Origin of the sequence: Streptomyces daghestanicus (genome assembly GCF_020521275.1) — a bacterium.
Taxonomy (GTDB): Bacteria; Actinomycetota; Actinomycetes; order Streptomycetales; family Streptomycetaceae; genus Streptomyces; species Streptomyces griseoviridis.
Genome location: NZ_BNDX01000008.1, coordinates 1,769,151 through 1,826,334, shown reverse-complemented (window position 1 = coordinate 1,826,334; position 57,184 = coordinate 1,769,151). Strand labels below are relative to the sequence as shown.

Sequence of the window (57,184 nt, the reverse complement as noted above, 5' to 3'; positions counted from 1 at the left end):
TCGGTCACCGATCGGGTTCGGGGTCCTTCAGCCAATTGATCAGTTCGGTGGAGAAAGCGACCGGGTCTTCCTCGTGGGGGAAGTGGCCGAGCCCGTCGAACAGCCGCCAGCGGTAGGGGGCTTCGACGTACTCCCCGGAACCGGCCGCGCTCCGGGTGCGCGTCACCGGGTCGAGCGAGCCGTGCAGATGCAGCGTCGGCACCCGCACCGGCCGCTTCATGCGCCGGTTGAACTGGATGCCGTCGGGCCGGGCCAGGGAGCGCACCATCCAGCGGTACGGCTCGATCGAGCAGTGCGCCGTGGACGGGACGCACAGGGCGCGGCGGTAGACCTCCACCGCGTCGTCCTCCGGCGGGCGGGGCCCGGACCACTCCCGGATCAGCTTCCCGACCAGCGCGCCGCCGTCGGCGGTGAGCTGCCGCTCGGGGATCCAGGGGCGCTGGAAGCCCCAGATGTAGGAGTTGGCGCGGGTCTGCCGGGCGTCCCGCAGCATCGCCGAGCGCCAGCGGCGCGGATGCGGCATCGAGGCCACCGCGAGCCGCCGGACCAGCTTGGGGCGCATCGTGGCGGCCGTCCACGCCAGATAGCCGCCGAGGTCGTGGCCGACCAGCGCGGCGTCCGGCTCGCCGAGCGAGCGGATCACGCCGGTGATGTCCAGGGCCAGACCGGCGGGGTCGTAGCCGCGCGGGGTGCGGTCGCTGCCGCCGACGCCGCGCAGATCCATCGCGACCGCGCGGAAGCCCGCGTCGGCGAGCGCGCCGAGCTGGTGCCGCCAGGTCCACCAGAACTGCGGGAAACCGTGGAGCAGCAGCACCAGCGGCCCGTCACCCAGCTCGGCGATGTGGAACCGGGCGCCGTTGGCGGCGACGTCACGGTGGGTCACCTCGCGTCCGTCCGGCAGGGCCGGCAGTACGGGGGAGGCAGGCTGCGCCGGGGGAGGGGCGGGGTCCGTCATGAGGACGAGCGTGCCACAGCCTCGACGGCCGCGGGGGACCGGTCCGCGGCCCGGCCCTTGCCCAGGGCCCTGGCCCCGTCCGCGGCGCCCGGCTCGGCCGGTTCGGGACGCGGGTGCGGCTTCGCGTTCTGCAGGACGCCCGCGGACCGCTTGACGGAAGCGGCCACCTTCTGCGGGCCCTTGCCCTTCTTCGCCTTCTTCGCGAAGACCACGCCGATCAGCGCGAGGACGACGGCGACGAGCACGTTCGCCGCGAAGGAGAGCAGGAAGCAGATCGCGAGGTTCCAGTGGCTCCAGGTGCGGATGCCGTAGGCCAGGGCGAAGTTCAGCATCGGGAGCGAGAACATCAGCAGGGCGCCCGCCAGGGAGAACGCGCCGCCACTGGTGGCGCCGCGCTTGACGTCCTGCTTGAGCTGCGCCTTGGCCAGGGCGATCTCGTCGTGCACGAGCGCCGACATTTCGGTGGTCGCCGAGGCGAACAGCTGGCCGATGCTGCGTTCGCTGCCGACCGGGCTGCCGTCGGGTGCGCTCATCGCGGTCTCCCTCTTGTGCTTCGCTGCGGACTCTTCGCGTACGGTGCTGTCTTCTGTACCGTCTCGTCAGATCATGCCGGACGGCCGCCCTCCTCGCCTGCCCCGCCCGTCACTTCGGCAAGCCGCGCGGCCTCCTGCTCCCGGGCGATCCTGCGGTGCTCGGCCGCCTTCCGCTCGTGGATGGCGGCCATCCGCAGGTGGTACGCCGGGTCGTCCTGCTCGTACACGTCGGGGACGCCGCTGAGGTCCTCGTCGCGTTCCTCGGTCTCCCACAGGGCGCGGTACTTGGCGTTCCGCAGCCGCAGCAGCACCGTGGCGGCCAGCGCGGCGATGACGGAACCGGTCAGGACGGCGGCCTTCACCTCGCCGGTCAGGACGTCCTGGCCCTCGAAGGCCAGTTCGCCGATGAGCAGCGACACGGTGAAGCCGATGCCGGCCAGGGTGGCCACCGCGAACACGTCCGCCCAGGCCAGGTCGTCGCTGAGCGAGGCCCGGGTGAAGCGGGCGGTCAGCCAGGTGCCGCCGAAGATGCCGAGCGTCTTGCCGACGACGAGGCCGAGGACCACGCCGAGCGTCTCCGGCCGGGTGAACACGTCCGCGAGCGCGTCGCCCGAGACGGAGACACCCGCGCTGAACAGGGCGAACACCGGCACTGCCAGCCCCGCCGACAGGGGGCGTACGAGGTGCTCGATCCGCTCGCCCGGGGAGCGCTCCTCACCCTCGTGGCGGTGGCAGCGCAGCATCAGGCCCATGGCGACGCCGGCGATCGTGGCGTGGATGCCGCTGTTGTACATCAGCGCCCAGACGACGAGGCCCAGCGGGACGTACACGTACCAGCCCCGTACACCCGTGCGCAGCAGCAGCCAGAAGACGGCGAGGCCGGCGACCGCGCCGCCGAGCGCGGCGAAGTCGAGGGAATCGGTGAAGAAGACCGCGATGATCAGGATGGCGAACAGGTCGTCGACGACGGCGAGGGTGAGCAGGAAGGCCCGCAGGGCGCTGGGCAGGGAGGTGCCGATGACGGCGAGCACGGCCAGCGCGAAGGCGATGTCGGTGGCGGTGGGCACGGCCCAGCCGGCCAGGGAGCCGCCGCCGGCGGTGCTGGTGAGGGTGTAGACGAGCGCGGGGGCGGCCATGCCGCACAGGGCGGCCACCACCGGCAGCGCGGCGGCCCTCGGGTCCTTCAGGTCTCCGGCGACCAGCTCGCGTTTCAGCTCGATGCCGGCGACGAAGAAGAAGACCGCGAGCAGTCCGTCGGCGGCCCAGTGCGCGATCGAGAGGTCCAGGCCGAGGGCGGCGGGGCCGAGGTGGAAGTGGCTGACGTTCTCGTAGCTGTGACCCAGGGCCGGTACGTTCGCCCAGATCAGCGCGGCGATCGCGGCGGCGAGGAGGAGGACGCCGCCGACCGTCTCGGTGCGCAGCGCGTCCGCGAGGTAGGTCCGCTCCGGGAAGGAGAGACGGCCGAGGAGCTTGCGGGGCGTGGACACGGTGGGGCCTTTCCGGTCGGTGAGCAAGTCGGTGAGCAGCACGAATCGTGTGCCGACCAGACTTCCCGGCGCCCCATGCGGTTCTTGTGCGGTTGTGGGTCTCGTGTGGTTCTTGACGTTCTTCTTACCTTAACCGGACAGGGGCACCCGGCGCGCCGGATGCCCCCGCGGTCGCCGCGGTACGGGTCAGTCCTCGCTCGGTGCCGCCGGCAGCTTGGACTGGATGAGGTCCATGACCGTGGAGTCGGTCAGCGTGGTCACGTCCCCGAGCTGGCGGTTCTCCGCCACGTCGCGCAGCAGGCGGCGCATGATCTTGCCGGAGCGGGTCTTGGGCAGCTCGGCGACCGGCAGGACGCGCTTGGGCTTGGCGATCGGGCCGAGGGCGGCGCCGACGTGGTCGCGGAGCTGGCCGACCAGTTCCGCCGTCTCCGCCGCCGTGCCACGCAGGATGACGAAGGCGACGATGGCCTGCCCGGTGGTCTCGTCGGCGGCGCCGACCACGGCCGCCTCGGCGACCGCGGGGTGGGAGACGAGGGCGGACTCGACCTCGGTGGTGGAGATGTTGTGCCCGGAGACCAGCATCACGTCGTCGACCCGGCCGAGCAGCCAGATGTCGCCGTCGTCGTCCTTCTTGGCGCCGTCCCCGGCGAAGTACCGGCCTTCGAAGCGGGACCAGTACGTGTCGAGGAAGCGCTGGTCGTCGCCCCAGATGGTGCGCAGCATCGACGGCCACGGCTCGGTGAGGACCAGGTAGCCGCCCCCGCCGTTCGGCACCTCGTTCGCCTCGTCGTCGACGACGGTGGCGGAGATGCCGGGCAGCGGGGTCTGGGCGGAGCCGGGCTTGGCCGCGGTGACGCCCGGCAGCGGGGAGATCATCATCGCGCCGGTCTCGGTCTGCCACCAGGTGTCGACGACGGGGGTGGTGTCCGCGCCGATGTTCTTGCGGTACCAGACCCACGCCTCGGGGTTGATCGGCTCGCCGACCGAGCCCAGCACCCGCAGGCTGCTGAGGTCGAACTTGGCGGGGATGTCGTCGCCCCACTTCATGAACGTCCGGATCGCGGTGGGCGCCGTGTAGAGGATCGTGACGCCGTACTTCTGCACGATCTCCCAGAAGCGGCCCTGGTGCGGGGTGTCGGGCGTGCCCTCGTACATGACCTGCGTGGCGCCGTTGGCCAGCGGGCCGTAGACGATGTACGAGTGCCCGGTGACCCAGCCGACGTCGGCGGTGCACCAGTAGACGTCGGTCTCCGGCTTGAGGTCGAAGACCGCCCAGTGGGTGTACGCGGTCTGCGTCAGGTAGCCGCCGGAGGTGTGCAGGATGCCCTTGGGCTTCCCCGTCGTACCGGACGTGTACAGGATGAACAGCGGGTGCTCGGCGTCGAACGCCTCCGGCGTGTGCTCGGCGGACTGCCGGTCGACGGTCTCGTGCCACCACGTGTCGCGGGAGTCGTCCCAGGCGACGTCCTGGCCGGTGCGGCGGACGACGAGGACGTGCTCCACGGTGCCCGCGCGCTCGACGGCCTCGTCGACGGCCGGCTTGAGCGCGGAGGGCTTGCCGCGCCGGTACCCGCCGTCGGAGGTGATGACGACCCGGGCGTCGGCGTCCTGGATGCGGGTGGCGAGGGCGTCCGCCGAGAAGCCGCCGAAGACCACCGAGTGCGCGGCGCCGATGCGGGCGCAGGCCAGCATCGCGATCGCCGTCTCCGGGATCATCGGCATGTAGACGGCGACCCGGTCGCCCTTGCGCACACCCAGCTCCAGCAGGGCGTTGGCGGCCTTGGAGACCTCGTCCTTGAGCTGGGCGTAGGTGATGGCGCGGCTGTCGCCGGGCTCGCCCTCGAAGTGGATGGCGACCCGGTCGCCGTGGCCGGCCTCGACATGGCGGTCGACGCAGTTGTACGCGACGTTCAGCTCGCCGTCCTTGAACCACTTGGCGAACGGCGGGTTCGACCAGTCGAGCGTCTCGGTCGGCTCCTTCGCCCAGGTCAGCCGGCGGGCCTGCTCGGCCCAGAAGCCGAGCCTGTCAGCCTTGGCCTGTTCGTACGCCTCTGCCGTGACGTTGGCGTTCGCGGCCAGGTCGGCGGGCGGCGCGAACCTGCGGTTCTCACGCAGCAGGTTGGCCAGGCTTTCGTTGCTCACGACATCTCCCTTTCTCAGGGTTGTCCGCTGTGTCCCGGGCCACAGCTCATCAGACGGCTTGGCCGATGACAAGGGTCGTCCGGAAAATTGGTGTAGACCTGTTGGCGGGCGGGCCTCGCTCCGGAGCCCGGTGTCGCCCGGGCTCATCCGTACCCACAGACGCCGGGCGTCCGGAGTTCAGCCTTTCCCCGCTTCCCGCAGGTCACACCCAGCGGTCAGACGGGCCGGTCCGCCTCACCCCGGGTGGCGCGGCCCGCCGCCGGGGCCGGCCCGTCCACCCCCGGCCCAGGGGCGTCCGCCTCCCGTACGGGGTCGTCCGCTCCCCCCGTCGGGTCGTCGTCCGCCTCCCGTACCGGGTCGAAGACCTCCGCACCGGACGCGTCGGTGAGCAGGTACGACTGGGCCTCGCTCACGTGGAAGTACATGCCGTGCAGCTCCAGCGTGCCCTCCCGCAGGCCGCGGGCGACGGCCTCGTGAGCGCGCAGGTGCTCCAGCTGCTGGACCACGTTGGTCAGACAGAGCAGCTCGGCGGCGTCGGCGGGCCGGCGCCCGGCCAGCGGGGCCCAGGAGCCGTCGTCCTCGGTCATCCGCGCCACGCTCGGCTGCCCGTGCCGCAGCCAGCGCTTCAACGGCGTCTGCGCGCCCCCGGGTTCGGAACCGAGCAGCGCCTGCATGGCGCCGCACCCGGAGTGGCCGCACACGGTGATGGAGCGGACCTTGAGCACCTCCACGGCGTACTCGATCGCGGCGGCCACCGAGTCGTCGCCGCTCTCCGCGCCGGGCAGCGGGACGAGGTTGCCCACATTGCGCACCGTGAAGAGGTCGCCGGGACCGCTGGAGGTGATCATCGAGGTGACCAGCCGGGAGTCGGCGCAGGTCAGGAAGAGCTGGGAGGGCTGCTGGCCTTCCCGGGCCAGCCGGGCCAGCTCACCGCGGACCAGCGGGGCGGTGTTGCGCTGGAAGACGCTGATGCCGCGGGCGAGCGCGCGGCCGCCGGCCTCCTCGCCCGTCTCCCCGGGGCCGCCGGACGGGGAGGTGGACTGCGGGGGGTCGCACTGGTGGTTGCGCCAGGCCGTCCAGGGGCGGCAGCGGCAGTTCCCGTCGTCGTCGGCGGGTTCGGAGATGCGGGTGCCGGGCCGGCGGCCGGTGACGTCGACGGAGCCGCCCCGCGCGGTGTGCGTCTTCTGCCAGTCCTGGAGCGTCTCGAAGGCGGCGTGGTCCATGAACGAGCCGTCCAGCTCCACGACGGTGTCCACGCCCTGCGGCACCTGGTGCAGCGCGCGGCTGAGCCGGGGCACCGCGAGGAACGTCAACTGGCCCCGCACATGGACGTGGTGGACTCCGTCCGCCTCGTCGTGGGTGATCCGGGTGCGGGTCAGGCGGTGCAGGGCGACGCCGACGGCGACGGCGATGCCCAGCGCGACACCCTCCAGGACGCCGAGGAGCACGACGCCCGCGGTGGTGACCGCGTAGACCAGCACCTCACGGTGGCGGGTGACCGTGCGGATGTGGTTCAGCGACACCATCTGGATGCCGACGGCCATGACCAGCGCGGCGAGCGAGGCGAGCGGGATCAGTTCGAGCACCGGGACCAGCAGCAGCGTGGCGATCACCACGAGGACGCCGTGCAGCATCGTGGAGTTCCGGCTGACCGCGCCCGCGTTCACGTTGGCCGTGCTGCGGACGGCGACGCCCGCGATGGGCAGCCCGCCGAGCGCGCCGGAGACGATGTTCGACGCGCCCTGGCCGAGCAGTTCGCGGTCGAGGTCGGAGCGCGCGACCTGTCCGGACAGGTCGGTGCGGGCGGCGACCAGCTTGTCCACGGCGACCGCGCCGAGCAGCGACTGCACGCTGCACACCAGGGTGATGGTGAGGACGGCGGCGACGACGCCGAGGACCGGTCCGTCGGGCAGGGCCGCCAGGGCGTGGCTGCTCCAGGACGGCAGGTCCACCTTGGGCAGCCGCAGGCCCAGCAGGGCGGCGACCGCGGTGGCCCCGGTCACGGCGACGAGCGGGGCCGGCAGGACGCGCAGCAGCTTGCCGACCCGGCCGGGCAGCCGCGGCCAGAGCAGCAGGAGCCCGAGGGTCAGCGCGCTCGCCGACACGTCGGCCGCGTGCAGGCCGGCCAACTGGGCGGGCAGCGCCCGCAGGTTGGCGGGGACGGAGGACTGGGGGCTGCCGCCCAGGACGATGTGGAGCTGGGCGACGGCGATGGTGACGCCGATGCCGGCCAGCATGCCGTGCACGATGGCGGGGCTGACGGCGAGCGCCGAGCGGGCCACGCGCAGGCAGCCGAGGCCGAGTTGGGCGAAACCGGCGACGATGGTGATGGCGCAGGTCGCGCGCCATCCGTACTGCTGGATGAGATCGGCGGTGACCACCGTCAGGCCGGCGGCCGGGCCGCTGACCTGGAGCGGGCAGCCGCCGAGCCGGCCGACGACGATGCCGCCCACGGCGGCGGCGACGAGGCCGGCCTGGAGCGGGGCGCCGGTGGCGAGGGCGATGCCCAGGGACAGGGGGAGCGCGATCAGGAAGACCGCGATCGAGGCCGAAACGTCGGCACCGGCGACGCGGAAGCGGCGCGGGCCCGACGGCGGGCTGTGGGGCGGGCGTACGCGATCGGAACGGTCCGAGTCGGTACGGATGGGAACGCAGGCAGACATGTTTTTCCCGTCTCCTCCGGGGCTGCGCGGTCGCGTTGCGTGGGGGGCCCGCACGGGGCGGGGTCGGTCGCGGCCGTGGGTCACGGCGTACAGCGGCGGGATGCTCCAGCGCGCCGTAATGCTCGCGCTGAGTAAATGGATCGTAATGCAAAGTAAAGGCCAGGAATAGTTTTTACCCTCATATGGAGCAATAAGCCGCTCGTGAGGGTGAATGCGTCATTTCATCGGCTTGTCGTACTAATTCCTTCTCGGTCCCGTGCGACCTTGTCGGCGCCGGCGGCCCCCGGCACGGCTTCGCGCGCCCGGTTCGCGCGGCCCGGTCCGGGCGGTCGGCACACACCCGACATCGCCGCCATCGGCGGTGGCCCGAGAGAAGGAAGAAGGTGGGCGCATTGGCCGCCACCCACAGGATCGCCGCGGGCGCCGTGATCGCCGCGGTCTGCGCCGCGTCGCTCGCCGGCTGCGGAACGGAGGGTTCCGACGAAGGCGCGCACGGCCCGAAGGCCAAGCAGGCCCCGGCCGCCCCGAAGAACGCGGTCCGGCTGATCGGGGACGGCTCCACCGCCTACACCGGCGCGCAGCCGCACCTGCCCAGACCCGAGCGGCTCAAGCCGGGTCAGAAGCCGCCGCAGTTCGTGGTGTTCTCCTGGGACGGCGCGGGCGAGGACAGCCAGAAGCTGTTCTCCCACTTCCGCGCGGTGGCCAAGAAGAACAACGCGACGATGACGTACTTCCTCAGCGGCGTCTATCTGCTGCCGGAGGAGAAGCGCGACCTGTACCGGCCGCCGCAGCACTCCCCGGGCCGCTCCGACATCGGCTTCGGCGACGGGCGGAGCATCGCCGACACGGTGGAGCAGCTCCGCCTCGCCTGGCAGGAGGGCAACGAGATCGGCACCCACTTCAACGGCCACTTCTGCGGCGCCGACGGCGGTGTCGGCGAGTGGTCGGTCGAGGAGTGGAAGGAGGAGATCCGCCAGGCCAAGCAGTTCGTGAAGACCTGGAAGAGCACCACCGGGTCGGCCAAGGCGGCGCCGCTGCCCTTCGACTACGACAAGGAGCTGATCGGCGCCCGCACCCCCTGCCTGGAGGGCCGGAAGAACTTCACGAAGGCCGCCGCCGAGCTGGGTTTCCGCTATGACAGCAGCGGGGTCAACAACCAGGTCTGGCCCCAGAAGAAGAACGGCCTGTGGGACCTGTCCATGCAGCTCGTGCCCTTCCCCGGTCACTCCTACGAGCAGCTCACCATGGACTACAACTTCATGGTCAACCAGTCGGGCGCCACCACCCAGGGCGACCCGTCCCTGCACGAGTACTGGGGCGACCAGATGCGCGACGGCCTCCTCCAGGGCTTCCGGCGCGCCTATGACGGCAACCGCGCCCCGCTGATCATCGGCAACCACTTCGAAAGCTGGAACGGCGGCACGTACATGCGCGCCGTCGAGGAGGTCGTCGAGGAGGTGTGCACCAAGAAGGACGTGCGCTGCGTCTCCTTCCGGCAGCTCGCCGACTGGCTGGACGCCCAGGACCCCGGCACCCTGCGCAAGCTGCGCGGCCTCGGCGTCGGCGAGGCCCCGAAGCAGGGCTGGACGTCCTACCTGTCGGCCGGCCCGGCCCCGGCCCCCAAGGGCGTTCCCGGGGCGCAGGCCCAGCGGGGATGACGGCCCGGCTACTGTCGTACTCATGAGTACGACAGGTGCGGCCGCCGATCCCCTCGCGGCCCTGGGCGCACTGCCCGGCGTGGCCGAGTCCGTGGAGTCCGTGCGCAAGGCCGTGGACCGGGTCTACGGCCACCGGGTCATGCGCCGCCGCAGCAACGAGATCACCTCCGAGGCGGCGCTGCGCGGCGCGCGCGGCTCGGCGGCGCTCTCCGGCGCCGACTGGGCCCTGGAGGAGGTGCGCCGCCGTACCGATTTCAGCGGCGACGGCGAGGCGCGCACGGTGGGCGCGGCGCTGCGGCTGACCGCCGAGGCGGGGCAACTGCTCTCCGTGTGGCGGCAGTCGCCGCTGCGGGTGCTGGCCCGGCTGCACCTGGTGGCGGCGGCCGACAAGGCCGACCGGGTGGGGCGCCCCCGGCAGGCCGGTGAGCCGGTCGACGAGCCGCTGATCGGGCTGCCGCTGCCGGACGCCGAGGAGGCGCACGGCCGGCTGGAGGGGCTGGCCGGGCTGATCGTCGCGGGCAGTGCGGCGCCGGCGCTGGTGCGGGCCGCCGTGGTCCACGGCGAGCTCCTCGCGCTGCGCCCGTTCGGCTCCCACAACGGTCTGGTCGCGCGCGCGGCCGAGCGGATCGTCCTGGTCGGCAGCGGCCTGGACCCCAAGTCGGTCTGCCCCGCCGAGGTCGGCCACGCCGAGCTGGGCCGGGACGCCTACCTGGCTGCCCTGGACGGCTATGTCTCCGGCACCGAGGAGGGCATGGCCGCCTGGATCAGCCACTGCGGCGAGGCGGTCGCCCTGGGGGCACGTGAGTCGACGGCCGTCTGCGAGGCGCTTCAGCGCGGGGCGGCGTAGCCGGACACGGGGTGCGGCGGTACGGACATCCGTACCGCCGCCGCCATGCTCACCGGGTTACCAAGCGTCCTCGCTGTGTCGCCCATCAGGTCGGGAACTTCGCCCGTCACCTGGTGCGGCTGGCCCGTAATCGACGGGTCGACGTCGCGTGGGTGCCCGATGACCATGCTCGGTCCGTGGGGCCGTGTGCGTGGGTAAGGGTGATCCTCTCGGACGCCCTTGGTCTCGCGGGCCGTTGAGTCCTTTGTACTCCGGGCGGCGGGCCAGGGGAAGTGGTGCCCGCACTTCTTTACTTTTGGCTTCAAATGTACGTTTACGTACTTCAGGGCGAACCGCCTGCGACGGAGGGGCGGACCGGGGTCAGGCCGCCGTCGCGGCACGCCGCCGCCCCGCGTACCAGACCAGCCCCGCCGTGGCCGCCGCGGCGCCTATCGCGGCGGCGGCGACCAGGACCGGACGGGCCGGCACGGAGAGGCCGGGGATGCGCTGCTTGAGCCGGACCGGCCGGTGGAAGTCGAGGACCGGCCACTCGCGCGCGAGTGCCTCGCGGCGCAGCGCCCGGTCCGGGTTCACGGCGTGCGGACGGCCGACCGCCTCCAGCATCGGCAGGTCGGTGGCCGAATCGCTGTAGGCGTAGCAGCGGGCGAGGTCGTACCCCTCGGAGGCGGCCAGTTCCCTGATCGCCTCGGCTTTCGTCGGACCGTAGGCGTAGTACTCCACCTCCCCGGTGAAGCACCCGTCGTCGCCGACCACCATGCGGGTGGCCACCACCCGGTCGGCCCCGAGCAGCGCGCCGATCGGCTCGACGACCTCGGCGCCCGACGTGGAGACGATCACCACGTCACGGCCGGCCGTGTGGTGCTCCTCGATGAGGGAGGCGGCCTCGTCGTAGATGATCGGGTCGATCAGGTCGTGCAGCGTCTCGGCGACCAGCTCCTTGACCTGCCCGACGTTCCACCCCCGGCAGAGCGCGGACAGGTAGGTACGCATCCGCTCCATCTGGTCGTGGTCGGCGCCGCCCGCGAGGAAGACGAACTGGGCATATGCGGTACGCATGACGGCCCTGCGGTTGATCAGGCCGCCTTGGTAGAAGGACTTGCTGAACGTCAGCGTGCTCGACTTCGCAATGACCGTCTTGTCCAGGTCGAAGAAGGCGGCGGTTCGGGGTGACGAGTGGGGCGAGGAGTGGTTTTCCACGCCCTGAGCATAGGCGCACCCCATTCGGCGTACCGTGGGGCGTGTGGGTTTGCCTGAGAAGGCTCTCGGGTACACCATGGAAGTCACGGATCGTTCGCGACCGTGCTAACCCGGCCCGACTCCTCCCCCCCCCGAGTCGGCCGTGGAGACGACCCCCGCTCTCCCCCCCGGCGGGGGTCGTCGCATGTCCGGGTGGGTTTTCGGCGGGCGCCAGAGCCCGGGGTTCGCTCCTTCTCCGATCATGCCGGGTGAAGCTCCTTGATCACCCGCCGTGACCGTGGGTAGTCGACGGGCTGCTCTGTGGAAGTCGTGTCCGGAGCGCGTGGACCTCACCGGTATGGGTGACGGCGATATTCACAATCGTCGAGTTGTCCACAGTTATCGACCAAGATCCACACGATTTCCCGGTTCGCTGCACTGTGATTCCCACGCGTCCCGGTCGCGCCGAGTTCACGGCCGCTTCCGTTTGCGGGACGCCCGCGGCCGGTTTCCGCCGGCCGCTCGAATGAGGACCGGTCTCCGGTTCTTCACGAGTCCGGGAATCGCGGGCCCCACGGGCCGCGCGAGACGCCGCCGAGGGGGATACGCCACATGACCGGAACCGACGCGCACGACCCGCCCGCCGTCACCGGACGGCAGAGCGGACCGCTGATCGTCACCGAGGACCCCGGCCTGCTCGACGACCTGCTGCGCCTGTGCGCGGCGGCCGGCGCCACACCCGAGGTGTACCCCTCGGTGCCCGGACACCGGAGCGGCTGGGAGGCCGCGCCGCTCGTCCTGGTCGGGGACGACGCCGCCCGCCGGGTGCGCGGCGCGCCCCGCAGACGGGGCGTCGTGCTGGTCGGGCACGACCAGGACGACCCCGGCGTGTGGCGGCGCGCCGTGGAGATCGGCGCCGACCACGTCCTGATGCTGCCCGACGGCGAGCAGTGGCTGGTCGACCGCATCGCCGACGTCGCCGAGGGCGCCGGCCGGCCCGCGCTCACCGTCGGCGTCATCGGCGGCCGGGGCGGCGCCGGCGCCTCCACCCTGGCCTGCGCGCTCGCCGTCACCGCCGCCCGGCGGGGGCTGCGCACCCTGCTGGTGGACGCCGACCCCCTGGGCGGCGGACTGGACGTGCTGCTCGGCGGCGAGACCACCGAGGGGCTGCGCTGGCCCGCGTTCGCCGCCTCGCGCGGCCGGGTCGGCGGCGGCGCCCTGGAGGAGTCGCTGCCCGCACTGCACTCCCTGCGGGTGCTCAGCTGGGACCGCGGCGACCGGGTCGCCGTGCCGCCCCAGGCGGTCCGCGCGGTGCTCGCCGCCGCACGGCGCCGGGGCGGGGCGGTCGTCGTGGACCTGCCGCGCCGGATCGACGACGGGGCGGCGGAGGTCCTCGCCCAGCTCGACCTCGGGCTGCTGGTCGTCCCCGCCGAACTGCGGGCGGTCGCGGCGGCCGGGCGGGTCGCCTCCGCCGTCGGCCTGGTCCTGCGCGACCTGCGGGTCGCGGTGCGCGGGCCGTACGCGCCGGGGCTGGACGACCGGGAGGTGGCCGGGCTGCTCGGGCTGCCCCTGGCCGGTGAGGTCCCCACCGAGCCCGGCCTGCCGCGCGCCCAGGAGGGCGGGCGGCCGCCGGGGACCGCCGTCCGCGGACCGCTGGCGCGCTTCTGCCGGGATTTCTGGGAGCGGGCGCTGACCGAGACGGAGGCGGGGACGCCATGAGGACGCCGGAGCGGGGTGGTGCCGAAGGCGGGACGGAGCTGCCCGGGTGGGCCGGTGACGGGCGGGAACCGGAGCGGGGCGCGGGCATGCCGGCGGCGCTGCTGGACGGCGTACGGCGCCGGCTCGCGGAGGACGGCGCGGAACCGACGCCCGCGCGGGTTGCGCAGGCCCTGCGCGCACAGGGGCGGGTGCTCGGCGACGCCGAGGTCCTCGGCACGGCCGAGCGGCTCCGGTCCGAGCTGGTCGGCAGCGGGCCGCTGCAACCGCTGCTCGCCGACCCCTCGGTGACCGACGTCCTGGTGTCCGCCCCGGACCGGGTCTGGGTGGACCGGGGCGGCGGACTGGAGCTGACCGCCGTGTCCTTCCCGGACGCCGGGGCCGTGCGGCGGCTCGCGCGGCGGCTCGCCGCCGTCGCCGGACGCCGCCTCGACGACGCCCGGCCGTGGGTGGACGCCCGGCTCCCCGACGGGACCAGGCTGCACGCGGTGCTGCCACCGGTCGCCGTCGGGTGCGCCTGCCTGTCGCTGCGGGTGGTACGGCCACGCGCGTTCACGCTGGACGAGCTGGTCGCGGCCGGGACCGTGCCGCCGGGCGGGGACCGGGTGCTGCGGGCACTGCTGGACGCTCGGCTGTCCTTCCTGGTCAGCGGCGGTACGGGCAGCGGTAAGACCACGCTGCTGAGCGCTTTGCTCGGCCTGGTCGGCGCCGGGGAGCGGATCGTGCTCGCCGAGGACTCCGCCGAACTGCGGCCGGAGCATCCGCACGTCGTACGGCTGGAGGCCAGACCGGCCAACCAGGAGGGCGCCGGCCTGGTGACGCTGGAGGACCTGGTACGCCAGGCGCTGCGGATGCGGCCCGACCGGCTGGTCGTCGGGGAGGTGCGCGGGGCCGAGGTGGTCCATCTGCTGGCGGCGCTCAACACCGGGCACGAGGGCGGCTGCGGCACGGTCCACGCCAATGCCGCCGCGGACGTGCCGGCCCGGCTGGAGGCGCTCGGTACCGCCGCCGGCCTGGACCGGGCCGCGCTGCACAGCCAGCTCGCCGCCGCGCTGTCGGTGGTCCTGCACCTCGTCCGCGACCGCGCCGGGCGGCGGCGGATCGCGGAGGTGCGGGTGCTGGAGAGGGACGCGTCGGGGCTGGTGCGGACGGTGCCGGCGCTGCGGTGGGGCGAGGCGGCGTTCGTGCGGGAACGTGGCTGGGAGCGGCTCAGGGAGCTGCTGGGCGAGGAGTACGGGGGCGTGGACGGTGCGGCATCGGGGCCGGGGTTTGAGGTGGGGGCGAAGCCAAGGCCGGAGCCGGAGTCGGGGTTCAAGCCGGGGGCGGGTTCGGGCCCCCGCTCGGGTGCGGGCCGGTGGGGAGGGGGAGCCGATGGGCGGCGTGGGTGACGTGTCGACGACCGCGGCGGCCCTGGCCTGCCTCGGGGGCGCGGTGTGGGCGGCCGGTGGACGGCGCTCCGGGGCCCGGCGGGTGCGCCTGCTGGTCGCCGGGGGCGGGGCGGCCGGGACCGGTTCGCCGGGCCGCCCGGGGGCCGCCGGGCCCGGAGCGCCACCCGCGCCGTGGGCGAGCGAGGGGCTGCGCCGGCTCCGTGGGCGGCTGCGGCCCGAGTGGTGGTCCCCGGTGGCGGGGCTGGCGCTGGCGGTACTGGGAGCGTCGTTCCTGCCGCTCGTCGTGGGCGCGGCGGGGGTGCCGGTGCTGTGCCGGGTCCGGCGGGCGGGCCGGGCACGGCGGACCCGGGACCGGCGGCAGGACGCGGTGATCGCGCTGTGCGCGGTCCTCGCCGGGGAGGTACGGGCCGGACGGCAGCCGGGGGAGGCGCTGCTGTGCGCCGCGCGGGAGTCCGGCGGGCTCGGTGAGGGGCAGGCCGCGGTGCTGGCGGCCGCCCGGTTCGGCGGGGACGTCCCGGGCGCGCTCGGGGCGGCGGCCCGGCAGCCGGGTGCCGAGGGGCTGCGGGGACTCGCCGCGTGCTGGCGGGTGGCCGTCGACCAGGGCGCCGGTCTCGCGGCCGGCCTGGACCGGCTCGCGGACGCGCTGCGCGCCGAACGGGACCTGCGGGCCGACCTGCGCGCCCAGTTGGCCGGGGCCCGTGCCACGGCCGTGATGCTGGCCGGTCTGCCGGCCGTGGGCCTGCTGTTCGGGGTGGTGCTCGGGGCCGACCCGCTGCGCGTCCTGCTGCACAGCGGAGCGGGACTGGGCTGTCTGCTGGCCGGCGGCGTACTGGAAGGGCTCGGGATGTGGTGGGTGAGCCGGATCGTGCGGCGGGCGGAGGCACAGGCGTGAACGGGGAGTTCGTCCACAGCCTGGGGACGGCCGTGGCACCCCTGCTGCTCGCCGCGTGGCTGGTGCGGTGGGCGTGCGCCGTACGGCGGGAGCGGAGGGCACGGCACCGGTCGGCCGCGCTGCTGCCGCCCGACCGGCCGCCGGCCGCCCCGCGCGCCGATGTGCCCGGCGCGGTCCGCGCCTGGCTGCCGTCGGCGGGCACGGTGGCGGCGGGATGGGCCCTGGCCGGGGACGTCACCGGTGTCCTGGCGGGAGCGGCCGTCGCGGCGGGGTTGTGGTGGTGGCAGCGGAAGCGGCCGGGTGCGGCGCGGGCCGCCGTCCGGGGAGACGCCGTGGCCGCGGCCCGGCAACTTCCCCTGGCCGCCGACCTGGTGGCGGCATGTATCGCGGCGGGAGCCGGGCCGGTGGTCGCCGCCCGGGCCGTGGGGGACGCCCTCGGCGGACCGGTCGGCGACGCGCTGGCGCGCGGCGCGGCGGAGGTCCGGCTGGGTGGCGAGCCGAGCGGCGCCTGGCGCGAGTTGGCGGGGATCGACGGGGCCGCGGCCCTGGCCCGGCTGCTGGAACGCGCCGATGTCTCCGGGCTGCCCGCGGCCGGCCCGGTCGCCCACCTCGCCGAGCGGACCCGCGCGGACCGGGCCCGCGCGACCACGGAACGGGCCCGCCGGGCGGCCGTCACGGTCACCGCGCCGGTCGGCCTGTGTTTCCTGCCCGCGTTCATCGCGGTGGGCGTGCTGCCGGTGGTGATCGGCCTCGCGGGCGGGGTGCTGGGAGGGGGTGGCGGATGACGTCGACGGCCTGAGCGGCGGCAGACGAAGCGGACGAAGCGGTTTCAGCGAACGAAGCGGTCAAGGAGCGAGCAGTGAGTCCCACGGGGGTTGAGATGAGCAGGACGTACAAGACATGCCGGATGGTCCGGGCACGGCTGCGTGTCCTGGTGGGCCGGGCACGCGCGGCGTGCCGGTCGGGCGGAGCCCTGCGGCGGGACGGCGGCATGGTCACCTCCGAGTACGCCATGGGCATCATCGCGGCGGTGGCGTTCGCGGTGGTCCTGTACAAGGTCGTGACCAGCGGCGCGGTCGGCGCGGAGCTGGAGCGGGTCGTGCGGCAGGCGCTCGATGCGCGGATGTGAGCGGGACCCGGACGACGCGGGCGACGGGGGGTTCGTGACCGCCGAGACGGCCGTGGTCCTGCCGGTCCTGGTGATGTTCGCCACGGCACTGGTGTGGGGGCTGCTGGTGGTGGCCGCGCAGATCCAGTGCGTGGACGCGGCCCGGACCGGCGCCCGCGCCGCCGCCCGGCAGGACCCGGCGGACGCGGTCGTCGAGATCGCCCGCCGGGCGGCACCGGACGGGGCGGAGGTCACGGTCAGCCGGGAGCCGGACCGGGTCCGGGTGGCGGTGGTGGCGCGGGCGCCGGTGCTGAGCGGGCTGCCGTTCGAGGTACGGGAGGAAGCGGTGGCGTCGGTGGAGGGGGCGGGACCGTGAAGGGCGGGAGCGGGAGGAGGCCCGAGCGGTGTCCCGACCGGGGTTCCGCCAGTGTCTGGAGCGTCGCGGTCATCACCGTGCTGTGCGTGGTCTTCGGGGTCGTCCTGGCTCTGGGGCAGGCGGTCGTGACCCGGCACCGGGCGGCCGGCGGCGCCGATCTCGCGGCGCTGGCGGCGGCCGGGCGGTGGGCCGGGGGCGGTGCCGGGGCCTGCGCCGCGGCGGACCGGGTGGCCCGGGCCCAGGGAACGCGGATCGTACGGTGCGCGCTCACCGGGCAGGTCGCGGACGTCACGGTTGCGTCGGGGCGGGGCCCGTTCGCGGCGGAGGTCAGGGCACGGGCGGGCCCGGCGGAGACGCCGGCGGCGGCAGATCCGGCACCTGCCCGGGAGCCTGCCCCTGAGCGGACGACACCCCTGGGCCACCGGCAGCCTCGGGGTGTCCCGCCCTCTTCGGAGCGTCTGGCGTTGTCGGGCCACCGGCAGCTTTCGGTGCCTCTGGCGTTGTCGGATCACCCGCAGCCTCGGATACCCCTGACGCCCCCGGGCCACCGGCAGCCTCGGATGCCCCCGCTCCCTCCGAAGCCCCCGCTGTCTCCGAAGCCCCCGCTCCCTCCGATGCCCCCGCTCCCTCCGACGCCCCCGCCGCCCCCCGCAGCAGCACCGTGAGGAGCCGTACCGCCCCCCGCTTGTGCAGCGGCTCGTTGCCGTTGCCGCACTTGGGGGACTGGATGCAGGACGGGCACCCGGCGTCGCACTCGCAGGAGGCGATGGCCTCGCGGGTCGCCGTGAGCCACGTGCGGGCCGTGTGGAAGGCGCGCTCCGCGAAGCCCGCGCCGCCGGGATGACCGTCGTAGACGAAGACCGTGGGGAGGAGGGTGTCCGGGTGCAGGGGGATCGACACGCCGCCGATGTCCCAGCGGTCGCACGTCGCGAAGAGCGGGAGCATGCCGATCGACGCGTGCTCGGCGGCGTGCAGGGCGCCGCCGAGGATCTCCGGGCTGATCCGGGCGGCGTCGAGCTGGTCCTCGGTGACCGTCCACCACACCGCGCGGGTGCGCAGCGTACGAGGAGGGAGGTCGAGTTTCGTCTCGCCGAGGACCTCACCGGTGATCAGGCGGCGGCGGAGGAAGGAGACGACCTGGTTGGTGACCTCGACGGAGCCGTAGCACAGGCGGCCGTCGCCCCAGGGGACCTCGATGTCGGTCTCCAGGACGGAGATGGCGGTGGTGTCGCGGGCCACCGTGGAGTACGGCGGGCTCGCCCGCTCGACCAGGGCGACCGAGTCCTCCAGGTCCAGCGAGCGCACGAGATACGTGCGTCCCTGATGCAGGTGGACCGCGCCCTCGTGGACCGTGGTGTGCGCCGCGCCGGCGTCGACCGTGCCCAGCAGCCGGCCCGTGCCCTCCTCCACGATCTGCACCGGGCGACCGCCCTCGCCGCGGATGTCGGTGAGGTCGGCGGCCCGTTCGCGGCGCGTCCAGTGCCACGCCCTGGTCCGGCGGCGCAGCAGCTTCGCGGCCTCCAACTGGGGGAGGAGTTCCCCGCACGCCGGGCCGAACAGCTCCAGGTCGTCCTCCGTCAGCGGCAGTTCGGCCGCCGCCGCGCACAGGTGCGGGGCGAGCACGTACGGGTTGTCGGGGTCGAGGACGGTGGATTCGACCGGCTGGTCGAAGAGGGCCTCGGGGTGGTGGACGAGGAAGGTGTCCAGCGGGTCGTCGCGGGCGACCAGGACCGCCAGCGCCCCCTGCCCGGACCGTCCCGCCCGTCCCGCCTGCTGCCACAGCGAGGCACGGGTGCCCGGATAGCCGGCGATCACCACGGCGTCCAGGCCGGAGATGTCGACGCCGAGTTCCAGGGCGTTGGTCGCCGCGAGCCCGAGGAGGTCCCCGGAGTGCAGCGCGCGTTCGAGGGCGCGGCGCTCCTCGGGCAGATAGCCGCCGCGGTACGCCGCGACACGCCCGGCCAGCGACCGGTCCACCTCGGCCAGCCGTTCCTGCGCGATGACGGAGATCAGCTCGGCGCCGCGCCGGGACCGGACGAAGGCGATGGAGCGCAGGCCCTGCACGGTGAGGTCGGTCAGCAGATCGGCGGCTTCGGCGGTAGCCGTGCGGCGGACGGGTGCGCCCTTCTCGCCCTCCAGTTCGGTCAGCGGCGGCTCCCAGAGGGCGAACACCAGTTCACCGCGGGGTGAGGCGTCGTCGGCCACCTCGACCACCGGCAGACCGGTGAGCCGGCGGGCGGCCGCCGCGGGCTCGGCGGCGGTGGCGGAGGCCAGCAGGAAGACGGGGGAGGAGCCGTAGCGGGCGCACAGACGGCGCAGCCTGCGCAGCACCTGGGCGACGTGGGAGCCGAACACCCCGCGGTAGGTGTGGCACTCGTCGATGACGACGTACTGCAGCGCCTTGAGGAAGGAGGACCAGCGGGGGTGGGAGGGCAGGATGCCGCGGTGCAGCATGTCCGGATTGGTGAGGACGAGGGTGGCGTACTGGCGGATCCACTCGCGCTCCTCGAAGGGCGTGTCACCGTCATGGACGGCGGCGCGAACGGATGTGCCAAGGGGCCGGGACAACTCCTTCACCGCCCGGAGCTGATCGGCGGCGAGGGCCTTCGTCGGGGCGAGGTAGAGGGCGGTGGCGCCCCGCCCGTTCGGCGCCTCGGAGCCGTCCAGCAGCGTCGAGAGGACCGGCACCAGATAGGCCAGGGACTTGCCCGACGCGGTGCCGGTGGCGACGACCACCGAATCGCCGTCGAGGGCGTGCTCGACCACGCGTGCCTGGTGGGCCCAGGGATGTTCGATGCCCGCGGCCCGTACGGCGGCGAGCACCTCCGGGCGAATCCGGTCCGGCCAGCGGGCATGGCGGCCCGCACGCGGGGGCAAGTGCTCCGTATGAGTGATGCGCGCAGCCCGGCCCGGCCCCGCGGCGAGCCGGTCCAGGACCGTGCCCGGACCCGGCTGGGAGGCGGGGTCCGCCGGGGGTCGATCGGATCGGTGATTCTCGGCCATCGGCATCGAGTCTGTCACTGGCGTGACGGACAATGGGACCAAGGCGTCGTGCACGCCTGCTGGTAAGTGATTGAATGCCATCGCGGCTGGCGAACCGTCCCGGGGGCTCCAAGCCGAGGTAACCCCGAGGGGCGACCGCTCGATAGCAAGGTGCTGGAGGATCCGTGGACCTGTCCCTGTCGACCCGTACCGTCGGCGATCGTACGGTCGTCGAGGTCGGTGGCGAAATTGACGTATACACCGCGCCCAAGCTGCGCGAGCAGCTGGTCGAGCTGGTGAACGACGGGAGTTTCCACCTCGTCGTCGACATGGAGGGCGTGGACTTCCTCGACTCCACCGGACTCGGCGTGCTGGTCGGCGGCCTGAAGCGGGTGCGTGCCCACGAGGGCTCGCTGCGCCTGGTCTGCAACCAGGAGCGCATTCTGAAGATTTTCCGCATCACCGGTCTGACCAAGGTGTTCCCGATCCACACCTCGGTCGACGAAGCGGTCGCGGCCACCGACTGACGACGACCGCCGCCCCGGACCCCGGTGCGGGGCGGCACCGAGTGGAAGCAGGGGGCCGGGCTTTCGGCGGCCCGGTCCCTCGACAGCACGCCCGAAGTTCCGAGGGGGATGCATGGCCACCGTTGAACTCCGCTTCAGCGCGCTGCCCGAGCACGTCCGGACCGCCCGGCTGGTGGCGGCCGCGGTGGCACGCAGGGCCGGAGTGGACGAGGCCGTCCTGGACGAGGTGCGGCTCGCCGTCGGCGAGGCCTGCACCCGGGCCGTGGGGCTGCATCAGAACGGCGGCATCACGGCACCCGTGAAGGTGGCGCTGATCGACGAGGAGAAACAGTTCTCCATCGAGGTCGGCGACGAGGCGTCGCACGCGGCCGTGGGAGGCGCCCACGGCGCCTTCGGCGTCGACCCGGACGCCGACGAGGAGGACGAGATGGGCCTCGCGGTCATCAGCGGGCTCGTCGACGACGTGGAGGTCAGAGCCGGCGCCGACGGCGGGCTGATCCGCATGACCTGGCCGACCACACCGCCGCCGGTGCTGCCGCTCGCCTGACCGTCCCCCCCCGATCGACAGGGCCCTACCGCGTAGGGCCCTTTGTCATGTGCGGAAGGCGATGACCGCGCTTACAGTGGACGCGGAGCAGGAAGTGCAACAGTTCACGATCAATGCTCCTTCTGATTCATTTGATTCACGATCAGCGTTCCGATTGTTCGATCACGCCTATTGATCTCCGTCAGTCCCGTTTCAATGCTTCAAAAGCATTACGGCTTTTCGTTTGACGGGCCGATTGCTTTTGTCATGCACTGTTTAGATCCGGTTCCGGTACCTAGAATCCGTCCACATCTTGAGCTCAGCCCAAGCGTCAAGGAGGACGAATGGCGGAGCTTTCCACCTCACATCAGCTGGCCGTGGAACTGACCGACGGCAACCGCGTGCTCGTCGCCGTCATCGCCGCCGTGGCCCTGGCGGCACTGGTGGTCGCGGGCGTCCTGGTGCGCCAGGTGCTCGCGGCGGGCGAGGGTACCGACAGCATGAAAAAGATCGCGGCAGCCGTCCAGGAAGGCGCGAACGCCTATCTGGCCAGGCAGTTGCGCACCCTCGGCGTATTCGCAGTGATCGTGTTCTTCCTGCTCATGCTGCTGCCTGCGGACGACTGGAACCAGCGCGCCGGACGGTCGATCTTCTTTCTGGTCGGCGCGGCGTTCTCGGCGGCCACCGGATACATCGGCATGTGGCTGGCCGTGCGCAGCAATGTGCGCGTCGCCGCGGCGGCCCGGGAAGCGACACCGGGGCCCGGCGAACCGAAAAAGGATCTCACCCTCGTCTCGCACAAGGCGATGAAGATCGCGTTTCGCACCGGCGGTGTCGTCGGCATGTTCACCGTGGGACTCGGCCTGCTCGGCGCGTCCTGCGTGGTGCTGGTGTACGCGGCCGACGCGCCGAAGGTGCTGGAGGGCTTCGGGCTCGGCGCGGCCCTGATCGCGATGTTCATGAGGGTCGGCGGTGGCATCTTCACCAAGGCCGCCGACGTCGGCGCCGACCTGGTGGGCAAGGTCGAGCAGGGCATCCCGGAGGACGACCCCCGCAACGCCGCGACCATCGCCGACAACGTGGGCGACAACGTCGGCGACTGCGCGGGCATGGCCGCCGACCTCTTCGAGTCGTACGCCGTGACCCTGGTCGCCGCGCTGATCCTCGGCAAGGTGGCATTCGGCGACGCGGGGCTGGCGTTCCCGCTGCTGGTCCCGGCCATCGGGGTGCTCACCGCGATGATCGGCATCTTCGCGGTGGCGCCGAGGCGCTCCGACCGCAGCGGGATGAGCGCGATCAACCGGGGCTTCTTCGTCTCCGCGGTGATCTCGCTCGTCCTGGTCGCCGTGGCCGTCTTCGTCTACCTGCCGGGGACGTACGCGGACCTGGACGGCGTCACCGACGCGGCCATCGCCTCCAGGAGCGGCGACCCGCGTGTCCTCGCACTCGTCGCCGTGGCGATCGGCATCGTGCTCGCCGCGCTGATCCAGCAGCTCACCGGCTACTTCACCGAGACCACCCGGCGTCCCGTGCGGGACATCGGCAAGGCCTCGCTGACCGGGCCCGCCACCGTCCTCCTCGCCGGCATCTCCCTCGGCCTGGAGTCGGCCGTCTACACCGCCCTGCTGATCGGCCTCGGCGTCTACGGGGCGTTCCTGCTCGGCGGCGCCTCCATCATGCTGGCGCTGTTCGCCGTGGCGCTGGCCGGCACCGGCCTGCTCACCACGGTCGGTGTCATCGTCGCCATGGACACCTTCGGGCCGGTCTCCGACAACGCGCAGGGCATCGCGGAGATGTCCGGCGACGTCGAGGGCGAGGGCGCGCAGGTCCTCACCGGCCTGGACGCCGTCGGCAACACCACCAAGGCCATCACCAAGGGCATCGCCATCGCCACGGCCGTCCTCGCGGCGGCGGCGCTCTTCGGGTCGTACCGCGACGCCCTCGCCACCGGCGCGCGGGACGTCGGGGAGCAGCTCGGCGGCGCGGGCGCGCCGCTGACGCTGATGATGGACATCTCCCAGCCCAACAACCTGGTCGGGCTGATCGCGGGCGCGGCGGTCGTCTTCCTCTTCTCCGGGCTGGCGATCAACGCGGTGTCGCGGTCGGCGGGGGCGGTGGTGTTCGAGGTGCGGCGGCAGTTCCGGGAGAAACCCGGGATCATGGACCACACCGAGACACCCGAGTACGGCAAGGTCGTCGACATCTGCACCCGCGACGCCCTGCGCGAACTGGCCACGCCCGGACTGCTCGCCGTACTGGCGCCGGTCTTCATCGGGTTCACCCTCGGCGTGGGCCCCCTCGGGGCGTACCTGGCGGGCGCGATCGGCGCGGGCACGCTGATGGCGGTCTTCCTCGCCAACTCCGGTGGCGCCTGGGACAACGCCAAGAAGCTCGTCGAGGACGGCCACCACGGCGGCAAGGGCAGCGAGGCGCACGCCGCCACCGTCATCGGCGACACGGTCGGCGACCCCTTCAAGGACACCGCCGGACCGGCCATCAACCCGCTGCTGAAGGTCATGAACCTGGTCGCGCTGCTCATCGCGCCCGCCGTGATCAAGTTCTCCTACGGCCCCGACGAGAGCGTCGGCGTCCGGGTGCTGATCGCGGGGTTCGCCGCCCTGGTCGTCATCGGCGCGGTGGTCGTCTCCAAGCGGCGCGGCATCGCCATGGGGGACGAGGACGGCACCGGACGGAAGGCCGAGCCGGGCGACCGGGCGGCGGTCTCCTAGCCGCGGGAGAGACGGCGGTCCGTCAGGAGGCGGGCGGGCGGCGCGGGTTGGCGCGCCGCCCGCCCGCGGCGCACGTCCGTGCGCCGTGTGCCCGGTGACGGTGTGAAGACTCCGTGAGCCTTCTCTCGCCTGGTGCAAATGGCTGCAATAGCGGTCGTATCGGATGTTGGTCACGCGGTTGTCGCCCGGATGGCGTGTATGTTCCGGGGCCGAGAGCCATGGAAGGGACCAATCCGGTGAACAAGAAGCTCGCGGCCGCACTGTCCGGCGGTGCGGTACTGGTACTGGCGCTGACGGGATGCGGCGGCGACGACAACAGCGACAAGCTGAACTCCTGGGCCAAGCAGGTCTGCGACGGCGTACAGCCGCAGGCGAAGAAGATCGAGGCCGCCAACGCCGCGATCCAGAAGCAGACCTCGGACAGCAGTCAGCCCGCCGACGTGCAGAAGACCGACGCGCAGGCGTTCCAGGACATGTCGGACGCCTACAAGGCGATGGGCGCCGCCGTGCAGAAGGCCGGCGCGCCCGATGTCGAGAACGGCGAGAAGAAGCAGAAGGCCGCGGTCACCGAGCTGAACAAGCTGTCCTCGTCCTACGCCTCGCTGAAGTCGCAGGTCGAGGAGTTGGACACCAAGGACCAGGCGAAGTTCGCCGACGGCCTCAAGGATGTCGCCACCGAGCTGAACAAGCTCAGCCAGAGCGGCAGCGACGCCCTCAAGGACCTGGAGGAGGGCGACGTCGGCCGGGCCATGGCCAAGCAGGCCAGCTGCAAGTCCGCGTCCGCCCCGGCCTCCGCGTCCGCCACGACGAGCTGAGGGACGGCACCCGGGCGGCGGGCGCGGCGCGGGACACAATGGGGGCGTGAGTAACGCCGACCTCTCCCCCTTGCCCGCCACCGACCGCCCCGACGTCACCGCCCGGCTCCGGGACGCCCTGCTCGGTGCCTCGTACACCGCCGACGGACTGCTGGAACTGCTCGGCGCCGCCGCCTACGCGGCGCTCTCCCGCAGCGAGACCGTCCCCGCGCTGCGCGCCACGCGCGGGGACGCGCCGCTGGAACTGCTCGTCCGGCTGTTCCTGCTCCAGCAGCCGGTGCCGTACGCGCGCGTGGCCGCGATCCTGCCCGCCGACGCCTGCCTGGAGAGCGGCTGGCTGGTGCGGGCGGGCGACGAGGTGACCGCCACCGTCGACGTTCGGCCGTACGGCGGGGCCGACGGCGAGGACTGGTTCATCGTCTCCGACCTGGGCTGCGCGGTCGGCGGCGCGGGCGGCGTCGGCAGCCGCGCGGAGGGCGTGGTCCTCGGCGTCGGCGGCGCCTCCACCACGCTGGCCGGACTGACCGTCCGTACGCCCGTCGCCGCCGCCCTCGACCTCGGCACCGGTTCCGGCATCCAGGCGCTGCACGCCTCCCGGCACGCCACGCGCGTGACCGCCACCGACGTCAACCCGCGCGCCCTGCACATCGCCGCCCTCACCCTCGCGCTCTCCGGGGTACCCGCCGCCGACCTGCGCGAAGGGTCGCTGTTCGAGCCGGTCCGGGAGGACGAGCGGTACGACCTGATCGTCTCCAACCCGCCGTTCGTGATCTCGCCGGGCGCCCGGCTGACGTACCGGGACGGCGGGATGACCGGGGACGATCTGTGCCGCACGCTCGTGTCGCAGGCGGGGGAGCGGCTGGCCGCGGGCGGGTTCGCGCAGTTCCTCGCCAACTGGCAGCACGTCGAGGGGGAGGAGTGGACGGACCGGCTGCGCTCCTGGGTGCCGCGCGGCTGCGACGCCTGGATCGTGCAGCGCGAGGTGCAGGACATCACCCAGTACGCCGAGCTGTGGCTGCGGGACGCGGGCGACCACCGTGACGACGTGGCCGCGTACCAGGCACGGTACGACGCGTGGCTGGACGAGTTCGAGGCGCGGGGCGTGCGGGCCGTCGGCTTCGGCTGGATCACGCTGCGCCGCACCGACGCCGCCGAGCCCTCCGTCACCGTCGAGGAATGGCCGCATCCGGTCGAACAACCGCTCGGTGACGCGGTCCGGGCCCACTTCGACCGGATCGACTACCTGCGCGCGCACGACGACGCGGCCCTGCTGGAGGCGTGCTTCACCCTGGCCGGCGAGGTCGTCCAGGAACAGGTCGGGCTGCCCGGCGCCGAGGACCCCGAGCACGTCGTGCTGCGCCAGCACCGCGGCATGCGCCGGGCGACCAAGGTCGACACGGTCGGCGCCGGGTTCGCCGGGGTCTGCGACGGCACGATGAGCGCCGGGCGCATCCTGGACGCCATCGCCCAGCTGCTCGGCGAGGACCCGGTACTGCTCCGGGACCGTACGCCCGCGCAGATCCGGCTGCTGGTGGAGCAGGGGTTCATCGAACCGGTGGGGTGAGGCCCGGCGAGGGAGAGGGGGAGAACACGCCCCCGTGCCGTCGACAACCGGCCACTCTCCGCCGCGCCGTTCCGCACCGCGCTGTGCCGCGCCGGGGGAAGGAAGGACGGGGCACCCCCTCGTCCCCTCCCCCTGATCGCGGCGTTCACCCCGGCTTCGCCTGGCCGCCGCCCGCGCGTGTCAGTCTTCCCGGGACGTGGTACTCGCGGACGGGAGACAAGGGGATCGGCAGACCATGGAGCGTGGACCGGCGATCTTCGCGGGAGTGGTGTTCGTCCTGTTCGGAGGCGTCCTGCTGGTGTGGACCGCGTCCCAGGTGCGCCACCGCCGCCCCGTCGCCCAGGGTGTGAGCCCGGTCGCATCGGCGGCCGTGGCCACCGTCGCCGCCGTCCTCGCGCTGCTGCTCGGCGCCTGGTGTCTGACCCGGGCCTGAGCGGCGGGTTCCGCAGGCCCCGGACGCCGCCCGGGGCGTGACCGAGAGATCGCGCTCCGGATACACCCGCACGGGCCCGTGGGCACTCCGGGCGGCAGGAAGAGGGTTAGTCGGGTTACCGTTCGAGTGGCCGTTGCGGGCTTTTCCCGTTTGACACGGGGGCGGGAGGTACCGTCACACTCCGCAGCGTCACGAGCGAACAAGGAAGCAGGACCCGACCCCGGGAGCTAGACCTGGGTCAGTCCCAGGCGTCGACCGGAGAGAAGAGCGAAGTTGTCCCCGACCAGCGAGACCGCAAACGGCGGCCGCCGACTCGTCATCGTCGAGTCGCCTGCCAAGGCGAAGACGATCAAGGGCTACCTCGGCCCCGGCTACGTCGTCGAAGCGAGCGTCGGGCACATCCGCGACCTTCCCAACGGCGCCGCCGAGGTGCCGGAGAAGTACACCGGTGAGGTCCGCCGCCTCGGCGTGGACGTCGACCACGACTTCCAGCCCGTCTACGTCGTCAATGCCGACAAGAAGGCGCAGGTCAAGAAGCTCAAGGACCTGCTGAAGGACTCCGACGAACTCTTCCTCGCCACCGATGAGGACCGTGAGGGCGAGGCCATCGCCTGGCACCTCCAGGAAGTCCTCAAGCCGAAGATCCCGGTCAAGCGCATGGTGTTCCACGAGATCACCAAGGACGCCATCCGGGACGCCGTCGCCAACCCGCGCCAGCTCAACCAGAAGCTGGTCGACGCCCAGGAGACCCGCCGCATCCTCGACCGCCTCTACGGCTACGAGGTCTCCCCGGTGCTGTGGAAGAAGGTCATGCCGCGGCTGTCGGCGGGCCGCGTCCAGTCCGTCGCCACCCGGCTCGTGGTCGAGCGGGAGCGCGAGCGGATCGCCTTCCGCTCGGCCGAGTACTGGGACCTGACGGGCACCTTCGCCACCGGCCGGGCCGGCGACGCGTCCGACCCGTCGTCGCTGGTCGCCCGCCTCCAGACCGTCGACGGCAAGCGGGTCGCGCAGGGGCGCGACTTCGACTCCCTGGGACAGATCAAGGGCGCCCACACCCTCCACCTCGACGAGGCGGACGCCCGCGCGCTCGCCGCCGCCCTGACGGACACCCGCTTCTCGGTCCGGTCCGTCGAGTCCAAGCCGTACCGCCGCTCGCCCTACGCCCCGTTCCGTACGACCACGCTCCAGCAGGAGGCCTCGCGCAAGCTCGGCTTCGGCGCGAAGGCGACGATGCAGGTGGCGCAGAAGCTGTACGAGAACGGCTACATCACCTACATGCGTACGGACTCCACGACCCTCAGCGACACGGCGGTCAGGGCCGCCCGCGCCCAGGTGACGCAGCTGTACGGCGCCGACTACCTGCCCGCGCAGCCCCGGACGTACGCCGGCAAGGTCAAGAACGCGCAGGAGGCGCACGAGGCGATCCGCCCCTCCGGCGACCGCTTCCGCACCCCCGCCGAGACCGGTCTCACCGGCGACCAGTTCAAGCTGTACGAGCTGATCTGGAAGCGGACCGTCGCCTCCCAGATGAAGGACGCCACCGGCAACTCCGTCACCGTCAAGATCGGCGGCACTGCGGCCGACGGCCGGGACGTCGAGTTCAGCGCCTCCGGCAAGACGATCACCTTCCACGGCTTCCTCAAGGCGTACGTCGAGGGCGCCGACGACCCCAACGCCGAGCTGGACGACCGCGAGCGCCGCCTGCCCCAGGTGAGCGAGGGCGACCCGCTGACCGCCGACGAGATCACGGTCGACGGGCACGCCACCAAGCCCCCCGCCCGCTACACCGAGGCGTCGCTGGTCAAGGAGCTGGAGGAGCGCGAGATCGGCCGCCCGTCGACGTACGCGTCGATCATCGGCACCATCCTCGACCGCGGCTACGTCTTCAAGAAGGGCACCGCGCTCGTCCCCTCCTTCCTCTCCTTCGCCGTCGTCAACCTCCTGGAGAAGCACTTCGGGCGGCTCGTCGACTACGACTTCACCGCCAAGATGGAGGACGACCTCGACGCCATCGCCCGCGGCGAGGCCCAGGCCGTGCCGTGGCTGCGCCGCTTCTACTTCGGTGAGGGCACCGGCACGGGTACGGCGGCCGAGGCCGGCAACGGCGACGGGGACCACCTCGGCGGCCTCAAGGAACTGGTCACCGACCTCGGCGCGATCGACGCCCGCGAGGTCTCCTCGTTCCCCGTCGGCAACGGCATCGTGCTGCGCGTCGGCCGCTACGGCCCGTACATCGAGCGCGGCGAGAAGGACTCCGAGAACCACCAGCGCGCCGACATCCCCGAGGACCTGGCGCCCGACGAGCTGAACGTCGAGCTGGCGGAGGAACTGCTCGCCAAGCCGAGCGGCGACTTCGAACTGGGCACCGACCCGGCCACCGGGCACACGATCGTCGCCAAGGACGGCCGCTACGGCCCGTACGTCACCGAGGTGCTCCCCGAGGGCACCCCGAAGACCGGCAAGAACGCGGTCAAGCCGCGCACCGCCTCCCTCTTCAAGTCCATGTCGCTGGACACGGTGACCCTGGACGACGCCCTGAGGCTGATGTCGCTGCCGCGCGTCGTCGGCACCGACGCCGAGGGCGTGGAGATCACCGCGCAGAACGGCCGCTACGGCCCGTACCTGAAGAAGGGCACGGACTCGCGCTCCCTGCAGTCGGAGGACCAGCTCTTCACGATCACGCTGGAGGAGGCGCTGGCGATCTACGCCCAGCCCAAGCAGCGCGGTCGGGCCGCGGCCAAGCCGCCGCTGAAGGAGCTGGGCACCGACCCGGTCAGCGAGAAGCCGGTCGTGGTCAAGGACGGCCGCTTCGGTCCGTACGTCACCGACGGGGAGACCAACGCGACCCTGCGCTCCGGCGACAGCGTCGAGACCATCACCCCGGAACGCGGCTACGAACTCCTCGCCGAGAAGCGGGCCAAGGGTCCCGCCAAGAAGACGGCGAAGAAGGCGACCGCCAAGAAGACGACCGCGAAGAAGGCTCCGGCGAAGAAGACGGCCGCGAAGAAGACCGCGGCCAAGAAGACCACCGCCACCGCGGCCAAGAAGACGGCCACCGCGAAGAAGACCGCCGCGGCCAAGGGCGCCGAGGACTGAGATCCCCCCGCGTCGGCCGAAGTCCGCGGCTTCGCCGAGCGAACGCCCCGGCACCGATTCCGGTGCCGGGGCGCGCGCACGTCCGGGCGGGGCGCGGGTGGTGCCGGCGGCTCCCGCTAGGCTGAACGCATGACGCGAGCCGATCAGCCAACGGCCCCACACCCGGCCCCCGACGCAGCGCTGGTCGCGGACTCCCGCGAGCGCGCCGTCCGTGCCCTGCTGCGCCAGCCGCGGCTGCGGCGGTTGTGGAGCGCCCATCTCGTGGGCGGCATCGGCGACACCCTCGCCCTGCTGGTCCTGGTCCTGCTGTCCGTTCAGGCGGCCATATCGGCGGGCTCGTTCGGGGGCGGCTACCGGGGCGTGGCGTTCGCGGTGGCGACCGTTTTCGCGCTGCGCATCCTGGCGACCGTGCTCTTCGGCGCCGTCCTGCTCGGACCGCTCACCTCGCTCACCTCGCCGGACGGCCCGCTCGACCGCCGCTGGACCATGGTGGGTGCCGACGGACTGCGGGCGGCGCTGCTGATCGTCGCGCCGCTGTGGATCGACTGGACGCCGGACGACGCGCTCGCCGCGCTGCTGGCGACCGTCTTCGTCAGCGGTGTCGCCGAGCGGTTCTGGACGGTGTGCCGGGAGAGCGCGGCCCCCGCGCTGCTGCCCGCGCCGCCCCTGGAGGGCGCGACGGTACGCCCGCTGCCCGACCACATGGACGCGCTGCGCCGCCTGTCGCTGCGTACCGGCTTCGTGGCGGTTCCCCTCGCCGCGGTGGCACTCGTCGTCGCCGGGCTGCTGAACAACCTCCTCGGCGCCGGCCTCGACTGGTTCGCCGAGCACCAGGCGGCCCTCGCCTCGTACGTGGCGGCCGGACTGTTCGCCGCGTCCGTCTCCGTACTGAGCTTCCTGGAGCTGCCCGCGGTGCGCACCCCCCGCGCGCGCTCGCCGCTTGAGGGACTGCGCCGCCCGAAGCGCGGCACGAGCGCCGACAAGGGGCGCACCGGTGTCCTGCCGCTGCTGGTGCTGGCCTGCGCGGCGGTCGCGGGCGCGGTCGGCGCCGCGGTCGCCGTCGCCGTCCTGCACGCCAAGGACCTGGGCGGCGGGCCGGTGCTGTTCGGGCTGGCCGTCGGGGTGCTGACCGGCGGCGTGGTCGCCGGCATCCGGACGGCGCCCGCCCTGCTGCCCTCGCTGTCCCGGCGGCGGCTGCTGGCCCTGGCGATCGCCACCGAGGGGATCACCCTGCTGGTCGCCGGGCTGGTCCCGGACGGCACCACCGTGCTGCTGCTCCTGGCGCTGGCCGGGGCGTGCGCCGGTGTCGCCGCCAACGTCGGGCACGCCCTGCTCGACCAGGAGACCGAGGAGTCCCGCCGGGCCCGGACCACCGAGCACCTGCACGCGTGCGTACGGTTCGTCGTGGCGCTCGCCGCGGTGATCGCGCCCCTGGTGGCGGCGGGCATCGGGCCGCACCGGCTGGAGAGCGGCAGGTTCGTCTTCGCGCACGGCGGCGCCGCGTTCACGCTGATGCTGGTCGGCGCGCTGCTGCTGCCGGTGGCCGCGCTGGTCCTGGCCAAGATCGACGACCGCTCCGGGGTGCCGCTCCGGCACGACCTGCGGGACGCGCTGCTCGGCGGCGACGACCCGGTGCAGGCACCCGCGTCGAACGGTTTCTTCATCGCCCTGGAGGGCGGCGACGGCGCCGGGAAGTCCACCCAGGCGGAGGCGCTCGCCGAGTGGATCCGCGGCAAGGGCCACGAGGTCGTGCTCACCCGGGAGCCGGGCGCCACGCCGGTCGGCAAGCGGCTGCGCTCCATCCTGCTGGACGTCTCCAGCGCCGGACTGTCGCACCGCGCGGAGGCGCTGCTGTACGCCGCCGACCGCGCGGAGCACGTCGACACGGTCGTCCGGCCCGCGCTGGAGCGCGGCGCGGTCGTCATCTCCGACCGGTACACCGACTCCTCGGTGGCCTACCAGGGCGCCGGCCGGGATCTCTCCCCGACCGAGATCGCCCGCATCAACCGCTGGGCGACCAACGGGCTGGTCCCGCACCTGACGGTGCTCCTCGACGTCGCGCCGGAGGCCGCCCGCGAGCGGTTCACCGAGGCGCCCGACCGGCTGGAGTCGGAGCCCGCCGAGTTCCACGCGCGCGTGCGCGCCGGTTTCCTGACCCTGGCCGCCGCCGACCCCGGGCGGTACCTGGTGGTCGACGCGGGCCAGGAGCCCGAGGCCGTCACCACCGCCGTACGGCACCGGCTCGACCGGGTGCTGCCGCTGTCCGAGGCCGAGATCAAGGCCCAGGAGGAGGCGCGCCGCAAGGCGGAGGAAGAGGCCCGGCGCAGGGCCGAGGAGGAGGCCGCCCGCAAGGCCGAGGAGGAGCGGCTGGAGCGGGAGCGCCTCGCGGAGCTGGAGCGGCTGCGCAAGGAAGAGGAAGAGCGCAAGCGGCGCGAGCTGGAGGAGGCGCAGCGCCGCGAGGCCGAACGGCAGGCGGAGGAGGCCCGGCAGCGGGCCGAGGAGGCGCGCCGCAAGGCCGAGGAGGAACGGCAGCGGCTGCTCGCGGAGGAGAAGGCGCGGGCCGAGGAGGAGGCCCGGCGCAAGGCCGAGCAGGAGCGGCTGCGCAAGCAGGCCGAGGAAGAGGCGCGGCTGCGGGCCGAGGCCGAGGCGCGGCGCCTGGAGAAGCAGCGCAAGGCCGAGGAGGCGCTGCTGCGGGCCGAGGAGGCACGCCGGGCGGCGGAGCAGGCGGCGGCAGCGGCGGCGACCGGGCCCCGGCCCACCCCGCCGCCCGCGGCGGGCACGCCCCGGCGGCCGGCGCGGGACGACTTCGCGGACCGCCCCGGTAGCGGGGAGCGCGTCAGCCTCGCCAAGGACCAGCACCCCGGGGCCTCCGAGGCCGAGGTGACGGCCGAACTGCCGCTGCCGCCGGCGGCGCCGGTCTCCCCGGCCGCGTCCGGCACGCCGAGCGAGGCGGAGGAGACGGCGGTCCTGCCGGCGGTACGTCCGGGTGAGGCCGAGGTGACGGCCGAGCTGCCGTCGGTCGCGCCGGGTGGTGCGGCGGAGGAGACGGCGGTGCTGCCTCCGGTGGCGCCGGGTGCGGCCGACGAGACGGCGGTGCTGCCGCAGGTGCGGGAGGACGGGCCGGCCGACCGGGTTCCGCCCGGGTACTTCCGGGACGAGCAGCGCGACGCCGGGCGGGACCGGGCCGACGGGGGCGAGGAGCGTACGCGGGAACTGCCCCAGGTCGACCCCGCCGACGCGCCGCAGGCCACGCGCCGCAGGCCCCGGCCGGACTGGGCCGAGGAGACCCCGCTGGACGACCTGCCGACCCTGGCGGACGAACTGCTCGGCCCGCGCGACGACGGTGACGACGACGGGCGCCGGGGGCGGGGTGGCCGGGGGCGCTGAGCCCTCGGCGCGGTCCGCCGTCGGCGGTCGCCGAGCGTGCCGGGTGCCGCGGGCGGCTCCGCGCACCGGCTTAGGGCCTGTCGTTCGGACCAGGTCGCGGGGAATCGGCTGCGTCTTCCCCGCGTCTGCGGCGTGATCCGAACGACAGGCCCAGGCCGCTCGGCGGCGTCCGTTGTCAGTGGCCGCGTCCACAATGAAAGGGGCGCGGCAGGCACGGGATGCTGCGCGGGAAGACGGCCCGGGTTCCGAGCGCGGGACGGGCAGCGGACGGAAGGACGGCGTGACCCATGACCGTATGGGACGACCTGGTCGGACAGGAGAAGGTGAGCGAGCAGCTCACCGCCGCCGCCCGCGACGCCGACGCCCTCGTCACCGCCGCCGCGGCCGACACGCCGCCGCCCGCCTCGTCGAAGATGACGCACGCCTGGCTGTTCACCGGCCCGCCCGGCGCCGGGGTGAACCAGACGGCACGGGCCTTCGCCGCCGCGCTCCAGTGCGTCAGCCCCGACCGGGCGCTGGGCGGCGTCCCCGGCTGCGGATTCTGCGACGGCTGCCACACCGCGCTCGTCGGCACCCACGCGGACGTCAGCACGGTCGCGGCCGTCGGCGCGCAGATCCTCGTGGACGACATGCGCGACACCGTCCGCAAGTCGTTCACCTCGCCGGCCAACGGCCGCTGGCAGATCATCCTCGTCGAGGACGCCGAGCGGCTGAACGAGAAGTCGGCCAACGCCGTCCTCAAGGCCGTCGAGGAACCGGCCCCGCGCACGGTCTGGCTGCTCTGCGCCCCCTCGATCGAGGACGTCCTGCCCACGATCCGCTCCCGCTGCCGCCACCTGAACCTGCGCACGCCCTCCGTCGCCGCCGTCGCCGACATGCTCGTCCGCCGCGACGGCATCGAGCCGGACGTCGCCGCCTCCGTCGCACGCGCCACCCAGGGCCACGTCGACCGGGCCCGGCGGCTGGCCACCGACCCGGCCGCCCGCGCGCGCCGCGCCGCCGTGTTGAAGCTGCCGCTGCGCGTCGAGGACGTCGGCGGCGCCCTCAAGGCCGCCCAGGAACTGGTCGACGCGGCGAGCGAGGACGCCAAGCAGCTCGCCGAGCAGGTGGACGGCAAGGAGACGGAGGAGCTGAAGGCGGCGCTCGGCGCGGCCCAGGGCGGCCGGATGCCGCGCGGCACGGCGGGTGTGATGAAGGACCTGGAGGACATGCAGAAGCGGCGCCGGACCCGTACCCAGCGCGACAGCCTCGACCTCGCCCTCACCGACCTCACCGCCTTCTACCGCGACGTCCTCGCCCTGCAGCTCGGCTCCCGGGTCGCCATCGCCAACGCCGACGCGGAGGACGCCCTGGAGCGGCTGGCCCGCTCCGGCACCCCGGAGGCCACCCTGCGCCGTATCGAGGCGATCGGCGCCTGCCGCGAGGCCCTCGACCGCAACGTGGCACCGCTGCTGGCCGTGGAGGCGATGACGATGGCACTGAGAGCGGGCTGAGCGGGCCCCGACGGCGGGCGGGCTGGGCGGGCCCCGGCAGCGGGGCGGGGCGCGGCACGGTGGGGGAGGCGCGGTGGGAGAGGCGCGGTGGGGCGGGCCCGGACGCCGGGTAACTCGTCCGTGGCACATCGACCACGCACGGCGCCCGAGCCGTCGCCGAGCGTTACGCTCGCTGGATGCACACAAGGCGCACTCTCCGCAGAACCCGCACCGGTCTCGCCCTCCTCGCCGCCGCGCTGCTCACCGCCGCCTGCTCCGCGTCGGGCGCGACGACCTCGGCGGCGTCGGCCTCGGGAGCGACGCTGGCCGCGCTCCCGCGGGCCACGCCGTCGGCGCTGTCGCCGTACTACGGGCAGAAGCTGAGCTGGCGGGAGTGCGGTGTCCCCGGTTTCCAGTGCGCCACGATGAAGGCGCCGCTGGACTACGCCGAGCCGTCCCGGGGCGAGGTCCGTCTCGCCGTGGCCCGCAAGAAGGCGACGGGACCGGGGAAGCGGCTAGGCTCGCTGCTGGTGAACCCCGGCGGGCCGGGCGGTTCGGCGGTCGGCTACCTCCAGCAGTACGCCGGCATCGGCTACCCCGAGGAGGTCCGCGCCCGCTACGACATGGTGGCCGTCGACCCCAGGGGCGTGGCCCGCAGCGAGCCGGTGGAGTGCCTCGACGGGCCGAAGATGGACGCCTACACGCGGACGGACACCACCCCGGACGACGAGCAGGAGACCGAGAAGCTCGTCGACGCCTACAAGGACTTCGCCGAGGGCTGCGGCGCCGACGCCCCCGAGCTGCTCCGTCATGTCTCGACCGTCGAGTCGGCCCGCGACATGGACCTGCTCCGCGCGGTGCTGGGCGACGAGAGGCTCACGTACGTGGGGGCGTCGTACGGGACGTTCCTGGGGGCGACGTACGCCGGGCTGTTCCCTGACCGGGTCGGCCGCCTGGTGCTGGACGGGGCGATGGACCCGTCCCTGTCCGCGCGGCAGCTGAACCGGGAGCAGACGGCCGGCTTCGAGACCGCGTTCCGGTCCTTCGCGAAGGACTGCGTCCGCCGGTCCGGCTGCCCGCTCGGCGGCCCGGGCACCACCCCGCGCCGGGCCGGCGACGCCCTCAAGGCGTTCTTCGGCAAGCTGGACACCCGCCCGATCCGCACCGGCGACGGCCGCGTCCTCACCGAGTCCCTGGCCACCACCGGCGTCATCGCGGCCATGTACGACGAGGGTGCCTGGCCCCAGCTGCGCGAGGCGCTGACGGCGGCGATGAGGAAGGGCGACGGCGCCGGCCTGCTGGCCCTGTCCGACAGCTACTACGAACGCGACCCGGACGGCGCCTACAGCAACCTCATGTCCGCCAACGCAGCCGTGAACTGCCTCGACCTCCCGGCGGCCTTCTCCACCCCGGACGAGGTCCGCGCGGCGGTCCCCGACTTCGAGAAGGCGTCCCCCGTCTTCGGCGAGGGCCTCGCCTGGGCCTCCCTGAACTGCGCGTACTGGCCGGTCCAGCCCTCCGGGGAACCGCACCGCATCGCCGCCGCGGGTGCCTCCCCGATCGTCGTGGTCGGCACTACCCGGGACCCGGCGACCCCGTACCGCTGGGCCGAGTCCCTCGCCGCCCAGCTCTCCTCCGGCCGCCTCCTCACCTACGACGGCGACGGCCACACCGCCTACGGGCGCGGCAGCTCCTGCATCGACTCCGCGATCAACACCTACCTCCTGCGGGGCGCGGCCCCCGCCGACGGCAAGCGCTGCTCGTAACCCCCGCGGCACCGGCCCCGGGACCGCCCGGGGCCGGTACGAAGCACCCCCGGAAACTGTGTAGACTTACCGACGTCGCTGATCGCACCATGGTGCGCGGGACACGCCGCCTTAGCTCAGATGGCCAGAGCAACGCACTCGTAATGCGTAGGTCTCGGGTTCGAATCCCGAAGGCGGCTTTGTCGAGAACCCCAGACCGGGCCTTACCGGACTGGGGTTCTCTCGTCTTCGGGGCACGGTGTGCCGGGTTTCTCACTTCGCCTCCGCGTAACACCCCACCACCGCCGTCGTGAACGGAAACCGCACCGGTGTCTCGCCGAACGTCAGGCGGCCCGCCAGGGTGGCTGCCTCGCGGATCGCGTCGACGACCGTCGAGGCCTCCTCCCGGGGGCAGTGGACGATCACCTCGTCGTGCTGGAAGAAGACCAGTTCCGCGCGGAGGGGCGCGCAGGTGCGGCGGAGGGCGGCGAGCAGGAGGAGGGACCAGTCGGCGGCGCTGCCCTGGACGACGAAGTTGCGGGCGAAGCGGCCGCGGGCGCGGGCGCCGGTGGTGGCGGCGGGCCGGGACGGGTCGTCCTGGGGGAGGCCGGCCTCGCCGGTGTCGTCCTCGGTGGCCGGCGGGCAGGTGCGGCCCAGCCAGGTGCGGACCAGGCGGCCCTCCTCGCCGGCGCGGGCCGCGTCGTCGACGTAGGCCACGGCCCGGGGGAAGCGGCGTCTGAGCGCGGCCAGGTTCTTGAGGCCGTCGCCCGAGGTCTGGCCGTAGACCGCGCCGAGGACGGCCAGTTTGGCCTGTGCGCGGTCGCCGGAGAAGGCGCGGTCGGAGACGGCCTGGTAGAGGTCGGTCTCCCGGGCGGCGACCTCCATCAGGCCGGGGTCGCGGGAGATCGCGGCCAGCACGCGCGGTTCCATCTGGTCGGCGTCGGCGACCACCAGCCGCCAGCCCGGGTCGGCGACGACGGCCCGGCGGATGACCTTCGGGATCTGCAGCCCGCCGCCGCCGTTGGTGACCCAGCGGCCGGTGACCGTGCCGCCTGCCTGGAACTCCGGGCGGAACCGGCCGTCGCGGACCCAGTCCTGGAGCCACGACCAGCCGTGGGCGACCCAGATCCGGTACAGCCTCTTGTACTCCAGCAGGGGCCGCACGGCCGGGTGGTCGAGGGACTCCAGCTCCCAGCGGCGGGTGGAGCGGACCCTGATGCCGGCCTGCGCGAACGCCTTGACGACATCGGCGGGCAGGTCGGGGCGGACCCGGCGGCCGAAGGCGGCGGAGACCTCGTCGGCCAGCTCGGCCAGCCGGCGGGGCTCGCCGCCGCCCGCGTACCGCTCGCCCAGCAGACCGTGCAGGACCTCGCGGTGCACGTCGGCCCGCCAGGGCAGCCCCGCGTGGTTCATCTCGGCGGCCACCAGCATTCCCGCCGACTCGCTCGCCGTCAGCAGCCGCATCCGGTCCGGGTGCTCGGTGAGGCCGTGCCGCCGCTGCTGCCCGGCGTAGACGGCGGCGAGGTCGGGGAGGGAGAGGCGGGCGGCCGGGCGGGGCTCGAAGAGGAGGGGCTGGGCGCCCGGGGCGGCGGAGCGCTGGGGCGGATCGGGGGGTACGGGGGTGCCGCGCAGCCGGGCCAGGGCGGCGGCGGCCGACCGGGGGCTGCCGGAGCGGCCCTCGTGGCCGAGCAGCAGGGTCTCGGCGTCCTCGATGTCGTAGCACCGCTCCACCCGGACCCCCGCGGCCAGCAGGCGCGGGTAGAGCTCGGCGGTGGAGCGCCAGACCCAGCGGGTGACGTCCGGGCGGCGGCGCACCGCCTCGGCGGGGTCCGCCTCGTGCCGTACCGGTGCGGCGGGCAGCCCGTCGGGGCCGAGGGGGGCCACGTCCACGCCGCCGTCCTCGGCCTCGGCGAGCAGCCACCGGTCCGCCGTATCCATACCGCGAGTGTCGCAGCGGGGTCTGACATCGGCCTCGGGACGGTCAGCCGTCGGCCGGCTTCTCCTCCGCGGACTTCAGCAGCAGGGACAGGGCCTCGACGACGTACTCCTCCGTCCGCTCCTTGCTGATGCCGAGACCGCTGAGGACGCCCTCGCCGTTCTCGTGCTCCAGCAGGGCGAGGAGGAGGTGCTCGGTGCCGATGTAGTGGTGGCCGAGGCGGAGGGCCTCGCGGAAGGTGAGTTCCAGGGCCTTCTTCGCGGCCGGGCCGTACGGCACGAGTTCCGGGGCCTCGGCGGCGGCCGGGGGGAGGGCGGCGAGCGCCGCCTCGCGGACGGCGGCCGGGGTCACGCCCTGCGCGGCGATCGCCTTCACGGCGAGGCCCTCGGGCTCGCTGAGCAGGCCGAGGACGAGGTGCTCGGGGACGCCTTCGGCGTTCCGGGCGTTCCTGGCCTCGTTGTGCGCGGCCATCACCGCGTTCTGCGCGCGGGGCGTGTAGCGGCTGAAGCCCTCGCCGGCGTCCGTGCCGGTGGACTCCTTCGGTACGAAACGCTTCTGGGCGGCCTGCCGGGTGACGCCCATCCGCCGGCCGATGTCGGTCCAGGACGCCCCCGAGCGACGGGCCTGGTCCACGAAGTGGCCGATCAGGTGGTCCGCGACCTCCCCGAGGTGTTCCCCGGCGAGGACGGCGTCCTGGAGCTGTTCGAGGGGTTCGGCGTGCACCTTCTTGATGGCGGCGATCAGGTCGTCGAGACGTACGGACGCCGCGACGGCCGGCTTCGGGTTCGCGCTCGGGTTCGCGTTCGGGCTCGGATTCGGGCTCGGATTCGTCGTCATGTGTCAACCGTAGGTTGCGCCCCCTGGGGTGTCAACCATGGGTTGACAGTCGGATCGGCTGCCGGGAAGACACCGGGAGGAGTCCCGGCCGGCGGCCGTGGCACCATCGCCGGGTGAGCAACACCAGCCCCGCCGGGACCGTCGACCGCGCCTTCCGGACCGCCCTGTACGACACCGGGGACGCCTCCCTCGACAGCGCGGCCTCCCTGCTCGCCGCCGATCCGGCGACGGACCCGGAAGTCGGCCGCCGGGGGCGGGAGTTCGTGGCCGGGGCCTGGCGGCGCGGCTGGCAGCCCGCCGACGTCCTACGCGTCGTACGGCGGGACCTGGACGACATCCACCTGCGGCTGGCCGCCGACCTGATCCGGGACCAGGCGGCGGACGACGGCCCGCGCGGCCCGCGCTGGGCGGCCCAGCTCGACGACCTCCCCGCCGGGGCGCCCGCGGGGGCGGCCCGCGTCGACCGTTTCGCGCGCGCCACCGCCGTACTGGAGCTGTACCGCCTGCTGCTGCGGCTGCCCGCGCTGGAACCGCTGGACGACCCGGAACCGACCGGCGCGGCCCCCGGTGAGCCGGACGGGCCGGGGCGGGGGCCGCGGACGCGCGCCCTCGCCCGCATCCGCGCGCTGCTGGCCAAGGCGGAGGCGACCGGCTACCCCGAGGAGGCGGAGGCGCTGAGCGCCAAGGCGCAGGAGCTGATGGCCCGGCACAGCGTCGACGAGGCGCTGCTCGCGGCCCGCGCGCCCGCGCCGGGCACCCCCGGGGCCTGCCGGCTCGGGGTGGAACCGCCGTACGAGCAGGCCAAGGCGGTGCTGCTGGACGCGGTGGCCGCGGCCAATCACTGCCGGGCGGTGTGGAACGAGGAGTTCGGTTTCTCCACCGTGGTCGGTTTCGAGACCGATCTCGCGGCGGTCGAGCTGCTGTACACGTCCCTGCTGGTGCAGGCCGAGACGGCGATGACCCGTGCGGAGGCCGCCCAGCGGGCCGGCGGCCGTAAGCGGACCAAGACCTTCCGGCAGTCGTTCCTGGCGGCGTACGCGCACCGCGTCGGCTCCCGGCTGCGGGCCGCCGCCGAGGTCCCGGCGGGGGAGGACCGGGAGCTGCTGCCGGTGCTCGCCTCCCGCGAGGTCGCGGTCACCGACCACCTGGCGCGGATGTTCCCGCGGACGGTCAGCACCCGGCTGCGGGGCGTCTCGGACGAGGCGGGCTGGACCGAGGGCATCCGCGCGGCCGACCGGGCGGCGGTGGACCGCCGGCCCCCGCTGCCCTGACCGGCCCGTCCGGTGCGGCCGGTCCAGGGCCTGTCGTTCGGATCGCGCCGGTGAGCGGGGCCTGATCCAAACGACAGGCCCTACGCCGCCAACGTGCCGACCGCGCCGGTCAGTCGCCCATCTGCTGGAACGCGCTCACCGTCGCCCGCACGCCGTCCGCCCCGTCGGCCCGGGCCGCGACCGGGCCGTAGGACCAGGGGATCTCGTGGGTGCCGGAGGCGCCCGGCAGGGCGAAGCGGGCCACGCGGACGTCGAGGCTCCCGGCGTCCCCGTCGCCCCGTACATAGGTGACGGTGAAGGACGCGGCGGCCTCCTCGGCCAGGGTCAGTTTCCGGGCGGAGGCGCCCTCGTCGTGGCCGAGTTCCCGCGCGGCACCGTCCGCGGTGAGCGTCACCGCGGGGAAACCGTCGAGGACGCACTCGGCGCCGCGGTTGGTGAGGGTCACGGTGACGGTGCCGGTGTCGCCGGCGGCCGGCGCGGGGCTCGCCGCGACCTCGGTGCCCGACTCGCCGATCCGGCAGGCGGAACCGTCACCGCGGTCGTCGGTGCCACCGCCCTCGTCCGAGCAGGAGGTCAGGGGCAGCAGGAGCGCCGCGACGACGGTGGCGGCGACGGCGGTCGGCCGGGTGGTGCGCATGAACGGGTCCTCTGGAGGCAGGTGTTCGGCCATCGGGCGAGGGGCAAGGTTACCCGCCCCGGTCGCCTTGGCTCGCCCGACCCCGGCAGGCTGTACCGGTCGCCCCCGTCGGCCTGGCCCCGGTCGCCCCCGGCCCGTCCGACCCCTGCCCTCTCAGCCCCTCAGCCCCGCCGTGGGCAACCCGCTCGGCAGCTTGCCGCCCTCGGCCTTGACGTACGTCTCCGTCCGCGCCCTCTCAGCCCCCAGCCCCGCCGTGGGCAATCCGCTCGGCAGCTTGCCGCCCTCGGCTTTGGCGTACGTCTCCGTCCCTGCCCTCTCAGCCCCTCAGCCCCTCAGCCCCGCCGTGGGCAACCCGCTCGGCAGCTTGCCGCCCTCGGCCTTGACGTACGTCTCCGTGCCGAGGCTGCCTGACCAGTCGATCTCCAGGGTGGAGCCGTCGACCGACTCGACCGTTCCGGACGCCCGGTCCTTGTTCCCGTCCGTGCAGGTCAGGCGGATCGTCCGGGTGCCGTCCGCGGTGCCGGCGCCGCCGCTGCACACCGTCCCGCCCGTGGCGAAGAGGCCGGCCCGGGTGCCGGTGACCACCAGCGCGACCGCCTTGCCGCCGGCGGTGGCGAGCCAGCTGCCCTCCAGCTCACCGGCCGCGCCGGACGGAGAGGCCCCGGCGCTCCCGGTGTCCCCGCTGCCCCCGGAGGAGGACGCGGAAGGAGAGCCGGACGCACTCGTCCGCGCGCCCCCCGCTCCCTCGCCGTCCGACCCGCCGTCCCCGCCGCCCCCGCCGCACCCGCCGAGCACCAGCACCCCGGCCAGCCCCGCCACCGTCACCGCCGAGGCCCGCAGCGGGCGCCGCGCCCTCCCGGGAGCGGAGCCCGAGCCGGCCCCCGCCGCGCACGTCCGACGCGCCGCCTCTTCCACCGTCACCTTCGTCACCAAAAGCTCCAAGCTCCAGCGGACGGCCGGGACCGGCCCACGACAAGCCGCAAGCTACCAGGACGACTTGCGCACCCCGGGCAGATGTCCGGCATGCGCCTGTTCGCGCAGGGAGACGCGGGAGAGGCCGAAGGCGCGGAAGTAGCCGCGGGGGCGGCCGTCGGTCTGGTCGCGGTTGCGGACACGGGTGGCGCTGGCGTCGCGGGGCTGGCGGCGCAGTTCCCGCTGGGCGGCGTCGCGTTCGGCGTCCGTGGCGGACGGGCTGCGGACGATCTCCTTCAGCTCGGCGCGGCGGGCGGCGTAGCGGGCGACGATCCGCTGCCGCTGCTCGTTCTTCGCGATCTTGCTCTTCTTCGCCATCAGACCCGCACCCCCCGGGCGCGGATGCGGGCCACGGCCGCCTCGACGCCGATCGTGTCGACCGTCCTGATCGCCCGCGCGCTCAGCCGCAGCCGTACGTGCCGGCCCTCGCTCGGCAGCCAGTAGCGCTTGGTCTGGATGTTGGGGTCGAACCGGCGCGAGGTGCGCCGGTGGGAGTGGGAGATGCGGTTGCCGAAGCCGGGCTGGGCGCCGGTCAGCATGCAGTGCGCGGACACGGTGACGTACCTCTCCTCGCAGGGGCCGAAGCCCTACTGTTAATGGGAATCATTTTCAGTAAGATAGCAGCATGGCACGCAACGAACTCCGTCCGGTCATCAAGCTGCGGTCCACCGCGGGGACCGGCTTCACCTACGTCACCCGCAAGAACCGCCGCAACGACCCGGACCGGCTGACCCTGCGCAAGTACGACCCGGTCGCCGGCCGGCACGTCGACTTCCGAGAGGAGCGCTGAGCACCGCCATGCGCGAGGGAATCCACCCCGAGTACCGCCCGGTCGTCTTCCGCGACCGCGCCGCCGGCCACGCCTTCCTCACCCGCTCCACGATGACGAGCGAGAAGACGATCGAGTGGGAGGACGGGAACACCTATCCCGTCGTCGACGTCGAGATCTCGGACGCCAGCCATCCCTTCTACACCGGTACCGCCCGCGTCCTGGACACCGCCGGACGCGTGGAGCGCTTCGAGCGCCGGTACGGGAAGCAGGGCTGATGGCCGCGCGGAAGCTCCCCGTCGTGATCGTCGGCGGACTGCACGCCGACGCCCGCCGGGCGGCCGTGGACCGGCTGCTGGCCGAGGTGCCCGGCAGCGTCGTACTCCACCACGACCTGGCGACCGCCGCCGCGGGCACGGTCGTGCGGACGGTACGGGACGCCGGCGGGGTGCGGTCCGCCGGTGAGGCCCCGCTCGTCAACGACTGCGCCTGCTGTGCCCTGCGCGAGGACCTGGTGCCCGAGCTGGAACGGCTCGCGGACGCCGGGACCGTCCCGCTCGCCGTCGTCGAGCTGTGGGACTCCGTCGAGCCCAAGGCGATGGCGGAGGTGGTGACGGCCGGCGGCCTCACCGTCACCGGCGTGATCACCGCCGTCGATCCGGCGCTGGTGCTGCCGTACCTCGCCAACGGCGACGACCTCGCCGAGGGCGGCCTCGCGGCGGCCGCCACCGACCAGCGCACGGTCGCCGACACCTTCGCGCGGCAGTTGGAGTACGCCCCCGTCCTGGCCGTCGCCGACTCCCCGGAGGCCGACGACGAGGACCGTGAGCTGCTGGCCCAGCTCCACCCGACGGCCCGTCAGGTCCCGATCGGCCACGGCGGCCCGGCGGGCCCACCGTCCGGCCCGGCGGCGACCGCCCCCGCGGACCCCTCCGGGTCCGCGGGTGCCACCCCCTCCGCCCTCGTGCGGGCCGCGTTCGCCGGGTTCGACGTCGAGGCCGCCGCGGCGGCCCAGCACCCGGCCTGTGCCCTGCTGCCCGCCGAGGCCGACGCGCACGGCGTCTCGACGCTGGTGTGGCACCGGCGCCGCCCCTTCCACCCGGAGCGGCTCTATCAGGCGCTGGAGGACCTGACCTGTGCCGCGGCCCGCAGCCGGGGCCGGTTCTGGCTCGCCGACAAGCCGGACACGCTGCTGCACTGGGACGCGGCGGGCGGGGCGCTCTGCGTGGAGGGCGCGGGGCCGTGGCTCGCCTCGCTGCCGGACGCGGCCTGGGAGATGGTGCCGCCGGTGCGCCGCGCCGCCGCGGCCCTGGACTGGCACCCCGAGCACGGCGACCGCTGCCAGCACCTCGTCTTCACCTCGCCCGGCCTCGACCGGGACGGGCTGGCGCGGCTGCTGGAGTCCTGCCTGCTCACCGACGCCGAGTACGCCGCCGGACGGGACGCCTGGAAGCGGCTGCCGTCCGGCTTCGACACCCTCCTGGAGGTCTGACCCGCCATGCCCCGCACGAGCGAACGCAAGCCCCTGAAGTCCCGGCCGAACCCCCTGGACCAGGCGGGGATCACGTACATCGACTACAAGGACGTCGATCTGCTGCGCAGGTTCATCTCCGACCGCGGCAAGATCCGCAGCCGCCGGGTCACCCGGGTCACCTCCCAGCAGCAGCGGCAGCTCGCCGCGGCGATCAAGAACGCCCGGGAGATGGCCCTGCTGCCCTACGCCGGTCGCTGACCGCCCGCGTCCACCGTCGTCCGTACCGGGGACCCGCCCGCACCGGCGGGTCCCCGGTGTTGTTGCATGATCAACGAATCGAGGGGCAGACGCGGGAACGGGTGGCGGCGGCGAGGCGTCACTTACGACAGGATTCCCGCAGCCTCGGGGCGGTATCGGCTGTAACCGAGGGGCCACCCCGCGTGCACGTGCATTTGCGCATGCAGATGCCCGTGAACAGGGCTATGATCCGGATCAGTTGACCATGCATCAATGGCCACACCAGCCACAGTGCGACACCGGGGAGCGGCCTGTGAACCACGACGTGTACAACGGCATCGCCGCAACGGACCTGCACGGCGTGGCCTGGCAGAAGAGCCGGCACAGCAACTCGCAGGGGTCCTGCGTGGAGTTCGCCCGGCTGCCCGGCGGCGAGGTGGCCGTGCGCAACTCCCGCTTCCCCGACGGCCCGGCGCTGGTCTACACCCGCGCCGAGATCGAGGCGATGCTGCTGGGTGTCAAGGACGGGGAGTTCGACCACCTGGTCACGGGGTGACGGCGCGGCCCGCCCGCCCGCCCGGCCGTCGTACGGGCCGACGGGGGAACCGCCCCGCGTGACGCGCTCGGAGGACTGCCGCCGTGACGCGCGTAGAAACGCGGCACGGCAGCGGCGTGCGGCAGTTCACCCGGCGGGCGGTTCCGGGACCCGGAACAGGGCCCAGACGACCTTGCCCGGCAGGGTGCCGGTCAGTGGGTACCAGCCCCAGCTGTCGCTGAAGGACTCCACCAGGAACAGGCCGCGCCCGGACTCCGCCGCGAAGTCCTCCGCCGTACGCACCACCGGACCGTCCTCGCTCGGATCGCGCACCGCGCACACCAGCCGCCCGGTCCAGCGCATGAGGTGCAGCCGCACCGGACCGAACCCGCCGGCCCGCGCCTGCTGGTCGCCGCGCCCGTACGCGTCGCGGCGCCCGGCCGCGTCCGTCGGCCGCCCGCCCTCCGGCAGGGCGTGCCGCAGGGCGTTGGTGACGAGTTCCGAGACCACCAGGCAGATGTCGTCGAAGCGGTCGCCCGTGGGCCAGCCGTCGAGCGTGCGGCGGGTGAACCGGCGTGCCTCGCGCACCGCTTCGTGGCGGGGCGGCAGGGCGCAGGAGGCGGCGCTGGAGACGTGCGCGGGGTCCATCGGCGGAAGGCCCTGCCGTGACGGCTCGAGCATGGTCGATCCATTCGTCCCCATGCGAGGCACTCCCGGAATTCGCGGTCGTAGCGAGGCGGCGCGGTGGTGCGGGACCATGGTTTCGGATGCGCAGAGCAGATGCAAGGGCAGATGCACGTGCACGTGACCGAAATGGTCCTACCCGTACCGCTTGCAGGTCAAATTTTCCGCCATCTTCACCTCTCCGCCCCGGTGTCGTCTCGGTCGGTCCGTGCCTGTTCCTGGACCGTTCCTGGCCTTTTCCTGTGCCTTTCCTTTGGCTCGACTCCGTTTGTGTAATCGGACGAGTACTGCTCGGAGTGTTTTAGTGGCAGACTTCGGCCCTTGAAGACGGTTGGGGAGGCTGGCGAACGTGAGCGCGGGAGAGCCCGGATCGGTGGTGCGGCGCATGCTGCTCGGATCACAACTCAGGCGACTGCGTGAGGCGCGGGGGATCACGCGCGAGGCGGCGGGGTACTCGATCCGCGCCTCCGAGTCGAAGATCAGCCGGATGGAGCTGGGCCGGGTGAGCTTCAAGACACGCGATGTGGAGGACCTGCTGACCCTCTACGGCATCACCGACGAGCAGGAGCGCGCCTCCCTGCTGTCGCTGGCCCGCGAGGCCAACGTGGCGGGCTGGTGGCACAGTTACTCCGACGTGCTGCCCAGCTGGTTCCCCACCTACGTGGGCCTGGAGGGCGCGGCCTCCGTCATCCGCGTGTACGAGGTGCAGTTCGTGCACGGACTGCTGCAGACCCCGGAGTACGCCCGCGCGGTGGTCCGCCGCGGCCTCGGCGAGGCGAACGAGGCCGACGTCGAGCGCAGGGTGACGCTCCGCCTGGAGCGCCAGAAGTACCTGGTCGCCGAGAACGCGCCCGAGTTCCACATCGTCCTGGACGAGGCCGCGCTGCGCCGCCCCTACGGCGACCGCGAGGTGATGCGCGGCCAGCTCCAGCACCTGATCGAGATGTCCGAGCGCCCCAACATCCGCCTCCAGGTGATGCCGTTCGGCTTCGGCGGCCACTCCGGGGAGTCCGGCGCGTTCACCCTCCTCAGCTTCCCCGAGTCCGACCTCTCGGACGTGGTCTACCTGGAGCAGCTCACCAGCGCGCTCTACCTGGACAAGGCCGAGGACGTCGCCCAGTACGAGAAGGCGATGAAGGATCTGCAGCGCGACAGCCCGGGACCGGACGAGAGCCGGGACGTCCTGCGGGGGCTCCTCCAACTCGGCTGAGCCGGGCCGCCATTGCCCCACGCGCCCCTTGATACACCCGTACGATGCCGGGGGGACGGACCGTGCGGGAGCCGGTCGTCCGTCGACTCCGCCTGCGCCGGCAGCAAGGGATTGAGGGATCACATGTCGTCGTACTTCACCGATCTGGCCCAGCAGTACATCGACGGTGAGTGGCGGGCCGGCTCCGGCTCCTGGGACATCGTCGACTTCAACCCGTACGACGACGCCAAGCTCGCCTCGATCACCATAGCCACCACCGCCGAGGTGGACACCGCCTACCGGGCCGCCGAGCGCGCGCAGAAGGAATGGGCGGCGGCCAGCCCGTACGCCCGCCGCGCGGTGTTCGAGAAGGCGCTGCGCCTGGTGGAGGAGCGCGAGCCGGAGATCGTCGAGGCGATCATCGCTGAGCTGGGCGGCACCCGCACCAAGGCCGGTTTCGAACTGCACCTCGCCAAGGAGTTCCTGCGCGAGGCGGTCCACCTGGCACTGCGTCCCGAGGGCCGCGTCCTGCCCTCCCCGACCGAGGGCAAGGAGAACCGCGTCTACCGCGTCCCGGTCGGTGTCGTCGGCGTGATCAGCCCCTTCAACTTCCCCTTCCTGCTCTCCCTCAAGTCGGTCGCCCCGGCCCTCGCCCTGGGCAACGGCGTCGTCCTCAAGCCGCACCAGAACACCCCGGTCGTCGGCGGCACCCTGGTCGCCAAGATCTTCGAGGACGCCGGCCTGCCGGGCGGCCTGCTCAACGTCGTCGTCACGGACATAGCGGAGATCGGCGACGCGTTCGTCGAGCACCCGGTGCCGAAGGTCATCTCCTTCACCGGTTCCGACGCGGTCGGCCGCCATGTCGCCACCGTCTGCGCCGCGCACTTCAAGCGCGCGGTCCTCGAACTGGGCGGCAACAGCGCCCTGGTGGTCCTCGACGACGCCGACCTCGACTACGCGGTCGACGCGGCCGTCTTCAGCCGGTACGTCCACCAGGGCCAGGTCTGCATGGCCGCCAACCGCATCCTCGTGGACCGCTCGGTCGCCGAGGAGTTCACGGCCAGGTTCGTCGCCAAGGTGAAGACCCTCAAGGCCGGCGACCCGGACGACCCCGCGACCGTCATCGGCCCCCTGATCAACTCCCGGCAGGCCGACGCCGTCGCCGGCGTCGTGGAGCAGGCCCTCGCCGAGGGCGCGACGGCCCTGGTGCACGGCGGGCGCACCGCCAACCTGGTCGAGCCCTCCGTGCTCACCGGCGTCCCCGCCGACTCCGCCCTGCTGCGCCAGGAGGTCTTCGGCCCGGTCGCCTTCCTCGTCCCCTTCGACGGCGAGGAGGAGGCGGTACGCCTGGTCAACGACACCCCGTACGGCCTCAGCGGTGCCGTGCACACCGCGGACGTGGAGCGGGGCGTGGCCTTCGCCCGGCGGATCGACACCGGGATGTTCCACGTGAACGACGGCACCGTGCACGACGAGCCGATCGTCCCCTTCGGCGGCGAGAAGCACTCGGGGCTCGGCCGGCTCAACGGCGACGCGATGCTCGACGCCTTCACCACCCAGAAGTGGATCTCCGTACAGCACGGCCGGAGCACCTTCCCGTTCTGACCGGGCGAAAGGCCGCCCGCACCCCCGCGACGGCCGGGCGGCCTGCCCCGGACCCCATGTCAGTGATCCGCCTGCTCGTGCTCGGCGCGGTCCGCCGGCACGGGCGGGCCCACGGCTACCAGGTCCGCGACGACCTGGAGTACCGGGGCGCCCACGACGGGTCGCACGCCAAGCCCGGGGCCGATCCACCACGCCTTGAAGCAGCCGGCGTAGCAGGGGCTGCTCCTCGCCCACGAGACGGCCCCGTCCCCCGCCGGCGGCCCGCCGCGCACCGAGTACGAGAGCACCGGCGCCGGCACCGAGGAGTACCTCACCCTGCTGCGCCGGGCCCTCACCGCCCACGACCGGAAACCGGACGTGCTCGCCGCCGCGCCGGGCTGCATGGTCGACCTGGGGCGACGAGGTGCCGGAGCTGCTCCAGCAGTGTCTGCGGCGCATCGCGGCGTGGCGCACCGCCGTCACCGGGCACCACACACCGGAGGGCGGCCCGGAGCAGCTCGGCCACATCGGCGGGATCATGCACCTGTGGGCCGGCTCCGCCGACACCGGCGCCCCCTGGACCCGTGGCCTGATCGCACGCGTCCGGGGCGGCGCCCACACCTTCGCCGGCGACGGCGAGCCGTTCGTCGGCGTCCTGCCCGAGGGCGAGGAGAACCCGTACGGGACCCCCGAGCCGCACCCGGGCGACCGCCACTGACCCCGGCGCCGGACTTGCGCCTCACGCCGCGTGAGGAGGCAGCGTGGACGGCGTCGGAAGAAGGGAGCGGGAGTTGAGCTACTCCGTGGGACAGGTGGCCGGCTTCGCCGGAGTGACGGTGCGCACACTGCACCACTACGACGACATCGGCCTGCTCACACCGAGTGAGCGCAGCCGCGCGGGGCACCGGCGCTACAGCGACGCCGACCTCGACCGGCTCCAGCGCGTCCTGTTCTACCGAGAGCTGGGCTTCCCGCTCGACGAGGTCGCCGCCCTCCTCGACGACCCGGACGCGGACCCGCGCGCCCGGCTGCGCCGGCAGCACGAGCTGCTGACCGCCCGGATCGAGAAGCTGCGGAAGATGGCGGCGGCCGTGGAGCAGGCCATGGAGGCACGCAGAATGGGCATCGATCTCACCCCCGAGGAACGGTTCGAGGTGTTCGGGGACAACGACCCGGAGCAGTACGCGGAGGAGACGGAGGACCGCTGGGGCGGCACCGAGGCGTACGCCGAGTCGCAGCGCCGGGCCGCCCGCCGCACCAAGGAGGACTGGCAGCGGCTCCAGGCCGAGACGGCCGACTGGAGCGAGCGCTACGCCGCCCTGATGGCGGCCGGAGAGCCCCCGGCCGGCGAGGCCGCCATGGCCATGGCCGAGGAACACCGGCGGCACATCTCTGCCTGGTTCTACGACTGCCCCCACGCGATGCACCGCTGCCTGGGCGAGATGTACGTCGCCGACGAACGCTTCAAGGCGTTCTACGACGCGATCCGCCCCGGCCTCGCCGAGCACCTGAAGGACGCGATCACGGCGAACGCGGACCGTCGCGCAGGGTGACCTTCCGGTTCACAGCCCGGACCGAGGGCGGTCACAGTTCATGCTGCTCCCACCGGTGGAACCTGGGGCGGGCACACGGCGTTGATAGCTTTGTGCGGCCGTATCCGTTCGCCTCGCCGCCTTCATCCCACAGGAGCCCGGAACCGTGACGACGCTTGCCCTCGGCCCGAGCTGGCTGGACCCGAACTATCTCCTCGACACGTTCGGCATCTGGGGCCTGCTCCTGATCGTCTTCGCCGAGTCGGGCCTGCTCATCGGGTTCTTCCTGCCGGGCGACTCCCTGCTGTTCACCGCGGGGCTGCTCATCACCTCCAAGCAGCTCGACTTCCCCCTGTGGGGCGCCATCGCGCTGATCTGCCTCGCCGCGATCCTCGGCGACCAGGCGGGCTACATGTTCGGCAAGAAGGTGGGCCCGTCCCTCTTCAAGCGGCCCGACTCCCGCCTCTTCAAGCAGGAGAACGTCACCAAGGCGCACGAGTTCTTCGAGAAGTACGGCCCGAAGTCCCTGGTCCTGGCCCGCTTCGTGCCCGTCGTGCGCACCTTCACGCCGATCATCGCCGGCGTCAGCGGCATGCGGTACCGCTCGTTCCTGACCTTCAACGTCATCGGCGGCGTCCTGTGGGGCGCGGGCGTGACCCTGCTGGGCTCCTGGCTGGGCGGCATCGACTTCGTCAAGGAGAACATCGAGGCGATCCTCATCCTGATCGTCCTCGTCTCGGTCGTCCCGATCGCGATCGAGTTCCTGCGCGCCCGCTCCAAGAACAAGAAGAACCCGCCGCACACCCCGCAGGCCCCCCAGCCCCACGAACCCCCCGCCCTGGACGACGCCACCACCCAGCTCCGCCGCATCGACCCGACCGACCAGCCCCCGCAGCAGCAGCCCTACGGCAACCAGCAGCAGCCCTACGGGAACCAGCAGCAGCCCTACGGCAACCAGCAGCAGCCGTACGGGAACCAGCAGCAGCCGTACGCCCAGCAGTACCCGCAGCAGCAGTACCCGCAGGACTACGGCCGGCAGCAGCCGTACCCGCAGAACAACCAGAACCCCTACAACCAGGGTTACTGAGCCCGCGCAGGGGCGCGGGGCCGTACGCATCTGCGGCTCCGCCGCGTGGCGCGGCAAGCCACCACCAACCTGTCAGCCGCCGCACCACAGAAGCCCCCCCCCGCGGGCACCCGGCGGCGGCGTACGTGCCCGGCGTCAGAACCCTCGCGTCCGCTTCGCGGCCCGCCGCCCCGCCGCACTCGCCGCCCCCGGCACCTTCAGGAACAGCCGCGAGATCTCCGACCCGAGATTCACCCCGATGGCGATCGCCATCGCGAGGGCCACCGCCTTGGTCAGCGACACCATCCCCCGGTCCACCTCGCTCTGCGCGATCGCCAGCAGCCCGAAGTACGTCGCGGACCCCGGCAGCAGCGGCCCGATCGCCGCCGTCGTGTACGGCAGCGCGGACGCGAACCGGTACCGGGACATCAGCTGCCCGAACAGCCCCACCAGACCCGCCGCCGCGGCCGTCGACGCCACCGGCGAGATCTCGCCCGCGTAGTGCATCGCCCCGTACACGCACCAGGCCACGCCGCCGTTCAGGGTCACCGCCAGCACGGTGGACCGTTCCTGCTGGAGCAGGATCGCGAAGGCCAGCGACAGCAGCATCGACGCCACGATCTGCACCACCGGGTCGTCGCCCGTGCCGAGCGCCGCGTCCGGGTTCAGCTCGGCGCCGAGCTGCACGCCGAAGTACAGCACCACCAGCACCCCGGCGACGATGCTGACGAAGAAGTACAGCACCTCCAGCAGCCGCGCCGCCGCGGTGATGTAGAAGCCGGTCAGCCCGTCCTGCACCCCGGCCACCAGCGCCCGCCCCGGCAGCAGCGCGAACAGTCCACCGGTGATGACCGCCGACGCCTTCACCTCCACCTGGGCGAGGGTCAGCGCGATGCCGAGCGCGGCCGGCGGCATCGCGGCCACCGCGAACTGGTAGAACTCCGGCAGCCCGCGCCCCGCGCAGAGCCAGGCCAGCCGGTCGCCGAGCATCGCGCCGAACAGCGCCGCGACGAAGACGATCAGATCACCGCCGACCAGCAGCGAGGCCGCCCCGGCCAGCAGCCCGCTCGCGGACGTCAGCACCCACGTCGGGTACGGGTGCCGGTTCCTGCGGATCTCCGCCAGCCGCCGGTACGCCTCCTCCAGGGAGATGTGCGTCTCCGGGTCGCTGAGATCGTCCACCAGCCGGAACACGGCCGCGAGCCGGGTGTAGTCGGTACCCCGGCGGCGTACCGTGCGCGAGGCCGTCACCGGGTCCTCCACCAGCGACGGCTGGTGCGAGATGGACAGCAGCGTGAAGGTGACGTTCGGCTCGCAGCGGTCCAGGCCGTAGGAGCGGCAGACCGCGAACATCGCCGCCTCCACGTCCTCCGCGCCCTCGCCGCCCGCGAGCAGCAGCTCACCGATGCGCAGGGTCAGGTCGAGGACGCGCGGCACGGCCGGACCGGTCTCGTCCTCGTGGCGCTGCGGGGCCTCCGGGGCGGGCCGCTCGGCCACCGGCATCCGCAGCATCGTGCGCATCCGGTCCTGCCAGGGCACGTCCTTGGTCAGACTCACCGCCGGTATGCCGACGGGCGGGGTGAAGGCACTCGCGCTGTACGACGGCTCGGGCGGCGGCTGCGGCGCGTCCAGACCCTCCGGCAGGGCGAACTCCGACGTCACCTCGGACTCGCTCGGGCCCGTCCGGGGAACGGCGAGCCCCTCGGGCACCGCGAACTCGGACGTCGTCGACGACTCCTCGTCGGCCGGTGCCGCGACCCCGCTGGGCGGCCGGAAAGCGCTCCGTGCCTCGTCCGACTGCGGCTTTCGGTCCTCCGCGTCCGTCACCTGTCCCAAGCTCCCTACAACCACAACCTCCTGTAGCCCTCAGTATGCGCACTCAAACACGAACGGGCCGCACGCGTACGCGCACGGCCCGTCACGAGGCTCACGCCTCAGCACGCCACAGGGGACTCAGTGACCGCCCTGCTCCTTGAACCGCTTGTAGGAGCGCTCGATCTCGGCCTCGGCGTCGGTGCGGCCGACCCAGTTGGCGCCCTCGACGGACTTGCCGGGCTCCAGGTCCTTGTAGACCTCGAAGAAGTGCTGGATCTCCAGACGGTCGAACTCCGACACGTGGTGGATGTCCCGCAGGTGCTCCACGCGCGGGTCGGTCGACGGGACGCACAGCAGCTTGTCGTCGCCGCCGGCCTCGTCCGTCATCCGGAACATGCCGATCGCGCGGCAGGTGATGAGGCAGCCCGGGAAGGTCGGCTCGTCCAGGATGACCAGCGCGTCCAGCGGGTCGCCGTCCTCGCCGAGGGTGTTCTCGACGAAGCCGTAGTCGGTCGGGTAGGCGGTCGAGGTGAACAGGCGGCGGTCCAGGCGGATACGACCGGTCTCGTGGTCCACCTCGTACTTGTTCCGCGAACCCTTCGGGATCTCGATCGTGACGTCGAACTCCACCGGACGCTCCTCCATGATCAGCACATAGTTCTGGTGATTAAGTGTCCCTCACGCAGGTGCGTGATCGCGAAAGGGGCTGGTGACCGTGCCGGAGCCGAGACCGTGGCGGTCCGTCCGACCGTACGCCGCGCGTGCCGTGGCCGCCGTACGGCCCGCGGCCACGCGGATCTCCCGTACCGCCCGGACCGCCGTACCGCGGGTCGCGCGGCCGGTGTGGACCACGGCGACCCGGATCACGGGACCGCGGACCTGGCGGTACACCGCGGGTGCCGCCACCGCCGGACTGGCGCTCGCCGCCGGTGTGGTGACCGCCGCGGGCCCCTGGGACTCCACGGGTCAGCGTACGGCCGAGCGTGACCGCGCCGTCGCACAGGAGCGCACGGGTGGCGCAGATCACGGTCAGGGCACCGCCCCCGGCACGGCGGCCGGCCCGCCGCGGCCCGCCCCGAGCGCCGGCTCCGTGCTGGCCGCCCTCGACGGCAACACCCCCGCGGACCGGACCGCCACACCCCTCACCGATGTCCTGGGCCCCCTCCTGGAGGACCCCGCGCTCGGCGACCGCCGCGCCGCCTCCGTGGTCGACCTCGCCACCGGGAAGCGGCTCCACGGCACCGGCGCCGGCGCCGCCCTCACCCCCGCCTCCACCACCAAGATCGCCACCGCGGTCGCCGCCCTCACCGCCCTCGGCCCCGACCACCGCCTCACCACCCGCACCGCCCTCGACCCCGACACCGGCGAACTCGTCCTCGTCGGCGGCGGCGACCCCACCCTCACCGCCCGCGCGGACGCCGCCGGCTCCGCGAGCCTGCGCACCCTCGCCGCCGACACCGCGAAGGCGCTGGAGAAACGCCACCTACATGAGGTGACGCTCTCCTACGACACCACCCTGTACACCGGCTCCGGCACCCACCCGATCGGGCCGAACGACAACCTCGCCCAGGTCACCGCCCTGATGGCCGACGAGGCCCGCGCCGACGCCTCCACCAGCGGCCCCGCCCCCCGCGAGAGCGACCCCGCGGCGGCCGCCGCCGCCACCTTCGCCGACCTGCTGGAGGACCACGGCATCACGGCCTCCCCGCCCGGCCCGTCCAAGGCCACCGGCCGCACCGCCACCCTTGCCCGGGTCACCTCGCCGCCGCTGTCGTCCCTGGTCGAACGGATGCTGACCGAGAGCGACAACGACCTCGCCGAAGCCCTCGCCCGGCACACCGCCGTGGCGAGCGGCGAGAAGGCCGACTTCGAGGGCGGAGCCGCCGCCATCACCGCCCGGCTGAAGCAGCTCGGCCTGTCCGTCGAGGGCGCCTCCTTCCACGACGGCAGCGGGCTGGACCGCGCCGACCGGCTCACCGCCGGCCTGCTCACCGACCTGCTGGCCACCGCCGCCGACCCCGGCCGCCCCGCCCTGCGCAGCGTCCTCACCGGGCTCCCCGTCGCCCACTTCACCGGCACGCTCAGCGGCCGCTACACCGACGGCGCCGCCGGACTCGTCCGCGCCAAAACGGGCACCCTGACCGGCGTCAACACCCTGGCCGGCACGGTCGCCACCGCCGACGGCCGGGTGCTCGGCTTCGCCTTCCTCACCGCCGGCGCCACGGACGCGCGGGCCGCGCAAGAGGCCCTGGACCGCACCGCGAGCGCCCTCGCCGACTGCGGCTGCCGCTGAGCGCGCCTCCTGCGTCCGCCCCGCACGGCCTGCCCCCGACGGCGGGCCTCACGTACGGTTGACGCATGACGAGCATCGGTGGTGCCGCATCGTCCGGGATGGTCGACTGGAACCTCGCGGTCGCGACCGCGACCCGCCTGGTCCGGCCCGGCCCAGAGGTCAGCCGCGACGAGGCCCGGGCCGTCGTCGCGGAACTGCGCCGGCACGCCAGGGCCTCCGAGGAACACGTCCGCGGCTTCACCCGGATGGCCGCCGACGGGGACGCGGACACCCCCGTCCTCGTCGTCGACCGCCCCGGCTGGGTCCGCGCCAACGTCGCCGGCTTCCGGGAACTCCTCAAACCCCTCCTGGACAAGATGGAGGGCCGCCGCGGCTCCTCTCCGGGCAGCGCCGTCCTCGGCGCCGTCGGCGGCAAGGTCACCGGCGTCGAGCTGGGCATGCTGCTGTCGTTCCTGTCCTCCCGGGTCCTCGGCCAGTACGAGACCTTCGCCCCGGCCACCCGCGAACTGCCCGCCGGCAACGGCGGCGGCCGGCTGCTGCTCGTCGCTCCCAACATCGTCCACGTCGAACGCGAACTCGACGTCGACCCGCACGACTTCCGCCTCTGGGTCTGCCTCCACGAGGAGACGCACCGCACCCAGTTCACCGCGGTGCCCTGGCTGCGCGACCACCTCCAGGGCGAGATCCAGTCGTTCCTCGCGGAGACCGACGTCGACCCCATGACCGTGCTCGAACGCGTCCGCGAAGCCGCCCAGACCCTGGCCGGTGGCCGCCCCGAGGGCGAGGAGGACGACGGCGGCCGGTCCCTGGTCGAGCTGGTGCAGACCCCCGCCCAGCGGGAGATCCTCGGCCGGCTCACCGCCGTGATGTCCCTCCTGGAGGGCCACGCCGACTTCGTCATGGACGGCGTCGGCCCCGAGGTCGTGCCCTCCGTCGGAGAGATCCGCGAGAAGTTCCAGCAGCGCCGCGCCAAGGGCGCCTCCCGCCTCGACCTCGCCCTGCGCAGGCTGCTCGGCCTGGACGCCAAACTGCGCCAGTACCGGGACGGCGAACGCTTCGTACGGGCCGTCGTGGACGAGGTCGGCATGGACGGCTTCAACCACGTGTGGACCTCGCCCAACACCCTCCCCACCAAGACGGAGATCGCCAAACCGGCGGACTGGGTCGCACGGGTGCACCGCACGCCCGAGTCGTGAGAACCGGGTGCGGGGGCGCGCGGAGCAACCGGCCGACGGCAGAGCAACGCCCCTTCAATCACCCGTCCGAGGGACCGCCGGGCTCGCGCAGGCGTGCAATGCTCGGGGCACGGCCCGTTTCTGTCACCATCTACACACTCTGTGTGACCGACACACGGGCCCACCCCCTCCGCCAATTTCATGAAGGGCACCGGACATGGGTCCCCATCCTGCGGTCGCGGCGATACGCCTGGCGGTCCGCCGCGTCCTCCACGACATCCTCACCGAACACCACGGCACCGGGCACGCGGACATCCCCGACGCCGCACTCCCCCACCCGACGACGCACGCGGGCCCGCCCGCGCCGCCACGCCCCCCGGCGTCCACCCGGCCGGCGACGCCCCCGCTGGTGCTGGTGGCGTGCTCCGGCGGCGCCGACTCCATGGCCCTCGCCTCCGCCCTCGCCTTCGAGGCCCCCCGCCTCGGCGTCCGGGCCGGCGGCATCACCGTCGACCACGGCCTCCAGGCCGGCTCCGACCTGCGCGCCGAGGAGGTCGTCGTGCGCCTGCGCGCGCTCGGCCTCGACCCCGTGGAGTCCACCGCCGTGACCGTCGGCCGCGAAGGCGGCCCGGAAGCCGCCGCCCGCGACGCCCGCTACGACGCCCTGGACGCCGCCGCGGAGCGCCACGGCGCCGCCGCCGTCCTGCTCGGCCACACCCGCGACGACCAGGCCGAGACCGTCCTGCTCGGCCTCGCCCGCGGCTCCGGCATCCGCTCCCTGTCCGGCATGGCCGCGGTCTCGGGGGCCGGCGGCCGTTACCGGCGCCCGTTCCTCCACCTCGACCGGCAGACCGCCCGCAAGGCATGTATGGCCCAGTCCCTGCCCGTCTGGGACGACCCGCACAACACCGACCCCGCCTACACCCGCTCCCGGCTGCGCCACGAGGGCCTGCCCGCCCTG

47 protein-coding genes, 1 tRNA gene and 2 pseudogenes (1 of these 50 running past the window's edge) are annotated in these 57,184 nt (G+C 73.5%); 34 read left to right on the top strand and 16 right to left on the bottom strand.

Annotated features, from left to right (window positions below):
- Positions 1-4: 4 nt before the first annotated feature.
- The 5 genes from Sdagh_RS17765 to Sdagh_RS17745 all read right to left on the bottom strand — a co-directional run bounded on the left by Sdagh_RS17765 (position 5) and on the right by Sdagh_RS17745 (position 7,780).
- Complete coding sequence (locus Sdagh_RS17765; RefSeq protein WP_190076964.1) at positions 5-955, bottom strand: alpha/beta fold hydrolase; 951 nt, start codon at positions 953-955, stop codon at positions 5-7.
- Positions 952-1,488: a phage holin family protein gene (locus Sdagh_RS17760; protein ID WP_189421917.1), complete on the bottom strand. Its 537-nt coding sequence runs from the start codon at positions 1,486-1,488 to the stop codon at positions 952-954. Before Sdagh_RS17760 ends, Sdagh_RS17765 begins: the two co-directional genes overlap by 4 nt.
- A 71-nt stretch (positions 1,489-1,559) precedes the next feature.
- The gene (gene nhaA, locus Sdagh_RS17755) at positions 1,560-3,002 is read right to left on the bottom strand and encodes a Na+/H+ antiporter NhaA (protein ID WP_189422000.1); all 1,443 of its coding nucleotides are present in this window, start codon (positions 3,000-3,002) and stop codon (positions 1,560-1,562) included.
- A 159-nt stretch (positions 3,003-3,161) separates the two neighbouring features.
- Positions 3,162-5,117, bottom strand: coding sequence for an acetate--CoA ligase (gene acs, locus Sdagh_RS17750; protein ID WP_189421918.1), 1,956 nt, complete (start codon positions 5,115-5,117; stop codon positions 3,162-3,164).
- Between the two features lie 215 nt (positions 5,118-5,332).
- Positions 5,333-7,780 (bottom strand): bifunctional SulP family inorganic anion transporter/carbonic anhydrase, encoded by a 2,448-nt coding sequence (locus Sdagh_RS17745; protein ID WP_189421919.1) that lies wholly within the window; start codon positions 7,778-7,780, stop codon positions 5,333-5,335.
- 392 nt (positions 7,781-8,172) lie between these two features.
- Here Sdagh_RS17745 and Sdagh_RS17740 point away from each other — a divergent pair, with 392 nt between their 5' ends.
- Both Sdagh_RS17740 and Sdagh_RS17735 read left to right on the top strand, forming a co-directional pair.
- Entirely contained in the window at positions 8,173-9,438 is a 1,266-nt protein-coding gene (locus Sdagh_RS17740) for a polysaccharide deacetylase family protein (protein ID WP_190076963.1), read from the top strand.
- A gap of 22 nt (positions 9,439-9,460) precedes the next feature.
- A complete protein-coding gene (locus Sdagh_RS17735) occupies positions 9,461-10,285 on the top strand; it encodes a Fic family protein (protein WP_189421921.1) in 825 nt (274 codons plus the stop codon).
- 360 nt (positions 10,286-10,645) lie between these two features.
- Here Sdagh_RS17735 and Sdagh_RS17730 read toward each other — a convergent pair whose 3' ends face one another.
- On the bottom strand, positions 10,646-11,506 hold the full coding sequence (locus Sdagh_RS17730; protein ID WP_189421922.1) for an HAD family hydrolase: 861 nt from the start codon (positions 11,504-11,506) through the stop codon (positions 10,646-10,648).
- Between the two features lie 567 nt (positions 11,507-12,073).
- Here Sdagh_RS17730 and ssd point away from each other — a divergent pair.
- From ssd to Sdagh_RS17695, 7 genes and pseudogenes are all read left to right on the top strand, one after another.
- Positions 12,074-13,180 (top strand): septum site-determining protein Ssd, encoded by a 1,107-nt coding sequence (gene ssd, locus Sdagh_RS17725; protein WP_190076962.1) that lies wholly within the window; start codon positions 12,074-12,076, stop codon positions 13,178-13,180.
- Positions 13,181-13,266: 86 nt separating this feature from the next.
- Positions 13,267-14,565 carry a TadA family conjugal transfer-associated ATPase gene (locus Sdagh_RS17720; protein WP_190077034.1) on the top strand — a complete coding sequence of 433 codons (1,299 nt, stop codon included), beginning with the start codon at positions 13,267-13,269 and terminating at the stop codon, positions 14,563-14,565.
- Complete coding sequence (locus tag Sdagh_RS17715) at positions 14,549-15,457, top strand: type II secretion system F family protein (protein ID WP_190076961.1); 909 nt, start codon at positions 14,549-14,551, stop codon at positions 15,455-15,457. Before Sdagh_RS17720 ends, Sdagh_RS17715 begins: the two co-directional genes overlap by 17 nt.
- Complete coding sequence (locus Sdagh_RS17710) at positions 15,454-16,242, top strand: type II secretion system F family protein (RefSeq protein WP_189421925.1); 789 nt, start codon at positions 15,454-15,456, stop codon at positions 16,240-16,242. Before Sdagh_RS17715 ends, Sdagh_RS17710 begins: the two co-directional genes overlap by 4 nt.
- Before the next feature lie 95 nt (positions 16,243-16,337).
- Complete coding sequence (locus Sdagh_RS17705; RefSeq protein WP_226535277.1) at positions 16,338-16,586, top strand: DUF4244 domain-containing protein; 249 nt, start codon at positions 16,338-16,340, stop codon at positions 16,584-16,586.
- On the top strand, positions 16,573-16,941 hold the full coding sequence (locus Sdagh_RS17700) for a TadE family type IV pilus minor pilin (RefSeq protein WP_189421926.1): 369 nt from the start codon (positions 16,573-16,575) through the stop codon (positions 16,939-16,941). Before Sdagh_RS17705 ends, Sdagh_RS17700 begins: the two co-directional genes overlap by 14 nt.
- Positions 16,938-17,327 (top strand): annotated as a pseudogene (locus Sdagh_RS17695) (Rv3654c family TadE-like protein); the annotation flags it as partial. The gene Sdagh_RS17700 and the pseudogene Sdagh_RS17695, both read left to right, overlap by 4 nt.
- Here Sdagh_RS17695 and sftH read toward each other — a convergent pair.
- Positions 17,269-20,025 carry a DEAD/DEAH box helicase gene (gene sftH, locus Sdagh_RS17690; protein WP_190076960.1) on the bottom strand — a complete coding sequence of 919 codons (2,757 nt, stop codon included), beginning with the start codon at positions 20,023-20,025 and terminating at the stop codon, positions 17,269-17,271. The pseudogene Sdagh_RS17695 and the gene sftH overlap by 59 nt on opposite strands.
- Positions 20,026-20,108: 83 nt before the next feature.
- Between sftH and bldG the strand changes: the two genes are divergently transcribed.
- From bldG to Sdagh_RS17635, 11 genes are all read left to right on the top strand, one after another.
- The gene (gene bldG / locus Sdagh_RS17685) at positions 20,109-20,450 is read left to right on the top strand and encodes an anti-sigma factor antagonist BldG (RefSeq protein WP_005475923.1); all 342 of its coding nucleotides are present in this window, start codon (positions 20,109-20,111) and stop codon (positions 20,448-20,450) included.
- Positions 20,451-20,562: 112 nt separating this feature from the next.
- Positions 20,563-20,997 (top strand): ATP-binding protein, encoded by a 435-nt coding sequence (locus Sdagh_RS17680; RefSeq protein WP_189421928.1) that lies wholly within the window; start codon positions 20,563-20,565, stop codon positions 20,995-20,997.
- A gap of 323 nt (positions 20,998-21,320) precedes the next feature.
- Positions 21,321-23,705, top strand: a complete 2,385-nt coding sequence (locus Sdagh_RS17675) for a sodium-translocating pyrophosphatase (RefSeq protein ID WP_226535267.1) — start codon at positions 21,321-21,323, stop codon at positions 23,703-23,705.
- A gap of 218 nt (positions 23,706-23,923) precedes the next feature.
- Entirely contained in the window at positions 23,924-24,520 is a 597-nt protein-coding gene (locus Sdagh_RS17670) for a small secreted protein (RefSeq protein ID WP_189421929.1), read from the top strand.
- Positions 24,521-24,566: 46 nt separating this feature from the next.
- Positions 24,567-26,084, top strand: a complete 1,518-nt coding sequence (locus tag Sdagh_RS17665) for a DUF7059 domain-containing protein (RefSeq protein WP_189421930.1) — start codon at positions 24,567-24,569, stop codon at positions 26,082-26,084.
- A 235-nt stretch (positions 26,085-26,319) separates the two neighbouring features.
- The gene (locus Sdagh_RS17660) at positions 26,320-26,517 is read left to right on the top strand and encodes a hypothetical protein (protein WP_189421931.1); all 198 of its coding nucleotides are present in this window, start codon (positions 26,320-26,322) and stop codon (positions 26,515-26,517) included.
- Between the two features lie 273 nt (positions 26,518-26,790).
- A complete protein-coding gene (gene topA / locus Sdagh_RS17655) occupies positions 26,791-29,613 on the top strand; it encodes a type I DNA topoisomerase (RefSeq protein WP_190076959.1) in 2,823 nt (940 codons plus the stop codon).
- A gap of 129 nt (positions 29,614-29,742) precedes the next feature.
- Entirely contained in the window at positions 29,743-33,000 is a 3,258-nt protein-coding gene (gene tmk / locus Sdagh_RS17650; RefSeq protein WP_189421933.1) for a dTMP kinase, read from the top strand.
- A gap of 287 nt (positions 33,001-33,287) precedes the next feature.
- Positions 33,288-34,493, top strand: coding sequence for a DNA polymerase III subunit delta' (locus Sdagh_RS17645; RefSeq protein ID WP_189421934.1), 1,206 nt, complete (start codon positions 33,288-33,290; stop codon positions 34,491-34,493).
- A gap of 176 nt (positions 34,494-34,669) precedes the next feature.
- Positions 34,670-36,238 (top strand): alpha/beta hydrolase, encoded by a 1,569-nt coding sequence (locus Sdagh_RS17640; RefSeq protein WP_190076958.1) that lies wholly within the window; start codon positions 34,670-34,672, stop codon positions 36,236-36,238.
- 105 nt (positions 36,239-36,343) lie between these two features.
- Positions 36,344-36,417 (top strand) — tRNA-Thr (locus tag Sdagh_RS17635).
- Between the two features lie 73 nt (positions 36,418-36,490).
- Here Sdagh_RS17635 and Sdagh_RS17630 read toward each other — a convergent pair.
- Together Sdagh_RS17630 and Sdagh_RS17625 are read right to left on the bottom strand one after the other, a co-directional pair.
- On the bottom strand, positions 36,491-38,155 hold the full coding sequence (locus Sdagh_RS17630) for a bifunctional 3'-5' exonuclease/DNA polymerase (RefSeq protein ID WP_189421936.1): 1,665 nt from the start codon (positions 38,153-38,155) through the stop codon (positions 36,491-36,493).
- A 43-nt stretch (positions 38,156-38,198) separates the two neighbouring features.
- On the bottom strand, positions 38,199-38,990 hold the full coding sequence (locus tag Sdagh_RS17625) for a Clp protease N-terminal domain-containing protein (RefSeq protein ID WP_189421937.1): 792 nt from the start codon (positions 38,988-38,990) through the stop codon (positions 38,199-38,201).
- 113 nt (positions 38,991-39,103) lie between these two features.
- On the opposite strand from Sdagh_RS17625, the gene Sdagh_RS17620 reads away from it, so the two are divergent.
- Positions 39,104-40,261: a DUF2786 domain-containing protein gene (locus tag Sdagh_RS17620; protein WP_226535266.1), complete on the top strand. Its 1,158-nt coding sequence runs from the start codon at positions 39,104-39,106 to the stop codon at positions 40,259-40,261.
- Between the two features lie 109 nt (positions 40,262-40,370).
- On the opposite strand, the gene Sdagh_RS17615 is transcribed toward Sdagh_RS17620, so the two are convergent.
- From Sdagh_RS17615 to rpmB, 4 genes are all read right to left on the bottom strand, one after another.
- Positions 40,371-40,898 carry a DUF4232 domain-containing protein gene (locus tag Sdagh_RS17615; protein ID WP_189422005.1) on the bottom strand — a complete coding sequence of 176 codons (528 nt, stop codon included), beginning with the start codon at positions 40,896-40,898 and terminating at the stop codon, positions 40,371-40,373.
- Between the two features lie 324 nt (positions 40,899-41,222).
- Entirely contained in the window at positions 41,223-41,738 is a 516-nt protein-coding gene (locus tag Sdagh_RS17610; RefSeq protein WP_190077031.1) for a hypothetical protein, read from the bottom strand.
- Between the two features lie 144 nt (positions 41,739-41,882).
- The gene (gene rpsN / locus Sdagh_RS17605; RefSeq protein ID WP_189421938.1) at positions 41,883-42,188 is read right to left on the bottom strand and encodes a 30S ribosomal protein S14; all 306 of its coding nucleotides are present in this window, start codon (positions 42,186-42,188) and stop codon (positions 41,883-41,885) included.
- Complete coding sequence (gene rpmB, locus Sdagh_RS17600; RefSeq protein WP_189421939.1) at positions 42,188-42,424, bottom strand: 50S ribosomal protein L28; 237 nt, start codon at positions 42,422-42,424, stop codon at positions 42,188-42,190. The genes rpsN and rpmB overlap by 1 nt, the downstream gene beginning before the upstream one ends.
- Positions 42,425-42,495: 71 nt before the next feature.
- Between rpmB and rpmG the strand changes: the two genes are divergently transcribed.
- The 5 genes from rpmG (at position 42,496) to Sdagh_RS17575 (ending at position 44,906) form a co-directional block, all read left to right on the top strand.
- The gene (rpmG, locus tag Sdagh_RS17595) at positions 42,496-42,660 is read left to right on the top strand and encodes a 50S ribosomal protein L33 (RefSeq protein ID WP_044382365.1); all 165 of its coding nucleotides are present in this window, start codon (positions 42,496-42,498) and stop codon (positions 42,658-42,660) included.
- A gap of 8 nt (positions 42,661-42,668) precedes the next feature.
- Positions 42,669-42,917: a type B 50S ribosomal protein L31 gene (locus tag Sdagh_RS17590; RefSeq protein ID WP_190076957.1), complete on the top strand. Its 249-nt coding sequence runs from the start codon at positions 42,669-42,671 to the stop codon at positions 42,915-42,917.
- Complete coding sequence (locus Sdagh_RS17585; protein WP_190012067.1) at positions 42,917-44,131, top strand: CobW family GTP-binding protein; 1,215 nt, start codon at positions 42,917-42,919, stop codon at positions 44,129-44,131. The genes Sdagh_RS17590 and Sdagh_RS17585 overlap by 1 nt, the downstream gene beginning before the upstream one ends.
- A gap of 6 nt (positions 44,132-44,137) precedes the next feature.
- Positions 44,138-44,371, top strand: coding sequence for a 30S ribosomal protein S18 (gene rpsR / locus Sdagh_RS17580; protein WP_189421942.1), 234 nt, complete (start codon positions 44,138-44,140; stop codon positions 44,369-44,371).
- A 292-nt stretch (positions 44,372-44,663) separates the two neighbouring features.
- Positions 44,664-44,906, top strand: coding sequence for a DUF397 domain-containing protein (locus Sdagh_RS17575; RefSeq protein WP_226535264.1), 243 nt, complete (start codon positions 44,664-44,666; stop codon positions 44,904-44,906).
- A gap of 126 nt (positions 44,907-45,032) precedes the next feature.
- Here Sdagh_RS17575 and Sdagh_RS17570 read toward each other — a convergent pair whose 3' ends face one another.
- Positions 45,033-45,566 carry an ATP-binding protein gene (locus Sdagh_RS17570; protein ID WP_226535263.1) on the bottom strand — a complete coding sequence of 178 codons (534 nt, stop codon included), beginning with the start codon at positions 45,564-45,566 and terminating at the stop codon, positions 45,033-45,035.
- Positions 45,567-45,942: 376 nt separating this feature from the next.
- Here Sdagh_RS17570 and Sdagh_RS17565 point away from each other — a divergent pair, with 376 nt between their 5' ends.
- The 5 genes and pseudogenes from Sdagh_RS17565 to Sdagh_RS17545 all read left to right on the top strand — a co-directional run bounded on the left by Sdagh_RS17565 (position 45,943) and on the right by Sdagh_RS17545 (position 50,961).
- On the top strand, positions 45,943-46,779 hold the full coding sequence (locus Sdagh_RS17565; protein ID WP_494485925.1) for a Sco1979 family transcriptional regulator: 837 nt from the start codon (positions 45,943-45,945) through the stop codon (positions 46,777-46,779).
- Positions 46,780-46,902: 123 nt separating this feature from the next.
- The gene (locus Sdagh_RS17560; RefSeq protein WP_189421945.1) at positions 46,903-48,363 is read left to right on the top strand and encodes an aldehyde dehydrogenase family protein; all 1,461 of its coding nucleotides are present in this window, start codon (positions 46,903-46,905) and stop codon (positions 48,361-48,363) included.
- Positions 48,364-48,419: 56 nt separating this feature from the next.
- Positions 48,420-49,060: pseudogene (locus tag Sdagh_RS17555) on the top strand (PadR family transcriptional regulator).
- 73 nt (positions 49,061-49,133) lie between these two features.
- Positions 49,134-49,895: a MerR family transcriptional regulator gene (locus Sdagh_RS17550; protein ID WP_189421946.1), complete on the top strand. Its 762-nt coding sequence runs from the start codon at positions 49,134-49,136 to the stop codon at positions 49,893-49,895.
- A 145-nt stretch (positions 49,896-50,040) separates the two neighbouring features.
- Positions 50,041-50,961: a DedA family protein gene (locus tag Sdagh_RS17545; RefSeq protein ID WP_189421947.1), complete on the top strand. Its 921-nt coding sequence runs from the start codon at positions 50,041-50,043 to the stop codon at positions 50,959-50,961.
- A gap of 135 nt (positions 50,962-51,096) precedes the next feature.
- Here Sdagh_RS17545 and Sdagh_RS17540 read toward each other — a convergent pair whose 3' ends face one another.
- Together Sdagh_RS17540 and Sdagh_RS17535 are read right to left on the bottom strand one after the other, a co-directional pair.
- Entirely contained in the window at positions 51,097-52,767 is a 1,671-nt protein-coding gene (locus tag Sdagh_RS17540; protein ID WP_189421948.1) for a threonine/serine exporter family protein, read from the bottom strand.
- A gap of 126 nt (positions 52,768-52,893) precedes the next feature.
- Positions 52,894-53,385 carry an inorganic diphosphatase gene (locus Sdagh_RS17535; RefSeq protein ID WP_189422007.1) on the bottom strand — a complete coding sequence of 164 codons (492 nt, stop codon included), beginning with the start codon at positions 53,383-53,385 and terminating at the stop codon, positions 52,894-52,896.
- A gap of 79 nt (positions 53,386-53,464) precedes the next feature.
- On the opposite strand from Sdagh_RS17535, the gene dacB reads away from it, so the two are divergent.
- From dacB to tilS, 3 genes are all read left to right on the top strand, one after another.
- The gene (dacB, locus tag Sdagh_RS17530; protein WP_189421949.1) at positions 53,465-55,048 is read left to right on the top strand and encodes a D-alanyl-D-alanine carboxypeptidase/D-alanyl-D-alanine endopeptidase; all 1,584 of its coding nucleotides are present in this window, start codon (positions 53,465-53,467) and stop codon (positions 55,046-55,048) included.
- Positions 55,049-55,113: 65 nt separating this feature from the next.
- The gene (locus Sdagh_RS17525; RefSeq protein ID WP_190012073.1) at positions 55,114-56,244 is read left to right on the top strand and encodes an Rv3626c family coenzyme F420 biosynthesis-associated protein; all 1,131 of its coding nucleotides are present in this window, start codon (positions 55,114-55,116) and stop codon (positions 56,242-56,244) included.
- Positions 56,245-56,440: 196 nt separating this feature from the next.
- Positions 56,441-57,184 carry the 5' portion of a tRNA lysidine(34) synthetase TilS gene (tilS, locus tag Sdagh_RS17520; RefSeq protein WP_189421951.1) on the top strand. It continues 351 nt past the right edge of the window, so only the first 744 of its 1,095 coding nucleotides appear in the window; the start codon lies at positions 56,441-56,443; its stop codon lies off the right edge, out of view.

What these genes read in the sequence shown, in the direction of transcription:
- Sdagh_RS17765 (WP_190076964.1), bottom strand. Translation starts at nt 955, where the DNA reads ATGACGGACCCCGCCCCTCCCCCGGCGCAGCCTGCCTCCCCCGTACTG.
- Sdagh_RS17760 (WP_189421917.1), bottom strand. Translation starts at nt 1,488, where the DNA reads ATGAGCGCACCCGACGGCAGCCCGGTCGGCAGCGAACGCAGCATCGGC.
- Sdagh_RS17745 (WP_189421919.1), bottom strand. Translation starts at nt 7,780, where the DNA reads ATGTCTGCCTGCGTTCCCATCCGTACCGACTCGGACCGTTCCGATCGC.
- Sdagh_RS17735 (WP_189421921.1), top strand. Translation starts at nt 9,461, where the DNA reads ATGAGTACGACAGGTGCGGCCGCCGATCCCCTCGCGGCCCTGGGCGCA.
- Sdagh_RS17730 (WP_189421922.1), bottom strand. Translation starts at nt 11,506, where the DNA reads ATGGGGTGCGCCTATGCTCAGGGCGTGGAAAACCACTCCTCGCCCCAC.
- ssd (WP_190076962.1), top strand. Translation starts at nt 12,074, where the DNA reads ATGACCGGAACCGACGCGCACGACCCGCCCGCCGTCACCGGACGGCAG.
- Sdagh_RS17720 (WP_190077034.1), top strand. Translation starts at nt 13,267, where the DNA reads ATGCCGGCGGCGCTGCTGGACGGCGTACGGCGCCGGCTCGCGGAGGAC.
- Sdagh_RS17715 (WP_190076961.1), top strand. Translation starts at nt 14,549, where the DNA reads ATGGGCGGCGTGGGTGACGTGTCGACGACCGCGGCGGCCCTGGCCTGC.
- Sdagh_RS17705 (WP_226535277.1), top strand. Translation starts at nt 16,338, where the DNA reads ATGAGCAGGACGTACAAGACATGCCGGATGGTCCGGGCACGGCTGCGT.
- Sdagh_RS17700 (WP_189421926.1), top strand. Translation starts at nt 16,573, where the DNA reads ATGCGCGGATGTGAGCGGGACCCGGACGACGCGGGCGACGGGGGGTTC.
- sftH (WP_190076960.1), bottom strand. Translation starts at nt 20,025, where the DNA reads ATGGCATTCAATCACTTACCAGCAGGCGTGCACGACGCCTTGGTCCCA.
- Sdagh_RS17680 (WP_189421928.1), top strand. Translation starts at nt 20,563, where the DNA reads ATGGCCACCGTTGAACTCCGCTTCAGCGCGCTGCCCGAGCACGTCCGG.
- Sdagh_RS17675 (WP_226535267.1), top strand. Translation starts at nt 21,321, where the DNA reads ATGGCGGAGCTTTCCACCTCACATCAGCTGGCCGTGGAACTGACCGAC.
- Sdagh_RS17670 (WP_189421929.1), top strand. Translation starts at nt 23,924, where the DNA reads ATGGAAGGGACCAATCCGGTGAACAAGAAGCTCGCGGCCGCACTGTCC.
- Sdagh_RS17660 (WP_189421931.1), top strand. Translation starts at nt 26,320, where the DNA reads ATGGAGCGTGGACCGGCGATCTTCGCGGGAGTGGTGTTCGTCCTGTTC.
- tmk (WP_189421933.1), top strand. Translation starts at nt 29,743, where the DNA reads ATGACGCGAGCCGATCAGCCAACGGCCCCACACCCGGCCCCCGACGCA.
- Sdagh_RS17645 (WP_189421934.1), top strand. Translation starts at nt 33,288, where the DNA reads ATGACCGTATGGGACGACCTGGTCGGACAGGAGAAGGTGAGCGAGCAG.
- Sdagh_RS17640 (WP_190076958.1), top strand. Translation starts at nt 34,670, where the DNA reads ATGCACACAAGGCGCACTCTCCGCAGAACCCGCACCGGTCTCGCCCTC.
- Sdagh_RS17630 (WP_189421936.1), bottom strand. Translation starts at nt 38,155, where the DNA reads ATGGATACGGCGGACCGGTGGCTGCTCGCCGAGGCCGAGGACGGCGGC.
- Sdagh_RS17625 (WP_189421937.1), bottom strand. Translation starts at nt 38,990, where the DNA reads ATGACGACGAATCCGAGCCCGAATCCGAGCCCGAACGCGAACCCGAGC.
- Sdagh_RS17615 (WP_189422005.1), bottom strand. Translation starts at nt 40,898, where the DNA reads ATGCGCACCACCCGGCCGACCGCCGTCGCCGCCACCGTCGTCGCGGCG.
- rpsN (WP_189421938.1), bottom strand. Translation starts at nt 42,188, where the DNA reads ATGGCGAAGAAGAGCAAGATCGCGAAGAACGAGCAGCGGCAGCGGATC.
- rpmG (WP_044382365.1), top strand. Translation starts at nt 42,496, where the DNA reads ATGGCACGCAACGAACTCCGTCCGGTCATCAAGCTGCGGTCCACCGCG.
- Sdagh_RS17590 (WP_190076957.1), top strand. Translation starts at nt 42,669, where the DNA reads ATGCGCGAGGGAATCCACCCCGAGTACCGCCCGGTCGTCTTCCGCGAC.
- Sdagh_RS17585 (WP_190012067.1), top strand. Translation starts at nt 42,917, where the DNA reads ATGGCCGCGCGGAAGCTCCCCGTCGTGATCGTCGGCGGACTGCACGCC.
- rpsR (WP_189421942.1), top strand. Translation starts at nt 44,138, where the DNA reads ATGCCCCGCACGAGCGAACGCAAGCCCCTGAAGTCCCGGCCGAACCCC.
- Sdagh_RS17570 (WP_226535263.1), bottom strand. Translation starts at nt 45,566, where the DNA reads ATGCTCGAGCCGTCACGGCAGGGCCTTCCGCCGATGGACCCCGCGCAC.
- Sdagh_RS17560 (WP_189421945.1), top strand. Translation starts at nt 46,903, where the DNA reads ATGTCGTCGTACTTCACCGATCTGGCCCAGCAGTACATCGACGGTGAG.
- Sdagh_RS17525 (WP_190012073.1), top strand. Translation starts at nt 55,114, where the DNA reads ATGACGAGCATCGGTGGTGCCGCATCGTCCGGGATGGTCGACTGGAAC.